Source organism: Pseudoduganella sp. jia 9, assembly GCF_055502615.1.
Window position 1 is genome coordinate 1 of sequence record NZ_JBUPWE010000020.1, and the last position, 56,685, is coordinate 56,685.

A 56,685-nucleotide genomic window follows, 5' to 3' on the forward strand; every position below is an offset into this window, starting at 1 on the left:
GGTTCATCGCACTTTGCCGGGGAACGCATTCTTGATTTTCAAGAAGAAGTAGGATGCGTCCCGGAATCCGTAAGCCATGCGTTTGATCACTTTGATGCGATTGTTGACGCCTTCCAGGATGGATGAGTTCATCGGATAGATGGCCGAAGCCAAGATACCGCGCCGGTATTTGGCCAAGCGTTTAGCGAACTGGATCAGCGGTGCGATCTGGCTTTCCAGGGCGAGCTTGAGCCAGGTTTTCCATCGACGAGCACCTTCCCAGGCCGATGGCGCATACCAGATCTCTTTCAGTTCGGTCTTGAGCAGGTAGACCGTTGCCAAGGGCTGGTTGGCGGCGAGCAGTTCGTCAAGTTTGATCGCCTGGTCGGTTTTGAGATTGTCGCGATTACGCAGCAAAAGCCATCGGCTGCGCTTGATGACCTGACGGGCTTTTGGCTCTGCACGTAGTGCATTGGCTTGATCGACCCGTACCCGGTCAACGACTTCGCGGCCAAAACGGGCCACGACATGAAATAGGTCGTAGACCACCTCGGCATTGGGGCATTGCTGGCGCACTTCGAGATCCATAGCCGTGTTCATGTCCATCGCCACGGCTTCAATCCGCTGGCAGCCTTCCGGTCCCAGCATCTCGAAAAATGGCCGGATCGCTTCCCGGCTATTGCCTTCTCCAACCCACAATACGCGCATCCGTTCAGCATCGAGCGCGACAGTGGCATAGCGGTGTCCCTTGTGCAGGGCGAATTCGTCCATCACCAGGCGCCGTACACCCTCTGCTGAGAAGTCAGCATGCAAGTGCTTCAAGCGCCGATGATCGATCTCTTTGACGGTATGCCAGTGTAGGCCGGTCAGCCGGGCCACATGTGCTATCGGAAGCAGTTGCGCCAGCGCCTCGACCCACAGGCGCACACGATGCGTAATGCGTGAACGCCGGTCAAGCCAGACAATGTGCTCGGCAACCCGTGCATTACAGTGATGGCAGTCCAGTCGCCGCACTGGCACATCAAGCCAGACGCGTTTGTCCAGAATATCGCGGTCGCGCACCTTGCGTCTTCGGCGCTCATGCACCAAGGCGCAAGGCTGGCGGCACGACCCACACAAAGCATCACTTGTCGGACAGGGTTCGAGAACGATCAGCAGGGAACCGTCTTTCTGTTCTTGGACGGAGTCGAGAATATGGCCTTCCCAAAACGGGAGAGACGACATAGCATTGAGCATGGCGGTGGTTTGAAAGATTGACTTGTTTGGCGACTATCAATCTACCAACTTCAGACCCCCGCCACCACTTCCTGCTCAGATCGTCAATCCCGTCTTCCCCCATTCCCCGCGAAGAACCTTTTTTTATGCCTCGGATATCGCACGCGGACAGATGATTTTCTTGCACGCTTCCGCCAAAAAAACGCTTGCATTTCCTGCAGGGGTGCCCAATAATGCAAATGCGAATCATTCTTATTTAAGGCGAAATGACCATGCAGACCCAAGCCAACCAATCGAAGCCGGCGCCTGCTGCCCGGCAACCCGTTCCCGTACGCCGCCTGACCACCGCGGGCTTGATGCAGGACCAGCGCGAAGTCGAAATCGAGCACGCGGGCCGCATTTATCGCCTGCGCATCACCCAGCTGAACAAATTGATTCTCACTGCCTGAACCAGTTATTTCAGCCAGCCGCCGCCAGCTGATCGTTTCCGAGGAGAGTACGATGGCCGTCGACCATACCGACCCGATCTACCTGGCACCCGCCAATGGCGGGCAGCAGCCGGAACTGATGTTGTCCGCCGTGCTGCATCTGATGTCCCATTACACGGCTGACGACAAGGGCTGCGTCAAACTCGCGTCCGTCATCGAACGGCATCTGAAGGCGCTGGCCGGGTTGCCGGGCCTGTCGCCCGTGCTTGCGGCGACCTGCCAGCAATTGTCCGAACAATGGGCCGTCGTCGTCGAGCGCTCGCTGCCGCAACCGAAAAAGGATGATGGCTTCCTTGCGCGGCTGATGACCAAGGGCCGTGCGGCGCCGCAGGCGGTTTGACCATGTGCGACAAACATGCCCCCAGCCAGCCGCAGGAAGCGCAAACGTCGCGCCGGCGCCGCATCTGGGAACTGGGCCACACCTGCCATTGCCCCCTGGTCGGCGTGTCCATGCCGATCGGCATCTTGCGCAAGCTGGTCGGCAAGGTCACGGGCGGCACGGTACTTGCCGACGACTACGAGATCCACGTGGGCGCCGTCAGCGAATGCGGCACGCGCAACCGCCTGTCCGAGGTCCTGCAGAAGGAACTGGAACGCCGTTATGCGCCCATCGTCCAGCGCTTCCGCGCTGCGCGCACGACGGAGGCAGTAGCCGAACTGTGGCAGGCCGCAGTGGCCGGCGGCGATGTGGCAGGCGCTTTCTGGGCCGGCCTGACCCATCCCCGCTGCGCACCCGAGCTGGAAGAGCGGATGTGCCGCGACCTGCACATGATCCAGCACCAGGCCGGTGCGTGCGCCCGTGCCGATATCAACCGCTTCAACGCCGTGGTGGAGGAAAACGGACAATTGGCGCGCGAGCTGGCGAAGCTGCAGCAACGCAGCGCCGCCATGCAGCTCGAACGCACGGCCGAACAGGAACGCGACGCCAGCGCGCTGATGCAACTGCGCACCCAGCTGGTCAACCGCGACAGCATGATCGATGCGCTGCGCCACGAACTCGAACAGTTACGTGAAGCGATTCCGGACCTGGCGTCGCGCGAGCGGCTGGCGCAACGACTGGAACAAAGCGACGAGCGCGAACGGCTGCTGCGCGAACAGGTTGCCGAGCTGCGCCGCGAACTCGTGCAAGTCCAGGCCCAGGCACAGCCGGCGGCGCGCGACGAGGTACCCGCTCCGCCCGGCCCCGTCGAGCACGTGATCCGCATGCCGATCCGGCTGGCCGAACGCAGCATCCTGTGCGTGGGCGGACGCAGCGGCAATGTCGCTTCCTACCGGACGCTGATCGAACGCGCCGGCGCCCAGTTCGCCCACCACGACGGCGGCCTCGAAGACAATGCCGGCAAGCTCGAAGCCAGCCTCGCCGCCGCCGACCTGGTGATCTGCCAGACCGGCTGCATCAGCCACAGCGCCTACTGGCGCGTGAAGGACTTCTGCAAGCGCACCGGCAAGCGCTGCGTATTCATCGACAATCCCAGCATCTCCAGCCTGCAACGCGGGCTCGAGGAACTGGCCCCCTGAGTACCTCTCATCCGCACCCGTGCGGACCTCCCTCGGCCCCGCTTCGTGCGGGGCTTTTTTTAGTTTCATCGCGTCGACGGGCGTGATGCCGGGGAATATTTCCTGAATCCGGGGTCTGACCCCGGTGTGGAGAAATATTCCGATCAGTACACATCGCGCCGGTAGCGCCCCGCCGCGGCCAGCGCATCGACGTCACTGTCGCCGAGGATGCCGCGCAGCGCGCGGTCGACGCCGCCGGCCATGCCCTCCAGGCTGCCGCAGACATAGATGGCGGCGCCCTCGGCGATCCACGCGCGCAGCGCATCGGCGGCGGGCGGCAGCAAGTCCTGAACATAGATGCGCCCAGGCTCGTCGCGCGAGAACGCGAGGTCGAGACGCGCGAGCAGGCCCTGCTCCTGCCAGCCCGCGAGCTCGTCGCCGTAGTGCAGGTCGTGGGCGCGCTGGCGTTCGCCGAACAGCAGCCAGTTGCGGCCCTGGCCCGCGGCAACGCGCGCACGCAGGTGGCCGCGCAGGCCGGCAATGCCGCTGCCGTTGCCGATCAGGATCAGCGGGCGGGCGGCATTGTCTTCCAGCCGGAAACGGCGGTGCGGCCGCAACCGCAACGGCACCTGGGCGCCTTCCAGCGCCTCCTGGCATAGCCAGCCGGAGGCGATACCGCTGCTGCCGTCGTCATGCCGGTGCAGGCGCACCAGCAGGTGGACGCGGCCGTCGCCCGGCACCGATGCAATCGAATACTCGCGTGGCCGGTCCGGCTGTGCAGGTGGCGCCACCTGCACCAGGTCGCCGGACTGCCAGGCCGGCAGCGCGCCCGCCGCCGGTACCAGTTCGATGTGATAAATCGGCGCCCCTGCGCTGCCGGGGTTCATCAACCGCCGCCGCGCCAGTCGCCATGGCATGAAGGCCGGCGCATCCCAGTCCGGCGCATCGCTGGTGCCGGCCAGGTGGGAAAGGTGCCGGCGCCAAGGCGCGAGGTCGGCTGTCGCGCCCCGGTCCACGTCCACGCGCGGGAACAGTGGCTGCGCGCCCTGCGCCGCCAGCCAGCCGTCGAGCGCCCGGCCGAAGCCGCAGAAATGCGCATAACTGCTGTCGCCCAGCGCCAGCACGCCGTAGTGCAGGCGAGGCAGCGGCAGCGAACGCGTCATCAGCTTGCCGGCAAACGCGGCACCGCCATCCGGTGCATCGCCTTCGCCGTAGGTACTGGCGATGAACAGCGCCCGCTCGGCGCCCTGCAGTGCCGCAGCGGTCACATCGCCCAGTTCCATGACGCGCACGCCGATGCCCGCCAGCCGCAGCATGGCCGCGGTCTGCTGCGCCAGTTCCTCGCCATTGCCGGTCTGGCTCGCATACGCGACGATCCATGCGGACGCATCCGCAGCCCCGGAGTTACCGGCGGCAGCGCGCTTGCGGCGCATGCGCAGCCACGGCAGGAAGCAGGTGACGCCATACGCGGCGAAACAGGCGGCTGTCAGGGCCAGCCGGGTCGTGTCATTCGTCAGTATCATGCTAAATGGATCATGCTCGATTCGTCATGCTTGATTGGTCATGCGTAATTCGGCATGCGTGATTCGGCATGCCCGAGCCGCCACGCATCGTCGTTCGACATGATCGTTCATGCCAGATCGAGCATTGCCCGCATGTGCGAGCTCAGGTGTTCAACAGGGCCGCTGCCGGTGCGCACCACGAAGCGCGCTGCAATGCCGCGGCGTTCCGCCAGCGCCAGCCCGTCCACCGGGCCCAGCACCGTCAGGGCGGTCGACCAGGCGTCGCACGCCATGCAGCTGGCATCGATCACGGTCACCGCCGCCAGGCCATTGTCGATCGGTGCGCCGGTGCGCGGATCGATCGTGTGCGCATGGCGCCGGCCGTCGTGCAGGAAGAAACGGCGGTAGTCGCCGGAGGTGGCCACTGCCAGCCCGTGCAGCGCGGCGACGATGCCGTCGTCGCCGGCGGACGTATCGTCCCCCCCTTCCAGCGCCACCCACCATGGCTGGCCATCCGGCTTCAGGCCGGCGCCGCGCAGCTCGCCCCCCACTTCCACCAGGTAGTCGCGGATGCCCTGGCTTTCCAGCCAGCCGGCCAGGCAATCGACACCGTAGCCCTTGGCGATGGCGGACAGATCGAGCTGCACGCCGCCCGGCTGCAGTGCACTGCGGCTGACAGGATCGAGGCGTACGCGCGCGGCCGGCAGCGCAGCCTGCGCCAGCTCGGGCGACGGTGCCGTGAAGCCGGGCGCATCGTAACGGTTGACGGGGCCGAAGCCCCACAGGTTGACCAGCGCCCCGGCGCAGGGATCGCAGGCGCCGCCACTGTCGCGGCACACGTTGAGCGCATACGCCAGCACATGGAAAAACGCCGGCGGCAACACTTGCCAGGTACCGGCCGGGGCCCTGTTGAAGCGGCCCAGGTCGGAGCCGGGTTCCCAGTGGCTCATCTGCGCCACCACGTCGTCCAGTTGCGCCTGCAGGCCGCCCGCCAGGTCCGGCGCCGCGGCCGGCTGGGCCACGCGCACCGACCAGCTGGTGCCCATGCTCAGGCCGCGATACTCGCGCACCTGCGCCCCGGCGGGCGGCGGCCGGGACGAGATCGCGTGCGGCAGCAATGTTCGGCGCAACCCCGTGCGCATTACTCGGGCAGCACTTCCACCGTGCCCGAGTACGTCACGCGGCGGGCCGGCGGCTGCTGTTGCCCACCTTGCCCACCTTGCGCCTGCGGTGCCGGCCAGCTGGCGGTCGCCACATACATGCCCGCAGCCGGGATCGTGAACGTGATCTCGCCCTTGGCATCGGTATTGAAGCGCACTTCGTTCAGCGTGCCACGGTAGCGCACGCCGCCCGGGATCAGGCTGAATGGCAGGTTCGCGGCAGGCTTGCCGTCGAGCAGGAAGCGCCAGGTGGCCTTCTCGCCGGCACGCAGCTCGGTCGGGTTCGTCACCGGCACCAGCTCCAGGCCGGTGCCGGTCGGTTTCAGCACAGCGTCGCTGGGCTCGTTCGCCGTCACGAACGTCTCGATGCGCGAATTGGTGCGCGTGACCTTCAGGTCCTGCGCATCCGCCGGCACTTCCTTGGCCATATTCGCTTCGGTACCGCGCCAGCGCTTCATCTCGCCATTGACCTTGTAGCTGGCGAACACGTTCTGGTTCACCAGGGCGATCTTGTAGGTGCCGTTCTTGGCCATCTTCACGTCGAACGAATTGCGCAGCTTGCCGTTGGAGACGTTCTGCGGCTCCAGCGTGGCGCCATCCGGGCCGATGATGGTCAGGCCATCCAGTTTCAACGGCACGTGGTCGATATCGAACAGGCCTTCCGAGATGGCGGCATCGACGGTTACCCAGGCTTCCCGGTCGTTTTCGACAAAGGTCGACGACGGCAGCATCCACGGCTTGTGCGCCTGGGCGCCGAACGCGGCGCCGGCCAGTGCCAGCGCGATCACGGTTTTTTGAATTCGCATCATGTTCTCCTTATGGCTTGACCTGAACCACGACATTGCCCAGCTCTTCCTTGCCCTTTGCCGTGAACTCCTTGGCGCCCTTCGGCGGCCATGCCACCGGCACCTTCACCAGTTCGCGGCCGCCGGCCTCGCGGGAAGCTTCCACCACCACCGTGTACTGGCCGGCCGGCAGCTTGCCCAGCGCATCCTTCGCGCCCGGGAACGTCAGCGTATGTTCGCCAGGTGCACGGGTCGCGCCGGACACGCCGTCGACCGGCATCGCCAGGTCGCGGCCGGTCTTGCGCCACCACTGGCGCATGTCCTTCAGCCACTTCTCGCCGGCCTTGTCCTTCTTCTTCACGTCGTACAGCACCGCCAGGTTCGTCACCACTTTCTGGTCCGCGTTTTCCAGCCACGCGGCGATGTACGGCTTGTGGTATTCGGCAACGTTCAGCTGCGGAATGTCGAGTTTCAGGGCCAGGTCGGCGGCCATCGCCTGCGCACTGGCCAGCGGAATGGCCAGCGCGATGGAATAGCGTAATTTCATGGTGTGCCTTTTTTATTAATGGATGAACAACAGAGCAATGACGATCGGAATCAGCATCCCCAGCCCGATCACGGGCCAGGTGGATGGCCGGTTGGCCGCATGGAATTTCAGGATCAGGAAACCGGTAATGCAGAACACCAGGCAGATCACGGCAAAGATATCGATGAACCAGTTCCACGCCGTGCCGGTATTGCGGCCCTTGTGGACGTCGTTCAGCCAGGAAATCCAGCCGCGGTCGGTATTTTCGAATTCGGCCGCGCCATCCTCGAAGCCGATGCGCACCCAGGCATCGCCACCGGCTTTCGGCATCGGCAGGTAGACTTCATCGACGGACCATTCGGCCTCGCGTCCCCCCGCCTTGACCGACCACGTGTCGAGCAGCCAGCGTTCGGCCGCCGCAGGCAGGGGCGCCTTCTCGCCGTCACGCTCCTCGCCCAGCGCCTTCAGCTGCGCCACCAGCGCCGCCGGGGCCTCGGCCTGCTGGCGCACGACCGTCGGCTTGGCCTCGATCTGCGCCGCGTGGTTCAAGGTAATACCGGTAATGCTGAACAGGAACATGCCGAGCAGGCACAATGCGGAAGAGATCCAGTGCCACTGGTGCAATTGCTTCAGCCAGACAGCCCGGCTGGCGTTCTTGGCGGTGGCCTGCAGCGCGTCGGCCCGCACGTCCTGCTGCGTCGCACGCGGCGTTTCCTGCTGCGCTTCTGCCCGCGCCTCTTCCCGAGTGTTCACTTTTCCCTGATGGTATGCTTGTAGTAATCAATAGATGATAATGATTATCATTTAAGACGTCAACGGGCGGCTGCTCGGCTGTTACAAACGAAACAAATCTCCGGATCGGAATTTCCTGTACGGCAGCGTACAGATGCATGCGTGGTACGCGACTTATCGTTACCGCTTGTACAGGACAATCTTGAAAGGAGCATCATGGCCACGTTCACTACCGAAGAACTGCACGATTTGCGCGATCGTATCAAGGATGTAAAGTTCGGCATGTTTACCACGCAGGACGGCAACGGCGCGCTGACGAGCCGTCCGCTGACGCTCCAGCAACTGGATGACGGCGGCAGCCTGTGGTTCTTTGTCTCGGACCAGGAAGCATTTACCCGCGAACTGCTGGACAACCCGTCGATCAACGTGTCGTTCGCGGACGTCGACGATCACCTGTATGTATCCGTGTCTGGCCGGGCCGAGCTGCTGCGCGACCGCGTCAAGGCCGAAGAATTGTGGAACCCGATGGTCAAGGCCTGGTTCCCGCAAGGCCTGGACGACCCGCACCTGGCGCTGCTGCGCGTGAACGTGCAGGGTGCCGAATACTGGGATACCGCGAACAGCAAGATGGTCACGCTGTTCGCCATGGCCAAGGCCGCCATCACCGGCAAACCGCCGACCAATGTGGGCGAGCATCGCCACCTGGGGAATTAAAGCGAGCGCCAACAAAAACCCCGGCACGCGGCCGGGGTGTCGTCATACGCCGGAACTGGCATCCGGCCCAGGGGCACCGCCTTCGGTGCCCGGGGGTTCCCGGCCCTGGCGGGACGAATGGTCGCCGCTTTGGCGTGAACCCTGGTCCGCCGATTGGCGGTTGCCGGGGATAGGCTTGTCCAGGCGGCGTACTTCCGTCTCGGGCACATCGACATTGCCGATGCCCGGATGGTCCGTATCTACCAGAACGAAGGTATCTTCACTGTTGTTGTTCTTGCGGGAGTTGTCAGGTGGAGTCATGCAGTATCTCCTGAACCCTGTGGTTACCCTGCCGTTGCGGTGGAGTCAACCCTGGCGGTTTTCGCCGCGGTTGTCTGACTGGCCGGCCAGGTTGCCCTGGTCGCTGTCGGTGCTGCTGGCGGCGCGCGAGGCGCTCTGGCGGTTGCCGTTCTTATGGCTCATGGCGCCTGCGCGGCGAGCCTCTTCCGAGGTGAACTCGTGCGCCGTGCCCTTGGCGTGCGCGGCGCGGCCACCTTCGGACGCGATTTCACGCTGCCGCTGCGGGTCCATCGATGCGAAGCCGCGGTTGCGGGTGGTGCTTTGCTTGTTTCCTTGTGCTTCGCCTTGTCGATTGCCTCGATTGTTACCCTGATTTGAAGCCATGATGGTCTCTCCTGAAGTGACGCATTGGGGGAACGCTGACGTGGGTGCAGTGAGGAGGGATCCCGGTGCCCGAGCGGGATACCGACCAGCGACGATCTTTGTAATAACGTTCGGGCAACAGGAGACTTCATGTTAGTGGAAGCACTGAACAGCAAATATAGGACTGCTACATGTCTACCTGTAGGAGAATGCCTACTATTTACTTATCTTCCCCTTATGCCGGGCTTATCGGGAAAATACGGTCGTCGGCCACCAGGTAACAGCGTTCGCCCGGGGCCGGTTCGACGACATGCCCGCCTGTAAAGGCGCCGAACGATGGCAGGATGGCGCGCCCGCCGCCGGCCACGAAACAGGGCAGGCGCAACGCATCGCGGCGCCCCGCCAGCCGGTACACCGGATGCACATGGCCTGCCAGCACATAGCCACCTGCCCCGTTTTCCGGCAGGTCCGGGTGGTGACAGAACGCGAACGGCCCGATGCGGTGCGGTTCGTCGACCAGGTCGATCCGCAACAGGCGCGACGGATCGCCGGCATGCCGGTCGTGGTTGCCCCGCACCAGCGTCAGCGCCAGTGCCGGATGGCGTTCTCGCCAGGCCAGCATGGCCTGCAGCGTCGCGCTGGCGTGCGCGGCCTTCGCATGCAGGAAATCCCCAAGGAACAGGATATGCCCGATATCGTGCGCCGCCAGCAGCGCGTCGAGACCGGCCAGGTTTTCGCTCGTGGTACCGCGCGGAACGGGCACGCCCAGCGCCCGGAACGACGCCGCCTTGCCGAAATGGATGTCGGCCACCACCAGCATGCGCGCCCGCGGCCAGTACAGGGCCTTTTCCGGCAGCAGCAGCACGCGTTCGCCGGCCAGGTCGATGGCCAGCGCCCCGCCCGCGGTGCCGTTCACGGCCCTGCCGCCTTTTCCAGCTCGCGCAGCACGCGCGCCACCCGGTCCGACAGCTTCTCGGTGCTGAGTTTTTCGCGGAACCGTTCCACCATCAGCGCAAAGCCGAACGGCGTGGCCCGCTTCGTTTCATGGTAGCTGACCGCGCGCGCCTGCAACGCTTCGAGCGTGGCGCGCAGGCGCTTCAGTTCCAGCTCCTGTTCCAGCACCTCGCGCTGCGCCTGCGTCAGCAGCAGGTTGCCGGCGTCATGCTTGCGGAAGACCTCGAAGAACAGCGACGACGACGCCTGCAGCTGGCGGTTGCTTTTCGGCTGCCCCGGATAGCCCTGGAAGATCAGCCCGGCGATCCGGGCGATTTCGCGGAAGCGCCGCTGCGACAGCTCCGTGGCGTTCAGGCTGGCCAGCACATCTTCCAGCAGCCCCTCCGTCGTGAACAACGCCACGTCGCGGCCGGTGGCGGCCGCAAACAGGTCCGGCCACGGCACCTCCTCCGGTGCCAGCAGTTCAAAGCCGTAGTCGTTGACGGCAATCGAGAACGTGGCCGGCCGCATCCGCCCCACGCGCCAGGACAGCAGCGAGGCCAGCCCGATATGCACCGAGCGCCCGGCGAAGGGGTACATGAACAGGTGGTGCCCCTCACGGCTGTGCACGCTTTCGATCACGGTGCGCTGCGGCGTCGGCAATGCCGACCAGCGTGCCTGGATATCCAGCAGCGGCCGCACGGCTTCCATCTCCGGGCCCCGGAAGATGCCTTCGGTGGCCAGCCGCATCTGCTCCAGCGCCGCGTGTGCCAGCTCGGACGACATCGGCATCTTGCCGCCCTGCCAGCGCGGCACCGCGCCGCGCGCGCCGGTCGCGCGCTTCACATAGGCCGTCATCTCGTGCACGCGCAGGAATTCCAGCACGCGTCCGCCGAACAGGAAATGGTCGCCCTTGTTCAAGCGCGCGATGAAGCCCTCCTCCACCGTGCCGATCCGCCCGCCGCTCTGGAACTTCACCTGGATCATCGCTTCCGACACGATGGTGCCGATGCCCATCCGGTGGCGCCGCCCGATCGCCGCATCCGGCACGCGGTACACGCCGGCCTCGTCCGGCAGCACGCGCCGGTATTCCGGATACACGGTCAGGCTCTGGCCGCCGCGCGCCACGAAATCGAGCGCCCACTGCCACTCCTCCGGGCTCAGCTCGCGATACGACCACGCCGTGCGCACTTCGTCGTACAGCGCCGCGGACGTGAAGCCGCCGCCCAGCGCCACCGTCACCAGGTGCTGCACCAGCACGTCGAGCGGCTTGTCCGGCACGGGGCGCGATTCGATGTCGCGGTCCTTCACCGCCTGGATCGCCGCGGCCGCTTCGAGCAGTTCCAGGCTTTGCGTGGGCACCAGCGTCACGCGCGACACGCGGCCTGGCGCGTGGCCCGAGCGCCCGGCCCGCTGCAGCAGCCGGGCGATACCCTTTGCGCTGCCGATCTGCAGCACCCGCTCGACCGGCAGGAAATCGACACCCAGGTCGAGGCTGGACGTGCATACCACCGCCTTCAGCGTGCCCTGCTTCAGCCCCAGCTCCACCCAGTCGCGCACTTCCTTGTCCAGCGAGCCATGGTGCAGCGCGATCAGGCCGGCCCAGTCGGGGCGCGCTTCCAGCATGTTCTGGTACCACAGCTCCGCCTGCGAGCGGGTGTTGCAGAACACCAGCGTGGTGGCATGCCGCTCGATCTCGGCAACGACCGGCCCCAGCATCTGGATACCCAGGTGGCCGGCCCACGGAAAGCGCGACGGATTGGCCGGGATCAGCGTGTCGACGACGATCTCCTTGCGCAGGCTGCCTTCGACGATCGTGCCCGGCGTATCGGGGCCGAGCAGCACTTCCCGGGCGCGCTGCAGATTGCCCAGCGTGGCGGACAGGCCCCACACCACCAGGCCGGGATTCCAGTTTCTCAGCCGGGCCAGCGCCAGCTGCGCCTGCACGCCGCGCTTGTTTCCCATCAGTTCGTGCCACTCGTCGACGATGACCATGTCCAGCATCGAGAACTGCTCCTGCGCATCGGCCTTCGACAGCATCAGCGACAGGCTTTCCGGCGTCGTCACCAGCGCTTCCGGCAGGCGTTTCGCCTGCCGCGCCCGGGCCGCCGACGAGGTGTCGCCGGTGCGCGCATCGATGGTCCAGCCGGGCAGCAGGCCGGCCGCCGAGTCGGACAAGGCGCGCAGCGTGTCGGCCGCCAGCGCGCGCATCGGCGTCAGCCACAGTACCCGCAAGCCCGCCGTCTTTCTCTTGTCCTTGTGCGGCGGCGCCGCCATCGCCCGCAGCAGCGCGGCGAACCATACGGCATACGTCTTGCCCGACCCGGTGGTGGCGTGCAGCATGCCCGACTCGCCCGCCAATGCCGCCTCCCACACGGCGCGCTGGAACGGGAACACCGTCCAGCCGCGCGCGGCGAACCAGTCGTCGACCGCCGTCATGCGCCCGATGCCTGCGCCAGCAAGCCTTTCAGCATGTCCAGCGTGTCGGCTTCCTCGACGGCCTTGTCGTCGCGGCGCCGCAGGATGCGGGGGAAGCGCACCGCGATACCGGATTTATGCCGCGGCGAAGCCTGGATGCCCTCGAAGCCGATCTCGAACACCATCGTCGGCCGCACGCTGCGCACCGGGCCGAAGCGCTCGACCGTGGTACGGCGCACCGCGTTGTCCACCTGCGTGATCTCGGCATCGGTCAGTCCCGAATAGGCTTTCGCGAACGGCACCAGCTGGCGGCCGCCATTGCCGTCGCTATCCCACACGGCGAATGTGTAGTCGGTGTACAGCGAGGCGCGGCGGCCGTGGCCGGCCTGGGCGTAGATCAGCACCGCGTCCACGCTGTAGGGGTCGATCTTCCATTTCCACCAAGTGCCCACGTCCTTGGTGCGGCCCACGCCGTATTGCGCATCCTTCGCCTTCAGCATCATGCCTTCCACGCCGCGCATGCGCGATTCTTCGCGGATCGCCGCCAGCGCTTCCCAGCTGTCGGCCTTCACCAGCGGCGAAAGGCGCAGCTGCGGCGTAGCCATCTCCACCACCAGCTGTTCGAGCAGGGTGCGGCGTTCGCATTGCGGCAGCTTGCGCAGGTCGACGCCGTCGCGTTCCAGCAGGTCGTACGCCACCAGCACGGCCGGGTAGTCGGCCAGGAATTTCGGCGACAGCGCCTTGCGGCCGATGCGCTTTTGCAGGTCGGCGAACGGCGCCGGTGAGTCGGCCGTCCCGGTGCCGTCGCGCCAGATGAGGATTTCGCCATCGACGACGGTGCCGTCCGGCAGCCGCAGCGCCGCGAGCTCCGGAAACCGCTCGGTGATCAGGTCCTCGCCGCGCGACCAGACCCAGCTGCCGTCGCGGCGCACCACCTGCGCGCGCATGCCGTCGTATTTCCACTCGACCTGCCAGCGATCGATGTCACCCAGCGTGGCCGGGTCGCTGCCCAGCTGGTGGGCCAGGAAAAATGGATAGGGCTGGCCGCCGCGCTGCGCGTGCTCATCCGGCGATTCCTGGGCGATCAGTTGCAGGAACCCCTTGGCCGTGGGGCGCACGCTGCCATCGGTCCAGCCCATCAGCCGCTGCGCGATCAGCTTGGCGTCCACGGCGGCAATGCCGGACAGCGCCCGCGTCACCAGCAGCTTCGACACGCCGACCCGGAAGCCGCCGCCGATCAGTTTCACGAGCAGGAAGCGCTCGCGCGTTTCCAGTTCGTCCCAGTACTGGAACAGGGCGGCGCGGATGGTTTCCGGCGCCGCGCCGCGCAGCGGGGCGATGCGCTGTTCGATCCATTCGGCCAGGCCCACGTCGCTGCGGTGCTTTGGTGCCGGCAGGATGTGGGCAATGGTTTCGGCCAGGTCGCCGACGGCGTGGTAGCACTCGTCGAACAGCCATTCGTCGAGCATCGCGTATTCGGTCGCGTATTGCCGCAGCAGTTTTACGGGGATTGCCTGGCGCGGCTTGCCGCCGGCCAGGAAGTACACGGCCCACGCGGCGTTTTCCGGCGCCGCGCTGCTGAAATACGCCTTCAGTGCATCGAGCTTGCGGCTGGTGGCGGTGGTTTCGTCCAGCTCCGCGTACAGGCGCGCGAATTCACGCATCGCCGCCCTCCTCGCCGGACTGCGCGGCGGCGGTGCCGACGGACCGGGCCGCTTCGGCCTTCTCGGGAACGACCCAGCGTTTCGCATCCGGATGCGGCTGCGCAGGCGCCTGGTCCGCCACTGCGGCAACCTCGGCCGCCGCGCCAGCCGCGGCCGCATCCTCGGCCTCGTCGTCGCCATATTCCGTATCGAAACCCTTGGCGTCGTAGCCGTTCTGGCACAGCCAGCGCACCATGGTCGGGATCGAACCATGCGTGACGACGACGCGCTCGGCGCCGGTACCCTTGATCGCCGCCATCAATCCCGGCCAGTCGGCGTGATCGGACAGCACGAAGCCGCGGTCGACGCCGCGCCGGCGCCGCGCGCCCCGCAACAGCATCCAGCCGCTGGCGAACGCATCGGAAAAATCGCCGAAGCGGCGCACCCACGGCGAGCCCCCGGCCGAGGGTGGCGCAATGATGATCGCCGTTTTCAGGTCGGCCTTGTCCACCTCGCTCACCATGCGCGTGGCGGGGAGCGGCACGCCGGCTTCGCGGTAGACACGGTTCAGCGGCTCGACGGCGCCATGGCAGACGATCGGCCCGATCGTGGGGTCGAGGCCGGACAGGATGCGCTGCGCCTTGCCGAACGCATAGCTCAGCATCAGGCTGGCGCGGCCCTGTTCGGCATTGCGGCGCCACCAGGCATTGATGTCGTCGAAGGTCTGCCGTTGCGGTTCCCAGCGATAGATCGGCAGGCCGAAGGTGGATTCGGTGATGAAGGTGTGGCAGCGCACCGGCTCGAACGGCGCGCAGGTGGTGTCCGCTTCCACCTTGTAGTCGCCCGAGGCAACCCAGACTTCGCCGCCGCACTCCATGCGCACCTGCGCGGAGCCCAGCACGTGCCCGGCCGGATGCAGCGAGATGCGCACGCCATTGTGTTCGACGGTGTCGCCGTACTCCAGGCCCTGCACGGTGATGTCGCCGAGGCGCGACCTGAGGATGCCGACACCGGGCGCCGCCGCCAGGTAATGCCCGTGACCGACGCGGGCATGGTCGCCATGGCCATGCGTGATTACGGCGCGGTCGACGGGCCGCCACGGATCGATATAGAAATCTCCCGGCACGCAGTACAGGCCTTCCCTGCGCACCACGACCATGTCCCCGGCCATATGCATTCCTCCTTCAGGCCATTCTAGACAGCCGGAACGTGACGCTCTGTCCGCCAGCGCACAAAGTCCGGCGGGACGGGGATGTGACCAGGACAATAGCGGGTCGAGGTGGCAAGAGCGGGGCAAGGGCGTGCCAGGGCGTGGCAAGGGCGGGGCCGGCCAGGGGCAGGCCAGCAGGTTCACGCCACCAGGTTCAAGCAAATACCTCAGACGGGTTGCACGAACTCCGCCATGAAGGTTTTCGTCGTGTTCTCAGGGAACTCGATCGTGATCTGGTCGCCGGCCACCGAGAGCACGGTACCGATATCGAACTTCGGCACCTTGACCTGGCTGCCGACGGCAAAGGCCGGGAGCTGCGCCATCATCGGCTCGGCGGCTTCCTCGAACAGCGGTTCTTCGTCTTCGATCGGCTGCACCGCGGGCGGCGACAGGCAGTTGTCGCAGCAGCCGCATGCCCAGGAGCCGGGCGACTGTCCGCTGGCCGATGCATTGGCCGATGCATTGGCCACCTCGCCGGCCGATTCGTCGCCGAAATAATCGAGCAGCAGCTTCCAGCGGCAATAGCCGCTTTGCGCGTAGGCCACCATCTGCTCGAGCGCCTGATGATCGCGCTCCTGCTTGCTTTCATAGATGGCGGCCAGCTGGGCGAAGTCGGCGGCCTTTGCTTCACGGTTCGTCAGCAGCCAGTCGAGCTTGCGGTTCTGCCGCAGCAGCTTGCCATCCTTCAGCAATTTCAGGCATACCTTCAGCTGGCCGTCGGGAATGTGCGCCACGGCGTCGCAGATGGCGCCGGCCTGGCATGGCACGCGGGCCGCGGCCGCCTCGTACACGTCGCGCAGTTCCTGCGCGGTCGGGTAATGCTTGACGAGGAAGAACTGCTGCAACCGCTTGTCGTCCTGGAAGTACAGCAGCGTGCATTCGGCCTGTTCGCCATCGCGGCCGGCACGGCCCGACTCCTGGTAATACGCTTCCAGATTGGCCGGCACCTGCAGGTGGATCACGAAGCGCGTGTCGCTCTTGTCGATGCCCATGCCGAAGGCATTGGTGGCGACCATCACGCGCCGCTCGCCGTCCATGAACAGATCCTGGTTTTCCTTGCGCTCGCGCGCCGGCAGGCGCCCGTGGTACAGCGCCACGCTTTCGCCAGCCTCTTCCAGCGCCGCATGCATTTCCTCGGCGGCTTTCACGGTGGCCGCGTAGATGATGCCGACGCCCGCCGTCTCGCGCACCAGCCGCAGGGCCTGCGCGGTTTTCTCGGCGGGGTTGGTGACCTGGATCACCCGGTAGTGCAGGTTGGGCCGGTACACGCCCGTGTTAATCACATTCATCCGGCGCGCGCCGAGCTGCCGCGAGATGTCCTTGATGACATCCTCGGTCGCCGTGGCCGTCAGCGCCAGCACGGGCGGCTGGCCCAGCGCGCTCAGGGCGGCGCCGATCTCCAGGTAGGCCGGACGGAAATCGTGGCCCCACTGGGAAATGCAGTGCGCCTCGTCGACCACCAGCAGCGAGATATGGGTTTCCTGCAGCACGGCCAGGAACTCGGGCGTGGCCAGCCGCTCGGGCGTGCAGAAGATGATGCGGCTCAGGTTATTGCGGATGCTGTCCAGCGCCTCGACTTCTTCCTGGCGCGACAGGCTGCTGTTCAGCTGCGCGGCGCCGATGCCGATCTCTTCCAGCTTTTCCAGCTGGTCCTTCATCAACGAGATCAGCGGCGAAACCACCACCGTGGTGCCCTTGAAGATCGAGGCGGGGATCTGGTAGCACAGCGACTTGCCACCGCCGGTCGGCATGATGGCCAGCGTGTCGCGCCCTTCGAGGACGCTGTCGATCACGCGCTGCTGCCCGGCACGCAGGGCATCGACGCCGAAGACATCGTGCAGCAGGGTGCGAATGCGCCGGGTAAGCGCCGCGCCCGCCTTTTGCGCGCCACGCTGTTCGCCGGCGCTCAGGTTTCTGGTAACCATGTAAATGTGCGCGCACGAGGCGCCCGTGGACTATCGTAATCAGTACGATAGGTGGCTTACGGCTCAGCCGCCATAGGACGCCGCCTACTCTGCATGTAGGAGGCCTGTCCCGGGGGTTTTAGGGTTTCAAGTCAAGGGGTTAAAGTCAAGCACTGCCGAGCAGCGCGTACAGCACCATCAGCAGCCCGGCCAGCGAAACCAGCCACACCAGTGAACGCACCATGGGCACGCCGAAAGCATACAGCGGCACGTACAGCACGCGGGCGCCGAAGTACAGCCAGCAGCCCCACCAGGTGAGCGGGCCTTCCACGCCGGCCATGTGGGCGGCCAGCACCGCGCCGATGAACAGCGGCAGCGTTTCAAACAGGTTCAGCTTGGCGCGCTCGAGCCGCGCGGTGATCTTGCCCGGCGGCGGCGGCGTGCCGTCGCGCGCGCTGGCATTGAACGCCACGCCGGTTTCGCGCGTGCGCAGCGTCGAGTGCAGCAGGATCTGCACGATCGCCAGTACCAGGGTCCAGCCCAGCAAAGCCAGTTCGGTGCTCATGGTGCTCCTTTCGGGTTGAACGTCGGGTCAGGCGCGCCGGTGCACGTCGTCCAGTGCCGCCTGCAGGTCCATCAGGTCGTAGGGCTTGCGCAGGCATGCCGCCGCGAACTCCAGGTGCTCCAGCGCTTCCTTGCCATAGCCGGTCGAGAAGATGATGCGCATGCTTTTCTCCCGGGCGACCTTGCGCGCCAGCTCGATGCCCGACATGCCGGGCAAGCTGACGTCGGTAAACAGCACATCGAACTCCTGATTGTGCATCAGCTGCCAGGCCGATTCGCCATCGCCGACGCCGGACACGGTATGCCCCAGCATCCCCACCAGCTCGCACACCATCTGCAGCGAATCCTGGTTGTCTTCCACCACCAGCACGCGCAGCGAGGCATGCTGCGGATGCTGCGGCTGCGGTTCCAGCAGGTTGTGCTGCGCCGCATGCTGCCGCTCGCGCGCCTGGATCTGCTGGCGGCGGTTGTTCAGCACGTGGCGCAGCTTGCGCGCCAGGTCTTCGCGGCGGTAAGGCTTGCTCAGCAGCTCCAGGCCCGCGTCCAGCCGGCCGCCGTGCACGATGGCGTCCTGCGGATAGCCGGAGGTGAACAGCACCGCCAGGTCCGGCAGCACCTGCTGGGCGATGCGGGCCAGTTCCGGGCTGCGCAGCGGGCCGGGCATCACCACGTCGGTAAACAGCAGGTCGACGTGCTCGCCCGATTCGATGATGCGCAGCGCCTGTTCGCCATTCTCGGCCGCCAGCACGCGGTAGCCGAGCGCGGCCAGCATGTCGAGCACGACGGTGCGCACGCCCGCGTCGTCTTCCACCGCCAGGATGGTTTCGGTGCCACCCATGATCGGTCCGGACTGCGGGCCAGTCTGCGGCACGGCGTCCACGGTCTCGGCCAGCATCGTGCGCGGCAGGTAGATCTTCACGCTGGTGCCCTGCCCCGGCTCGCTGGCGATACGGATGTGGCCCCGGCTCTGCTTGACGAAGCCATAGGCCATCGACAGCCCCAGGCCGGTGCCCTCGCCTTCCGGCTTGGTGGTGAAGAACGGTTCGAAGGCGCGCTGCATCACTTCGGGCGTCATGCCGCAGCCGGTATCGGTCACCGACAGCATCACATACTGGCCGGCCGGCACATCGACCAGCTTGCTCACGTAATGGTCGTCGAGCACTGCGTTGCCCAGTTCGATCGTCAGGCGCCCCGCGCCCTGCATCGCGTCGCGCGCATTGATCGCCAGGTTGAGGATCACGTTCTCGATCTGGCCCGGGTCGACCAGCGTATTCCACAGGCCGCTGCCGACCACCGCCACCAGGTCGACCGCCTCGCCCAGCGCGCGGCGCAGCAGCTCGTCCATGTTCGACACCAGGCGGCCGAGATCGGTGACGACCGGCTGCAGCGGCTGGCGGCGGGCAAACGCCAGCAGTTGCGACGACAGCTTGGCGCCCCGCTCGACGGCGGCGATCGCCATTTCCAGCCGCCGGCGTACCGCATCGTCGCCGCCCACCTGCTGCGCCAGCAGGTGCAGGTTGCCGGAAATGATCTGCAGCACGTTGTTGAAGTCGTGCGCCACCCCGCCCGTCAGTTGGCCCACCGCTTCCATCTTCTGCGCCTGGCGCAGCGCTTCCTCGGCCTTGTCGCGCTCGGCGACCTCGCGGCTCACGCGCTGCTCCAGCGTATCGTTCAGGTCGCGCAGCGCGACTTCGATGCGGCGGCGCTCGGTGATATCGGTCTTCACGGCGATCAGCGCCACCGGCTGGCCGGCCTCGTCGTCCAGCCGGCTCATGCTGCTGGCGATCCACACCCATTCGCCGTCCGGCCGGGCGTAGCGTTTCTCCAGCGTGAACGGGATGCCGGTCTCCTTCAACAGGGTCACCTGGGCGCGGTTTTCGGCCAGGTCGTCCGGGTGGATCAGGTCTTCCATGTGCAGGCCCAGCAGCACTTCCTCCGGGCGGCCCAGCATCTGGCACAGCGCGCCGTTGACGCGCGTATAGCGCCCGTCCAGCGACAGCTCGGACAGCCCTACCGATGCCTGGCCGAAGATCGCGGCCAGCCGGTCCTGGCTGGTGCGCAGTTGCTGCTCGATCCGCTTGCGCCCGGTGATGTCGAAGGCCACGCCCACGTAGCGGCGCTGTGCCGGGGTGGCGCCTTCGACGGCCTCGCCCTGCCGCGCCAGCCAGCGCACTTCGCCGGTATCCTGGCGGCGTATGCGGTATTCGGTATAGGCCAGCGGATTCGCGGCCACGGCCAGCCGCTCCGGCCCGACGCGGTGGCGGTCACGCGGGTCCACCAGCGAAACCAGCAGCTCCTCGGTCACTTCCACGTCCGGCGCCAGGCCCCACACGTGCCGGTACTCGGGCGAGACGACCAGCTTGCCACTGGCCGGGAACCACTCGAAACTGCCGATGCCGCCAGCCTGCTGCGCCATCCGCAGCCGCTCCTCGGTGAGAATGTGTTCGGTAATGTCGACGCCTTCGACGAACACCCCGGTCACGCTGCCGTCCGCCGCCCGCAGCGGCTGGTAGACGAAATCGAGGTAGCGCGGTTCCAGCAGGCCGTCGTCGCCCAGCAGGTCGACCTTCAGCTGCCGGCCCACGTACGGCTCGCCGCTGGCATATACGCGGTCGAGCAGGTCGACGATGCCCTGGCCGCGCACTTCCGGCAGCGCCTCGCCCACCGGCTTGCCGACGACTTCGCGCCCGCCCACCAGCCGCTGGTAAGGGCGGTTGGCCAGCTCGAACACGTGATCGGGCCCGCGCAGCACGGCCATGAAGCCGGGCGCCTGCTCGAACAGTTCGCGCAGCAGCGCGGTTTCTTCGCGCAGGCTGCGGTTCTGCCGGTCCAGCTGCGTGCGGTCGTGCTCGCGCGCCTGCTCCAGCTGCACCCGCCGCGTCACATCGACGACCGTGCAGAGCACGCCGCCCACCGCGCCGCCGGTATCGTAGACCGGCGTGTAGAACAGGTCGAACCACACGTCTTCCGGCGCGCCGTTGCGCATCAGCGTCAGCAGCTTGCCAGGGTGTTGCTGGGTTTCGCCGCGCATGCCCGCCGCCAGGATCGCCCGGTTCCACTCCCAGATCTCCGGCCATGTCTCGGGCACCGTGCCGCCCAGCGCGGCGGGATGCCGCGCGCCGGCGATTTCCGCGTAGCCTTCGTTGTAGATCATCACGTGCCGCGGGCCCCACATGAGCACCATCGCGATCGGCGAGTTCAGCACGATGTCGACGGTGGTGCGCAAGGCCGGCGTCCAGGTGGCCGGCGCGCCCAGCGCGGTAGCGGCCCAGTCGAACGCGCGCACCAGGTCGCCCACCGCGCCGCCGCCGCGCGGCTGGTGGCCCTGCGCGTGCGTCATGGCCACGCTGCCCGTCGTCATGCGGCGACCCGTTCGGCCGTACGCGGCAGCGTTACCGTGACCACCGTCGTGCCCAGCGCGTCGTCGGAAGCGATGTCGATCTCGCCGCCATGCGCGTGCACGAACGTGCTGGCGGTGTAAAGCCCCAGGCCCAGGCCCTGGCCGGCCTTGCGCGCGCCGTCGCGGTGCTGGTAGGGCTCGAAGATACCGGCCAGCCGGGCGGCCGGTATCACGCCGCGGTTGCCGATCGCCAGGCGCACCCGCTCCGGCGCCGTGCCGTCCACGTTGACCAGCACGGCGTGATCCGGCTCGCCGTGCTGCAGCGCGTTGCCGACCAGGTTTGCGATCACCTGGGAGAAAATGCCGGCATCGACCAGTGCCGCCGGATCGCCGCGTGCCTCGACCAGCACGCGCGATGGCTTGTCCGGCACCGCGAACTCGTCGGCGATCGTACGGCACAGTTCGGCCACGTCGCGGCGCGCCTTCTTCAGCTGCATGTCGCCGGAACGGATGCGCGCGAGGTCGAGCAGCTGGTCCACCATCTGCGCCATCCGCTTCGCGCTGCCGCCGATGCGCTGCGCCGTGACCGCCACTTTCGGATGGTCGGTCATCATCGGCAGCAGCATGGCACCGTTCATCACCACCGACAGCGGCGTGCGCAGGTCGTGCCCCAGCACGGCCATGAACATCTCGTTCATGTGCAGCGCGCGCTTCAGCTCGTCGAGCTGCTGGGACAGCTGCTTGCGCTGCTGGTACAGCTCGACGAACACGTTGACCTTGCTGAGCAGCGCCTGGGCATCGATCGGCTTGAACATGAAGTCGACGGCGCCCGCCTCGTAGCCGCGAAAGCGGTAGTTGTTCTCGCGCGATGCCGCCGTCAGGAAAATCAGCGGAATGCCGCGGGTACGCTCGCTGCCGCGCATCAGTTCGGCCAGTTCGAAGCCATCCATGCCCGGCATCTGCACGTCGACCAGCGCCAGCGCCACTTCGTGCACCAGCAGCAGCTCGAGCGCCTCGGCCCCGGATGCGGCCTTCAGCAGGGAAAGGCCGGGCCGGGCCAGCAGCGCCTCGAGGGCGATCAGGTTTTGCGGGATGTCGTCGACGACGAGGATGTTGATCGGTGGGGTCACTGTGTCATTCTGTTCGGGCCGGACGCGCCCGGGACGGGCACGACCAGCAATTGCATAGCCATGATGCTACAACGTTTGCCAAAATGACAGCGCATGGTTGCGATGACAATACCGCCCGGAGGCCGGCGCCATGCCCGCCGCGGCGGTGGCCGCGAACGGGTAGAATGCGCTCTTTGCCCGACAGGATCGCACCATGACTTTCTCCCTCTCCGACACCGCTTACCGCACCGACAGCCGCGAAGCCAAGGAAACGATGTATGCCGACCTGCGCTCGCAGCTGACCGGCCTGCTGCACGGCGAAACGGACTGGATCGCCAATACCGCCAATTTCAGCTCGCTCGTGTTCAACACGATGCCGGACCTGAACTGGGCCGGCTTCTACTTCCTGCCGACGCCGGACGAGCTGGTACTGGGTCCGTTCCAGGGCAAACCGGCCTGCATCCGCATCAAGCGCGGCCGCGGCGTGTGCGGCAGCACCGTCGAGAAAGGCGAGTCGATCGTCGTCGCGGACGTGCATGCGTTCCCGGGCCATATCGCCTGCGATGCGGCTTCCCGCTCGGAACTGGTGGTGCCGGTATTCGTGAATGGCCAGGTGGCCGGGGTGTTCGACCTGGACAGCCCGCTGCCGAACCGATTCGACGACGCCGATGCCCGCGGCATCGAATCGCTGGTGAAGATCCTGGAACAGACGCGCGCCTGACGCCGCGCGCCAGCGTTCGTCCGTCGTTCTTCTATACCAGCAAGGCCGCGCTCATCGACTTGGCCTGCCCGGCCGCCTCGTCGAGCAGCACGGCGACTTGCGGGTGCTGTTCGATATAGCCCGCCAGCGCCGCGGTACGTGCCAGCACGTGGTCCTGCGGCTGCGGCAGCGGCGACGGCACCGGACACAGGTAGCGCGCCACCAGCAGCGTATCGCGCAGGCCTTCGGGCGGAATACCCACGGCGCCGCCCCGCAGCGCCACGATCGCCAGCGCCACGGGCTCGGGCACCTGCAGCTTCCTCATGATTTCGCGGGCGATGATCTCCTGCGCGGCGCCCATCCAGTCCTCCGGATCGTCCAGCAGGCCGGGCATCACGTCGGCACGGCCCAGCAGATAGAAACCGCTCACCTCGTGCATGATGCCCGCGAACAGTGCGGTATCGGGTTCCACACGGGTGATCCGCCCGGCGATCACATAGGCCAGCGCCGCCACGTGCGCGGTGTACTTCCACAACTGCTCGGCCCGAATGCGCAGCTGAGGATCGCGGATCCGGGCACCGAACTGGCGCACCACCATCGCCGCGGTCAGCGAGTACAGGTTGCGATAGCCAAGCCGCATCACGGCCGTGCGTACGCCGGTGGCCAGCGCCGCGCCGTTCGAGCGGAACACGGCCGAGTTGGCGAGCGCCACCGCACGCGCAGCCAGGATCGGCTCGGCCAGCAGCTTGCGGATCACGTCTTCGTCGTGACAGTCGGGGTCGGCCAGCGTCATCTGCAGCGACAGGGCGGCATTGACGCTGGTCGGGAATACCAGCTCGCCGCGCTGGGCGTCGGAAACGATTTGCGCGAAGTCTTTGAGCTTTTCCATGACTGAACTATACCCGTTCCCGTCCGTGCACGGTGGGCCGTTGCGACCGTGCGGCAATATTATTTGCTGTATGGATCAGGCCAGCCTGGTCAGCTTTTCGATCCGGACCTCGGCCAGGCCAGTGATTGCCGCCGCCAGCGCGTGAAAGTGCGGCGTCGCTTCGTGCTCCTTCAGCGCCGCTTCGCCGGTCCACTCTTCCAGCATCACGAACTTGCCCGGCGCGCTATTGTCGACGTGCAGTTCATAACGGCTGCAGGCCGCTTCCGCACGGCTGGGCGGCACCACCTGCTCGAGGGCGCGGCGCACGGCGTCTTCCTTGCCCGGCTGGGCGATGATGGTGGCGATGACGATCAGGGGCTGGGTCACGTTCAATTCTTTCCGGCGTGGTGAAAAACAGTAGTGTAAGCGGTAACGGACGTTGGCGCCAAAGCCCGTCGGCGGAGCTCCGGGCACGCCCCGCGACAAGCGCCCGCGGGCAAGCTCCGACTGCCACCGCCGCCGGCGCGGCGGATGTGATTGGCGTGGCCGGAATGCTATCATTTCGCATGGACATCAAAAAGCGAAACAATGTGAGCCTGGCGGGCTCCGGCGACAAGACCATCGTCTTCGCCCACGGCTTCGGATGCGACAAGACCGTGTGGCGCCAGCTCGCCGAAACCTTCGTTCAGTCCCACCGGCTGGTCCTGTTCGACCTGGTCGGCAGCGGCGGATCGGACCTGTCCGCCTACGACCGTCAAAAATATTCGTCGCTGCAGGGCTACGCCAACGACCTGCTGGAGATCGTCGACAACGTCGGCGGCGCCCCCGTGTATTTCGTCGGGCACTCGGTCAGCGCGATGATCGGCCTGCTGGCCGCCAACACGGCGCCAGACAGATTCGCCGCCCAGGTCATGCTTGGCCCGTCCGCCTGCTATGTCGACGACGACGGATACCGGGGAGGCTTCTCCCGTGCCGACATCGACGACCTTCTCGACACCATGGACGCGAACTACCTCGGCTGGTCGAGCGCCATGGCGCCGGCGATCATGGGTGCTCCCGACCGCCCGGAGCTCGGCAAGAACCTGGCGAACAGCTTTTGCCGAACCGATCCTGAAATCGCCAAGCACTTTGCCCGCACCACCTTCCTCTCCGACCACCGGGCCGATCTTGCCCTGTCCTCGGTTCCCACCCTGGTCGTGCAATGCAGCGACGACCTGATCGCTCCCGTCGAGGTCGGCGAGTTCATCCACAAATCCAAGCCCGGCAGCCGGCTCGTGGTGATCGACAACATCGGCCATTGCCCGCACCTGAGCGCGCCAGCCGCCAGCGGCGAGGCGATCGCCCGGTTCCTGGCGGAGCTGCGCTGACTCATGGCAGGCACCGGCGCACCTGCCACCAACGAGCTGTGGGACCGCGCGCCTTGCGGCCTGCTGGTGGTGGCGGCGAACGGCGCCATCCTGCGGGCGAACGGGACCTTTTGCCGCCAGCTTGGATACCAGCCCGCGGAGCTCGTCGGCGCGAAGCGGTTCCAGGACCTGTTGCCGATGGGCGCCCGCATCTATCTCCAGACGCACTGGACACCTCTGCTCGACATGCAGGGCACGATCGCCGAGGTCCAGTTCGACATGCTGCGCCAGGATGGGACGCGCATTCCAATGCTGCTCAGCGCGACACGCCTGCGGGGCGAGGAAACTTTCCACGACGAGATCGCCGCGATGGGCGCCACCGACCGCAAGCTGTACGAGCGCGAGCTTCTCGAATCACGCGAGGCGGCGCGGGCGGCGCGGGATGAATTGGCTGCGGCCAAGGGCGAGCTGCGCAGCGCCTACGATGAGCTGTCGGCAAACCACCGCCGCAAGGACGAATTCCTGGCCACGCTGGCGCACGAGCTGCGCAACCCGCTCGCGCCGATTGCCAATGTCGCGGAGGCCCTGACACTCGGCGGGTGGAGCGCGGCGCGCGGCGATTGGGCCGCCGCCATCCTCTCGCGCCAGGTCGCCCAGATGGCCCACCTGGTCGACGACCTGCTGGACGCCGCCCGCATCAACATGGGCAAGATCGAGCTGCGGCCCGCCCGTGTCGAACTGGCCGAGCTGCTGCTGCGCGCGGCCGAAGAGGCACTTCCCGGTATCGAGGCGGCCGGCCAGTCGCTGCGCACCGAAATCGCCGGCGCGCCCATGCCGCTCGATGCCGACGCGACCCGCCTGACCCAGATCGTCGCGAATCTCCTGAACAACGCGAGCAAATACAGCCCCGCCGGCGCGCTGGTCGAGCTGCGGGCCTGGCCCAGCGGCGACGAGGCGTTCATCGAGGTGCGGGACAACGGCATCGGCATCGCGCCGGAGCAGCTGTCGCGCATCTTCGAGATGTTTTCGCAGGTCGCGCCAGCCCTCGACCGGATGCAGGGAGGGCTGGGTATCGGCCTGGCGCTGGTGCAAAAGCTCGTCGGGCTCCATGGCGGAACGGTGGAGGCGCACAGCGACGGCGTCGGCAAAGGCAGCTGTTTCGTCGTCCGGCTGCCGATCGCCGAAGGTGCCGCTGCCGTGCCCGACACGCGCGCGCCCGTCCTTTCCATGGAAACGGGATCGGGTGCGAAGATCGTGATCGTGGACGACAATGTCGACTCCGCCGAGACGCTGGCCATGGCCCTGGAACTGTTCGGCCATCGGCCGCGAACGGCGCGCACCGCGACCGAGGGCTTGCGCGAGATCGAAGCGTTCGGACCCAGCCTTGCCGTCCTGGACATTGGCCTGCCGGACATGAGCGGGCACGATCTCGCGCGCCGGATCCGGGCTGAACGCTGGGGAGCCGGCATGGCGTTGATCGCCTTGACCGGATGGGGCCAGGAATCCGACAAGCGGGCAGCGGCCGAAGCCGGCTTCGACGCGCATTTCACCAAACCGGTCGACTTTCAACAGCTGAACGAGGAAGTCGCCCGGCTCGTGCGCCTGAAAACAACGGGCCCGACCGGCCCGCGCGCCGCGCCTGGCTGAACACGCGCCATCTTTTACGATCACATGCGTGGCGGCTCTGCCAACCAGCGCACCTAAACCGGGTAAAATGCACGCCCGACCGCACCGCTTCTCAGCCGTACCGAACAGATGAACGTCCCCGCAGAGATCAACGCCGCCGCCGTCAAGAACGGCCCCGCCGAAAAAGTCACGCCGATGATGCAGCAGTACCTGCGCATCAAGGGCGAACACCCGACGATGCTGGTGTTCTACCGCATGGGCGATTTCTATGAACTGTTCTACGACGATGCCGAGAAGGCCTCGCGCATCCTCGGCATCACGCTGACAGCGCGCGGCCATGCCAATGGCGTGCCGATCAAGATGGCCGGCGTGCCCTTCCATTCGCTGGACGGCTACCTGGCCAAGCTGGTCAAGCTGGGCGAATCGTGCGCCATCTGCGAGCAGATCGGCGATCCGGCCACCAGCAAGGGGCCGGTCGAGCGCAAGGTGGTGCGCATCGTCACGCCCGGCACGCTGACCGATTCCGACCTGCTGCCGGAAAAATCGGAGCGGCCGCTGCTGGCGCTGTCGATGCTGAACCAGCGCAAGAGCGTCACCTGCGGCCTGGCCTGGCTGTCGCTTGCCTCCGGCAACCTGAAGCTGATGGAATTCTCCGGCGATGCGCGCGCCGTCAATGCGCGCCTGCTGCAGGAACTGGAACGCATCGTGCCCGCCGAGATCCTTCGCGCCGATGGCGGCGACCTGTTCGAAGAAATCACGATGTGTCACGTCAACGGGGTGCCCGAGTGGCATTTCGACGTGGTGCACGGCCACAAGGCGCTGCTCGACCAGCTGGGCGTGGCCACGCTGACCGGCTTCGGCGCGGACGGCATGGGCCCCGCGTTCGGCGCGGCCGGCGCGCTGCTGCGCTATGCCCAGTCGACGCAGGGCCGCGGGCTGCAGCACGTGAAGAACCTGTCGTGCGAAACGGAGAACGAATTCATCGGGCTCGATGCGGCCACGCGCCGCAACCTGGAGCTGACGGAAACCATTCGCGGCCAGGAATCGCCGACCCTGTTCTCGCTGCTGGACGGCTGCCGCACCGCGATGGGTTCGCGCCTGCTGCGCCACTGGCTGCACCATCCAAGGCGCGACCAGGCCGTGGCGCGCGGCCGGCACGATGCGATCGCCGCGCTGATGCAGGACGACGCCACCGGTTCCCTGGGCTTCCATCTGCAGCACGTGCCGGACATCGAGCGCATCACCACGCGCGTGGCGCTGCTGACGGCGCGGCCGCGCGACCTGGCGGCGCTGCGCGACGGCCTGCAGCAGTTGCCCAAGCTGCAGAAGTCGCTGGAGCGGGTGCTGGGCCTGGATAACGGCGACACCCTGCTGCGCCGCATCCGCGCCCAGCTGGACACGCCGGAAAGCTGCGTGGACCTGCTGGTGCGCGCCGTGATGGCCGAGCCGGCCACGATGGTGCGCGACGGCGGCGTGATCGCGCGCGGCTTCGATGCCGAACTCGACGAGCTGCGCGGCCTGTCCGAGAACGCCGGCCAGTTCCTGGTGGACCTGGAAACCCGCGAACGTGCCCGCACCGGCATCGCCAACCTGCGCGTCGAATACAACAGGGTGCATGGCTTCTATATCGAGGTCACCAACGGCCAGGCCGACAAGGTGCCGGACGACTACCGCCGCCGCCAGACCCTGAAGAACTGCGAACGCTACATCACGCCGGAGCTGAAGGCGTTCGAGGACAAGGCATTGTCCGCGCAGGATCGCGCGCTGGCGCGCGAGAAGGTGCTGTACGACGCCCTGCTGGCCGACCTGGCGCCGCACATCGGCTGCCTGCAGAAGATCGCGCAGGGCATTGCCCAGCTGGACACGCTGACCGCGCTGGCGGAGCACGCGCTGCGCAACAACTGGTGCGCGCCGACCCTGGTGGCCGAATCGTGCATCGACATCCGCGAGGGCCGCCACCCGGTCGTGGAAAACCAGATCGAACGCTTCATCGCCAACGACTGCCGCCTGCTGGCGGAACGCCGGCTGCTGCTGATCACCGGCCCGAACATGGGCGGTAAATCCACCTTCATGCGCCAGGTCGCGCTGATCACGCTGCTGGCCTACGTGGGCAGCTACGTGCCGGCGGCCAGCGCCATGATCGGCCCGATCGACCGCATCTTCACGCGTATCGGCGCCACCGACGACCTGGCTGGCGGCCGTTCCACGTTCATGGTGGAGATGACGGAAGCGGCCACGATCCTGAACGGCGCCAGCGACCATTCGCTGGTGCTGATGGACGAGATCGGCCGTGGCACATCGACCTTCGACGGCCTGGCGCTGGCCTGGGCGATCGCCCGCCACCTGATCGACACCAGCCGCAGCTTCACGCTGTTCGCCACCCATTACTTCGAACTGACCCAGCTGCCGGAAAGCCATCCGACGGCGGCCAACGTGCACCTGTCGGCCGTCGAGCACAAGGACAGCATCGTGTTCCTGCACGCGGTGCAGGACGGCCCGGCATCGCAAAGCTACGGCTTGCAGGTGGCACAGCTGGCCGGCGTGCCGCAAAGCGTGATCAAGGCGGCGCGCAAGCACCTGGCGCGCCTGGAAGCGCAGGCACTCGATGCAACACCGCAGCTGGACCTGTTCGCCGCGCCGGCCGTCGATGCGGACGACCAGCCGGCTGCCGCCTTTGCCGCCGGGCCGGCGGACGACCCGCGGCTGGGCGAGTTGCTGGCGGCGCTGGACGAGCTCGACCCGGATGCGCTGTCGCCGCGCGAAGCGCTGGAGCGGCTGTACCAGTTGAAACGTCTCGTGCCGGCATGACGCGGCGCGCCGGCCTGGCCTTCCTGCTGCTGGCCGGCGCCTTGCTGGCGGCCGCGGCACGGGCCGCGCCGGCCGGCGGCGAAGCGTTCGACATCGCCGTCGTCGGCCACACGTTTCCCGACGAGCTGGGCGATGCCGACCTGAAACGCACGATTGCCCGTGCCGACCGCGAAAAGCCTGCCTTCGTCATTGCCGTCGGCATCAAGTCGGCGGACGAACCGTGCAGCGACAGGCTGTACCTGCAGCGCAAGGGCCTGCTGAACAAGTCCGACCAGCCACTGGTGCTGGTGCTGACCGGCGACGACTGGACCGGCTGCCGCAATTCGGCGGGCCGTTCCAATGCGATCGAGCGGCTGAACCGCATCCGCGAAATCTACTACGATGGCCAGGAGGCGCTGGGCCGCCGCAAGCTGGACCTGAACCGCCAGTCGACGATCACCAAGTTCCGCAGCTATGCGGAGAATGCCTACTGGGAAATGCATGGCGTGCTGTTCGCCACCATCAACCTTCCCGCCCGCAATAACCACTACCTGATCGAAGCGGGCCGCAACAGTGAATACGAGGACCGCCTGGTTGCCAACCGCGCCTGGCTGCAGCGGCTGTTCAGCATGGCCAAGCGGCGCCAGCTTGCCGGTCTCGTGCTGTTTTCGGACGGCGACGTGGGCATCCACGCCGAGCCCGGCTTTTCGCTGCTGGCCGGGTTCTCCACCAAGCATGACGGCTTTGCCGAAACGCGCCGGCTGGCGCGCGCGCTGGCCGAGAACTACACGGGCAAGGTGCTGCTGGTGGATGCGAACCGGGAACCGCCGGTCAAGGACGCGCCGCCACCGGGCACCATGACATGGCGCGGCAACCTGGGGCACGTGACATTACGGGGCGAGTGGAATGTGCTGCGCGTGGCGCCAGGCAGCGAACAGCTGTTCACGCTGCGCCACGAAGAGGGCAACAAGGCACACGGGCAGCCGAAGCCGCCCGTGGACGGCGCGCCGGCGAAACCGCCCGCGCGCCAGGTACGCTGATATTCCCGCCGAGCCGCCCGCATCGCGCTGGTTGATGCCCCGTTCCAGGCACCGGTCAATGCGTTGATCCGGGGGCGGTCCGATGAACCGGTCAGTGGATCGGCTGCGTCCGGAACTGGTCGCCCGCCTCGCCTTCGTCGTCCTCGTCACCATGGTGGTGGCCGTGGGCGCCGTGTACGTGCTCGTGCGCGATCTCTTCATCGGTGGCTTCGCGCACTTCGAGCACTTTCAGTTCGAAGCGCAGCGCCATGCCGGCCAGCGGATGATTACCGTCCAGCACGACCTTGTCCTCGGCGATATCGGTCACGGTGAAAATCATCGCTTCGTCGTCGCTGTCGCCGTCCGGCATGCCTTCGAACTGCATGCCCACCTCGAGCGGTTCCGGCAGGCGCGAACGCGGCTCCACCTTCACCAGGTTCGGGTCGTAGTCGCCGAATGCGTCATCCGGTTCGATCTGGATCGTGTTCGCATAACCCACTTCCTTGCCATCGAGCTCTTCCTCGATCTTGGGCAAGGTGTTTTCATACCCGCCATGCAGGTACACCATCGGCTGGCGGCCGTCCTCGATCAGATTGTTCTGAGCGTCGGACAATTTGTATTGCACGGTGACGACGGTGTTCTTGGCGATCTTCATGTGACTTCCTTTCTGGTCTGATGGCGCCGATTATACCTCCAGCCCGCGACCGCGATCGCCATGCTCGCGCCAGCACGCGGAATCCATGGACAAGGCTGCCAGGATGACTGACAATTGGTTGTCAAATAGGCTTTTCATAATGTCATCCACCCTCTCGATGAAGGACATATCATGAAGAAAGCGGCATTGGCCATTGCAGCATCCCTGTTATTTGCCGGCACCGCCCAGGCGGCGCTGGTAACCGTCGACTATGCGGTGCCCATTGCCGCGATCGCGGAAGAATATCTCGACCCGTACTCGTACCAGGAAGTCGGCGGCACTTTCCTGGGCGGGATCGAGGCATACGTCGGCGACATCCTCACGGGCCGCTTCACCTACGACGACGCGGCACCGCTGGCGCCAGGCTTCGGCGGTTACTACACGCAGGCGCTGTCGCATTCGCTCACCTTCAGCCTGATCGATACCACGATCACGCTCGGCAACTCGCTGATCATAACCTCGCGCAGCGACACGGCGGATCGGCTTGGCGTGGGCGGCAGCGGCAACATCGGCGGAGAAACCGACCCGCTGGCGGTGGTCGAATTTTCGTTCGTGGCACCGGCCGGCACGCATGCCCCGGAGACGCTGCCAGGCGCGGCCGACTGGGCACATTACGCGGCCAGCGCCGCGACCCCGTTCCGGCTGACGATCCACGGCAATGGCTACAATGCCTATCTGAGCGGCGGCGCGATGTCGTTTACCGTGTCCGCGGTGCCCGAACCGGCCACCGGCGCAATGGCGCTCGCCGGCCTGGCGATCGTGGCCGGCGCGGTACGGCGCCGCAAGGCGGTGGCCACATGACAGGCTGCAAGACAAGCTGCATGCGAGGCTGCATGACAGGCTGCGAGACAGGCTGCAAGACAGACCGCATGCGTGGCTGCATGCGGGGCCAGCTTGGCGGCAGTGCCTGACGCGGCCGGCGGCCCGGATCAACTATAATCCGGGCATGAAAAAATCCGCACCGCTCCGCCTTCTCGGCGACATCACACCCGCGCAATTCCTGAGCGAATACTGGCACAAGAAGCCGCTGCTGATCCGCCAGGCCATCCCCGGCTTCCAGCCGCTGCTGCCCTTCGACCAGCTGGCCGCCCTGGCCACCCGCGATTTCGTGGAATCGCGCCTCGTCACCCTGACCGACGGCGAATGGAATATGCAGCACGGCCCGCTGCACGAGCTGCCGCCGCGCACGCAACGCGAGTGGACCATGCTGGTGCAGGGCCTGAACTTGCAGGACGATGCGGCCGACGCACTGCTGCGCCAGTTCCGCTTCGTGCCCGATGCCAGGCTGGACGACCTGATGGTCAGCTTCGCTACCGATGGCGGCGGTGTCGGCCCCCACTTCGATTCGTATGACGTGTTCCTGCTGCAGGCCGAAGGGCAGCGCCGCTGGCGCATCGGCCCGCAGAAAGACCTGTCGCTGATTGAAGGCCTGCCGCTGAAAATCCTCAGCAAGTTCAAGCCCACCGAGGAATTCGTGCTGGAACCGGGCGACATGCTGTACCTGCCGCCGCACTACGCGCACGACGGCGTGGCAATCGGCGATTGCCAGACCTATTCGATCGGCTTCCGCTCGCCCTCCTACCAGGAACTCGGCGAAGCGTTCCTGCAGTTCATGGCCGATTCGATCGACCTGCCCGGCCGCTATGCCGATCCGGACCTGGAGCCGTCGGCCAAGCCGGCCGAAATCCCGAAGAACATGCTGGGCCAGCTGGCAGACGAGCTGAACAAGATGCAGTTCACCGAAGACGATTTCACGATCTTCCTCGGCGAATACCTGTCGGAACCCAAGCATAACGTGTTCTTTACCGGCCCCGAGAAGCCGCTGCCGGCCGGGCGCTTCGCGCAGGCTGCCGCGAAGCGGGGCGTGAAACTGTCGCGCAAGACGCAGATGCTGTACCGCGGCAAGCACGTGTTCATCAACGGCGAATCGTTCGCGATCGGCCGTGCCGACAAGGCGGCGCTGGAAGCGCTGGCGAACAACCGCGTACTCGATGGCGCCCAGGCGGCGGCGGCGTCGGAAGACGTGATGGAGGCGCTGTTCGCCTGGTATACCGACGGCTGGCTCGAACTCGACAACTAGGAGCGGCGATGGACAGGGAGACTTTCGATACCCGTGCCGGGTTCCAGGCCCAGCTGGAAGCCTGCCTGTCCCGCTCCCGCATGTCGCTGGCCATGTTCGACCCCGACTTCGGCTGGTGGGAACTGGGCAGCAGCGGCAACGACGCACTCCTGCGCGCATTCCTGCGCCATGGCGGGCGCGTGCAACTGGTTGCGCACAGCAATGTGCGCCTGGAACGGGATGCGCCGCGCTTCCTGCGCCTCCTGCACGATTATGGCCACCTGATCGAATGCCGGCTCACCAGCGCGTCGATCGGGCATCTCACCGATTCGTTCTGCATTGGCGACGCGCATCACCTGGTGCGCCGCTTTCACAGCGACCATTTTCGCGGCGAAGCAATTTTTCATGCGCCTTCGTCAACCCAATCGCTACTCGAGCGTTATCAGTCTATCTGGGCCGAAACGCGGCCCGGCCTGCAAGCCGGCGTGACGGGTTTGTAATCGCGAAGTTTGCAGGTCGCGGCTGCCTGACGGTCCAATTTTCGCCTGCGAGGGTGCATGTTCGACATGCATTTTCAGGCTGTTTGGTTCGTTGCACCGGTAAGTATGGTTGGGATAGCAAGTACTAGACTTAGTAGCAATATTGTACGTACGAAAAAGTTGCGAAAGTGTCCTGTGTTGCTATTGCGACTCATTTAAATTCGCTATAATATTCTGTTAGGAAGTTTCCGTTGTCTGGGGCACCATATGGTCCGAATGACCACGAAACGCCCTAGTGAGCGATAATTACCGGTAATTATTCATCGCAACTGTCATCAATTAGTGTATTAATTAAGGAAAACAAATGAAAAAGTCCCTGCTGATCGCCTCCCTGCTGGCTGTTGCCCTGGCTGCTTGCTCGAAAAAAGAAGAAGCTCCTGCCGCTCCTGCTGCTGAAGTCACCGCTCCTGCTGCTGACGCAACCGCACCAGTCGCTCCTGCTGCTGACGCAACCGCACCGGCTGCTGACGCTGCTGCTGCTCCGGCTGCTGACGCTGCTGCTGCCGCTTCGGACGCTGCTGCTGCTGCTTCCTCCGCTGCTTCCGCTGCTTCGGAAGCCGCTTCGGCCGCTGCTGCTGCCAAGTAATAGCTTCCGGCTGCCGTCTCCGGACGGCACCCTGCTCAACCGCCCTTTCGGGCGGTTTTGTTTTTGGCGCTGTTCGTGTTAAATCGAACAGCGCCTTGTTTTATGGAGCGCCGCTTCCGGCCACCTCCATCAATAGGCGACAGTGAAGCGTGCGCGCGCATGCGCCGGCCGCTCCAGTTCATCGATCATCGCCACGGCGTAATCCTGCAGCGAGATACGGCTGTTCCCTTCCCCATCCGTCAGCAGGCTATCGGTGCCCAGACGGAAAATTCCCGTGCGCTGACCTGGCTCGATAAGCGCCGCCGGACTCAGCATTGTCCAGTCCAGTTCGCTCTCGGTGCGCAGCAGGCGCAAGGCATCGCGCGCCCCCTCGGCCGTGGCTTTCCATTGCGCGGGGAAAGCCGGCGTGTCGACCAGTTGCACACCCGGCGCCACTTCCAGGCTGCCGGCACCACCCACCACCAGCAGGCGCGGCACCCGCGCCGTTTTCGCCGCAGCGACGATCGATTCGATACCGCGCAGGTAATACCCGTGCACATCCTGCTGGGCGTGGCCGCTGAATGCGCTGACCACGGCATCCGCGCCGGCCAGCTGCAGCGCCAGCGCATCGCTGTCCTGCACGTCCGCCCGCACCGCCTGCACGCCCGCCTGGGCGGGCACGTTCCCGGGCCGCGATACCAGGGCCTTCACATCGTGGCCGCGGTTGACGGCCTCCTCCAGCAGCGCCGAACCGATATAGCCGGTGGCGCCGATCAGGGCGATTTTCATGTCTTTCCTTTGAATATTGGGTAAGAAGGCCATCATGCACCGCGCCGTTGCCCTTATAAACGGACGGGTACATAATTCATTCATCAGGAATTCTAAATAATACGATGGCACTGCCCGGACATATCGATCTCAACGACCTGGTCGTATTCGCCGCCGTGGCCGATACGGGCGGCTTCTCCAAAGCGGCACTGCGGCTCGGCGTCGCGCCAGCCAAGGTCAGCCTGGAAGTCGCGCGGCTGGAGACACGGCTGGGTACCGCGCTGTTTACGCGCACGACCCGGCGCGTGGTGCCCACCGAGGCGGGCCGGGCATTGCACGAGGAGTGCGCCCCCCTGCTGCTGCAATTGCGCGCCGCGATCGACGATTTGCACGCCTCCGCCGCCGCGCTGACAGGCAGCCTGCGCGTGACGGCGCCGACCGACTTCGGCGCCCATTTCGTTGCGCCGGCACTGGCGCGCTTCGCCGCACTGCATCCGGCGCTGGCCATCGAGCTGCAGACGGGCGACCGCATTGCCGACCTGGTGGGTGAAGGGATCGATATCGCGATCCGGATGGGCTGGCTGCGCGATTCGTCGCTGCGAGCAGTCAAGCTGGGCGGCTTCGGCCAGTATGCCGTGGCATCGCCCCGCTACCTGGCGCAGGCGGGCACGCCCGGCACCCCGGAAGAGCTGGCGGCGCTGGACTGGATCGCCCTGACGCGCCTGCCTGCCCCGCTGAAATGGACATTCGCGGGCCCCGCCGGCGCAAGCCGGACGGTACAGATGCGTGCGCGCATCCGCACCGATTCCGCCGGCGCCTTGCGCGCCCTGGTCCTGGAGGGAGCCGGCGTGTCGATCCTGGACGAGTACAGCGTGCGGCACGATCTCGCCAGCGGCGCGTTGATCCGGCTGCTGCCCGAGTGGACATTGCCGGCTGGCGGCACCTACGCCGTATTCCCGCCGGGGCGGCACGTGTCCCGCAAGGTGCGTGCCTTCGTCGAGTTCTACCAGGCATGGCTGGCCGAGGCGGGAGCCGGGTGAAAAAAAACCGGCCTGGGCCGGTTTTTTTTCACAGAAGACTGCGCTTACTTCAACTCTTCCTGCAGCAGCGTCAGGATCTTCTCGGCGGTCGGCGACACATCCGCCTCGCCCTTGTTGTTCTGCACGGTGACCTGGCTGGTATTGCCGGTCTCGGCAGCCTTGACGACGATGCGGTAGCGTTGCGCTTCCTTGTCGGCGTCCGACGACCCCCAGCTGAACAGGCGGCCGAAGAAGCCTTTCTTCTCGGCCTGGTCGGCCACGTAGCGCACGTAGTAGATACCCTGCACACGGTCGCGGTCTTCCACGGTGAAGCCGGCGCGGTCCAGCGCCAGGCCCACGCGGCGCCACGAGCGGTCGAAGCCTTCGTCGGTTTCCACATGGCGGCTGGCGCCCTCGCCCTTCAGGAATGCATGCAGCGGTTGCACGATCGCATTGTCGACGGCCGTGCGGGCTGCCGTGGCTTCGGTACCGCCCAGCTTCGTCAGCAGGCGGGCCAGGAAGACCGCTTCCAGGTTCGGGTCGGACGGGCGCGGCGTCCAGGTCACGATTTCCTTTTCCGGCCCCTGGGCGATTTCTTCCGCGCCGCGGTGGCTGATGTAGATCTCGGTGGTGCCGTCCGCATTGCGTTCGATACGGGTGCGGTATTTGTCACGTTCGCCGGTCGAATAGGCCGAATCGAACACCTTGCCGATCGTGCGGCGGATGATGTCCTGCGGGATCTTCGCGCGGTTCTCGTTCCACTCCGTTTCCATCACGCCGGCAGTGGCGTTGTCGAGCGACAGCGTGAAGCCGGCGTCTTCCCAGAACGATTTCAGCTGTGGCCACAGCACGTCGGGAGAGGCTTTGACGACCAGCCAGCGCTGGTTGCCGGCCCGCTCCACGCGCACCTTGTCGTTGCCGGTAGTGGCCACTTCATTGCTGCCGACGCCAGCTGCCGGCGCGGCCAGCGTGCCGCCACCGGCCATGCTGGCGCGCTGCGCCGCATAGCCCGATGCGGTGGCGACACCGCTGCCGCTGTCCGGCAAGGCGTAGCGATTATCCTTCTGCAACTGGGTGAGATCCGGCGGTACGTCCAGCGTGCTGGCTTTCTTGGCCGATTTGTAGTCCACCGTGGTCTTGCCGACCACGGATTCAACCATGCCGCAACCGGTCAGGCTGAGCATCAGGACGCCAAGCGCGAGGCTGCTTTGCGGAGTAAGGGAAGCTTTCTTGATCATGTGGTGACAGAGATAAAAGCTGAAGAAACCAGCTGGATGATCGTCGCGGCGGCGCCGGGAACCGGCGCTGCCGCACTCCGGATTTAGGCCAGCACGCCGGCTTCGACCAGTGCGGCACGTACCGTCTGGTGGAATTCGGAAGCGAGTGGAACCAGCGGCAAGCGGATGCCGGCTGGCATCCTGCCCATTTCCGCCAATGCCCACTTGGCGGGCACCGGATTCGGCTCGACGAACAGTTTCTGGTGCAGAGGGAAAACCTTGTTGTTGATCTCGATGGCGCGCGCGATATCGCCCGTCATCGCCGCGGCGCACATGTCGGCCATGGCACGGGGTGCCACGTTGGCGGTCACGGAAATGTTGCCCTTGCCGCCGGCCAGCATCAGCGCCATCGCGGTGGGATCGTCGCCGGAGTACACGGCGAATGGCTTCGGTACCGAGCGCAGCAGGCGCAGCAGATCGAGGCCGCGGCCGATATTGCCGGTAGCATCCTTGATGCCGATGATGTTGTCGATGGCGGCCAGGCGCACCACCGTTTCGTTCGCCATGTCCGCCACCGTGCGGCCGGGCACGTTGTACAGGATCACCGGCAGGTCCACCGCTTCGGCGATGGCCTTGAAGTGCTGGTACATGCCTTCCTGCGTCGGCCGGTTATAGTAAGGCACCACTTGCAATGTCGCGTCGGCGCCGGCTTCCTTGGCGTAGCGGGTCAGTACGATGGCTTCGGCGGTCGAATTGCCACCGCTGCCGGCGATCACGGGAATGCGGCCGGCCACGCGGTCCACGCAGGCCTTGATCAGTGCACAGTGCTCGGCCACCGTCACGGTAGCCGATTCGCCGGTCGTGCCGACGATGACGATGCCGTCGGTGCCCTCGGCAATATGCCAATCGATCAGGCGGTCCAGGCTGTCGTAGTCCAGACTGCCATCCGCGTGCATCGGCGTCACGATTGCAACAATGCTGCCCTTAATCATATATTGAACCAATTGCAAATAGATTGAAAACGTCGATTGTAGACGATACCCTGCGCCCGTGGGGTATTTCGCGGCGGTATCAACTACCGGTACGGCCCAGCAGCGCGGCTTCCCGCGGGAACTCGGCCTTGACGGCACAAATCCGCTGGACCATGGCCCGCGTGCCGCCCGGCTGCCCATCTTCCATAACGATGCCGTCCTCGAAAGCGATGACACGCAGCCCCTGCTGCCGGGCCAGTTCCAGCAGCTCGCCGGGCTTCAGCAGGAAGTCGGGATTGCTCGGCTTGCCGAATGCCGCGTTTCCGTCGGCGAATGTTTCATAGATCAGCACGCCGTTCGGCGCCAGGCTGCCGGTCATGTCGGCCAGCAGCGGCCGGTGCAGGTAATTGGTGACCACGATGCCGGCAAACCGGTTCGGGCCGAAGGGCCATGCCGCCCCGTCCACTTCCAGGTCGATATCGCTGGTGACGATGCCGGGGCCGGCCGTGGCGGCCAGTGCGTCGGGCCGCCGGTCGACGGCGATCACCGCATGCCCCAGCGTGACAAGGTGGCGAGAATGGCGGCCGTTGCCGCACGCGAGATCCAGCACCTCGCCGCCGGGAATCAATGGTGCAAAGCGCTGCACCCAGGGAGAAACCACGTCGTTCATCTGATCCTTCATTCACAGTCAGGTAAAACCCGGTCCGGCGGCAACGCGCACGTCACCTGCCGGCGGGCCGGTCCATTACATGTTGAGCAACAGCTGCAGCGGCAGCACCAGGAATCCCAGCAGTTCGATGAACACGCCCACCATGGCCGTCAGCAGCGGCGTCAGCAGGTTGAAGTACATCGCCACCAGCAAGCCGACGAAGATCCACGGGGTATAGGACTCGATCCGGGCGTAGCGCCGCGCCAGTTCGTTCGGCAGCAGCGCCGTCAGGATGCGGCCGCCATCGAGCGGCGGTACCGGCAGCAGGTTGAACACGCACATGATCGCATTCACGTTGACGCCGGCAATGGCCATCTTGACCAGGAACGGCTCGGACACCTCCATGCCGCGCATCAGCACCAGCCAGATCATCCAGGCCAGGCCCATCGCGAAATTCGCCATCGGGCCGGCAGCCGCCACGAAACCCATCTGCTTCTTGGGATTGCGCAGCCGGCTGTAGTCGACCGGTACCGGCTTGGCATAGCCGAACGGCATGTGGATCGTCAGGTACAGGATCAGCGGCAGGATGATCGTGCCGAAAGGATCGATGTGACGGGTGGGATTGACCGACAGGCGCCCCATCTGGTGCGCGGTCGGGTCGCCGAAATACCGGGCCACGTAACCATGGGCCGCCTCGTGCAGCGAAATCGCGAACAGGACGGGAATTGCGTACACCGCAACGGTCTGGATGGCTTGACTGAATTCACTCATGGGCAAAATTTTACCAGACTGCAATCACAGGCCCGGCGGGTCGAAAGGAGGAGGAAGGTAAAGAAAGGCAAAGACGCCGGCCCGGGGGCCGGCTGGCGCCGGATTCACCGGCCGGCTTTCACAGGCCGACCACGGCCGGGTCGCCGCGGCCCAGGCGGATCATTTCCGGCTCGCTGCCGGTCAGGTCGATGACGGTCGTCATTTCCATGCTGCAGGCGCCGCCGTCGATGACCAGGTCCAGCTGCTTGCCGATGCGGGCATTGATTTCCTCGGGGTCGTTGAGCGGCTCGGTCTCGTCCGGCAGGATCAGTGTCGACGAGATCAGCGGCTGGCCCAGTTCGGCCATCAGCGCCTCGACGATCGGCGTTTCCGGCACGCGCAGCCCGATGGTCTTGCGCGACGGGTGCGACAGCCGGCGCGGCACTTCGCGGGTGGCTTCAAGGATGAACGTGAACGGACCCGGCGTGGCCGCCTTCAGCAGGCGGAACTGCCGGTTGTCGACCCTGGCGTAGACACCGATCTCGGACAGGTCGCGGCACAGCAGCGCCAGGTGGTGCTTTTCATCGATGCCGCGGATGCGACGCAGCCGTTCGACCGCCGCCTTGTCGTCCAGGTGGCAAACCAGCGCATAGCACGAGTCGGTGGGCACCGCCACGACGCCGCCGCCGTGGATGATCTGGGCCGCCTGCTTGATCAGGCGGCCCTGCGGATTGACCGGATGGATTTCAAAGAACTGGCTCATGCTCTATGTCACCTCAGCGCCTGCAATGCCGCGATACGTTGCTCGAACGGCGGGTGGGTGGAGAACAGCGCCGACCAGCCGCCGCCGCCCGAGATGCCGGAAGCGGCCATGTTCTGCGGCAGCGCGCCCGGCTCCATGCCGCCCAGGCGCGCCAGCGCGTTCTGCATCGGCGCGGAGCTGCCCAGCAGGCGCGCCGAGCCGGCATCGGCGCGGAATTCGCGCTGGCGCGAGAACCAGGCCACGATGATCGACGCCAGCAGGCCGAACACGATCTCGCAGACGAACACGGTGGCCATGTAGCCGACACCCCGGCCGCCTTCGTTGCGCAGCAGGACCTTGTCGACGAAGAAGCCGACGATGCGGGCAAAGAACACCACGAAGGTATTGACCACGCCCTGGATCAGCGTCAGCGTCACCATGTCGCCATTGGCGATGTGCGCCACCTCATGGCCCAGCACCGCTTCCACCTCCTCGCGGTTCATCGATTGCAGCAGGCCGGTGGACACCGCCACCAGCGCCGAATTCTTGAAAGCGCCCGTGGCGAAGGCATTCGGCTCGCCGTCATACACCGCCACTTCGGGCATGCCGATGCCGGCGCGCTGCGCCAGGCCCTGCACGGTGGACAGCAACCACTGCTCGGTGGAATTCTGCGGCGCGTCGATCACGCGCGCGCCGGTCGTCCACTTCGCCATCGGCTTGGAAATCAGCAGCGAGATGATCGACCCGGTAAAACCGACCACCAGCGAAAACGCCAGCAGCCCGCCGATTTCCAGTTGCCCGCCCGCTCCGGGACGGCCGATGCCGAGCAGCGAGAGCACGATGGACAACACCAGCATCACGGCGAGGTTGGTGGCGATAAACAGGACGATGCGTTTCATGTAGGAGTTCTCCGGATGTGATCCGTGGGGTCATATAAGGCTATAACCATAAGATTACAAGGGTATTGCCGACCGGTGCATTGCCGGCCCGGCCGGCTTCAGAACCAGTCGTGCCAGACCGGCGTCACGCTGGCAGGCAGCGGCGGCAGCGCGGCGAAGTCCACCCGAGCCTCGCCGGGCGCGTGGAAATCGGTGCCGCGCGAGGCCAGGAAGCCGTAGGCATTGGCCAGTTGCGCATAGACCGGGTACTGGTCCGGCGTATGGCTGCCGGTCACCACCTCGATGGCGCTGCCGCCCAGTTCCTTGAATTCGTCGAACAGTACGCCCTGCTGCAACTGGGTGAAGCGATAGCGGCCCGGGTGGGCGATGACGGCCGTACCGCCGGCGCCATGGATCCAGCCGACGGCGTCCTCCAGGCTGGCCCAGCGGTGCGGCACATAGCCGGGCTTGCCTTCGGACAGGTATTTGCGAAACACTTCCGGGGTATTGGCGCAATAACCCTGCTGCACCAGGAAGCGGGCAAAGTGGGTACGCGACATCAGCGCCGGGTTGTCGACGAATTCCAGCGCGCCCTCGTAGGCGCCGTGAATGCCGGCCTTGGCCAGCTGCTCGCCGATCTCGCGGCCGCGCGCGTCGCGTCCCTCGCGGGTGGCGGCAAGACCGCGCAGCAGGGCGGCGTTGTTCTCGTCGATGTTCAGGCCCACGATGTGCACCGTTTCGCCGCTCCACGTGATCGAGATTTCCACCCCGGCCACGAAGCGCATGCCGAGATCGCGGGCCGCGATGCGCGCGGCGGCGATGCCGCCCACTTCATCGTGGTCGGTCAGGGCCCAGGCATCCACGCCGGCCTTGCGGGCATACTGCGCCACGGCGGCAGGCGCGAGGACGCCGTCGGAAACGTTGGAATGGCAGTGCAGGTCGACTTTCAGCATGGGCTAAGGGAAGCGGTAACGAACTGTCATTGTACCGCCGCCCGCCACGCGGCGCCGCAAGCGGCCATTTATGCGCGGAATGTTCGGGATGCGGGCATGGTTCAGGCTCCCGGCCCGGCCCCCGTTCCGGGCCCGGGTTCAGGCGCGCCGGGGCCAGGCGCGCGGGATTCAAGCGTGCAGAGTTCGAACGTGTCTCTATGCCAGGAACTGCGCGATCATCTCCGCCAGCAGCGCCGGCTGGTCGTGGTGCAGCATGTGGCCGGCGTCCGGCACCATCTTCGGCGTGATGTCGGCGATATGCGCCATCCTGCGGTCGACTTCGCGCCGGCCCTCTTCCGGCCCGCCCAGCCACAGCCACATATTGGTATCGGCCGCCTCGACCCACAGCACCGGCGCGGCGATGCGGCGCCAGCAGGCCATGATGTCCTCGGCGTGATACGGCAGCGGGCTGGCCTGCTTGTGCACCGGGTCGCCCAGGATTTCCCACTCGCCGGCCGCGTTTTGCGCCGACCAGTGCCGCGCCAGGAAGGCCGCGCGCTCGTCGGTCAGGCGCGGATTGGTCTTTTGCAGGCGCGCCGCCACGGCCTCCTGCGTGGGATAGGCCTTCATTACCGGTGGATCGAGCAGTTCGTCGAGCCACTTCGCGTAGCGCTTCGGCGCATCCTCCGGCCTGGCGCCCGTCAGGCCGAAGCCTTCCAGGTTGACGAAGCGGCGGATCCGCTCCGGCCGCACGCCCGCGTAGATGCCGGCGATATTGCCGCCCATGCTGTGGCCGACCAGGTTCACCTGTCCTTCCGGCTGATAATGGCGCAACAGCGCATCCAGGTCGGCCAGGTAGTCGGGGAACCAGTAGGTATCGGTGCCGGCGCGCTCGGTGAGGCCGAAGCCGCGCCAGTCGGGCGCGATGACGTGCCAGTCGCCGCCCAGGTGATCGACGACGAACTGGAACGACGCCCCCACGTCCATCCAGCCATGCAGCATGAAGATCTTGGGCGCGCCTTCGCGGCCCCAGTGGCGCACGTGGGTGCGCAGGCCGCGCACGGTGAGGAAGTCGGAACGGGATGGTGTCATGGGTCTGGCCTTGAAATGGACGGCACCGGCGCAATATGCGGGCCTTCCGTTTGGGAATCACTTATATTAGCACGATCGTTCTTATTGGCCTCGCGCGGGCGAACGGCACGGTTCCCGGGGCGCAAGGGCGTAAAATGTCGCCAATATTTTCCCCCGACAAGGCCATCCATGACGATTTACCAGTTGGGCACCGATGCGCCCGAAATCGACGCCACCGCCTTCGTGGCGGACAGCGCCACGCTGATCGGCAAGGTCACCCTGCATGCCAACAGCTCGGTATGGTTCGGTGCCACGCTGCGCGGCGACAATGAACGGATCACGATCGGCGCGAACAGCAATGTTCAGGAAGGCACCGTGATGCATACCGACATGGGCTATCCGCTGACGATCGGCCGCGATGTGACGATCGGCCACCAGGCGATGCTGCATGGCTGCACGATCGGCGACGGCGCGCTGGTCGGCATCCAGGCCGTGATCCTGAACGGCGCAAAGATCGGCAAGGGTTGCCTGGTGGGCGCCGGCGCGCTCGTCACCGAGGGCAAGGAATTCCCGGACAACGTGCTGATCATCGGTTCCCCGGCCAAGGCCGTGCGCGAGCTGACGGCGGACGACGTGGCGCGGCTGCAGGGCAACGCCGACGGCTATGCGGAACGCGCGCAGCTGTACAAGACAAATTTGAAAAAGATTGGATAACGCATGACCCAGGATACGCTGCAAAAATTCATTTTCGAGAACGCCGCCGTGCGCGGCGAGCTGGTCGACATCTCGGCTACCTGGCGCGAGATCCAGGCGCGCCACCAGTACCCGGTGGCCGTCAAGCGGCTGCTGGGACAGATGGTGTCCGCCGCCGCGCTGCTGTCGGCCAACCTGAAGTTCAACGGCTCCATCGTGATGCAGATCCATGGCGACGGCCCGGTACGCCTGCTGGTGGTCGAATGCGATTCGCAGCTGCGCATGCGCGCCACCGCGAAGCTGAATGAAGGCGCGCCGATCGCCGACGACGCCAACCTGACGGACCTGCTGAACCAGACCGGCCGCGGCCGTTTCGTGATCACGCTCGACCCCGCCGAGAAAGTGCCGGGCCAGCAGCCCTACCAGGGCGTCGTGCCGCTCGACGGCGAGGACGTCGCCACCGTCATCGAACACTACATGCTGCGCTCCGAGCAGCTGGACACGCAACTGTGGCTGGCCGCCGACGACAACGTCGCCCGCGGCCTGCTGCTGCAGAAGCTGCCGCTGCACGGCGGCAAGGCCGAAGCCAATCCCGTCAGTCCGGAAGAAGCGCTGGAAACCTGGAACCGCGCCGTGATGCTGGGCCGCACGCTGAAGGAAGAGGAGCTGCTCTCCACTGAAATCGACGTGCTGCAAAAACGCCTGTTCTGGGAAGAAACGATCCGCGTGTTCGACCCGGTGCATCCGTCGTTCCACTGCAGCTGCACGCGCGACAAGGTCGGCAACATGCTCAAGATGCTGGGCCAGGCCGAAGTCGAGGACGCTCTTGCCGAGCAGGGCAAGCTGGGCATCAACTGCGACTTCTGCGGCAAGCACTATGAATACGACGCCGTCGACTGTGCCCAGCTGTTCGCCAGCGACGCCCCCGCCGAAACGCTGATCCACCCGCCCGAAGTCAAGCAATAAGCCACTTCGCGTCACCAGGCCCGCCCTCCCCGGCGGGCTTTTTTGTTGCGTCATTGTTTCTTGAAACCGGGGTCAGACCCCGAGTTTTGGAAACATTGTTTCGTTAGCGTCATCACGCCGTCACATCGTCCCGCTACGCTCCGCGTCGTTGCATTTTCAACCAACTTAACGACGAGCTAACGATGAAGAAACAGATCAAGGCCGCCATGGTGGCGAGCCTGGCGCTGGCGCCGCTGGCGATGGCACAGCAGGTGGCAACGGCGGTGGCGGCGATGGAAAGTGGCGCCGTGGAGGCGAACAGCGAGGCAGCCGCGGCGGCGGCCGGGCCGATGGCGACGGTGGAAGTGGCCACGCGCCGCACCCGCTCCTCGGTGGCGCTGCGGGGCGATGAAATCCAGAAGATCCTGCCCGGCACCAACCCGCTGAAGGCGCTGCAGACGCTGCCCGGCGTCAGCTTCCAGACCGCCGACCCGTGGGGCAACAACGAGCAGAACCTGTCGCTGTTCGTGCACGGTTTCTCGGGCCAGCAACTGGGCTACACGATGGATGGCGTGCCGCTGGGCGACCAGCAGTACGGCAACTACAACGGCTTATCGCCACAGCGCGCGGTGATCTCGGAGAACGTGCGCGGCGTGGTGCTCTCCTCCGGCGCGGGCGACCTGGCCACTGCGTCCACCAGCAACCTGGGCGGCACCATCGAAACGTTCTCGTCGGATCCGCTGGCCGAGCGCAACCTCGCCGTGCAGCAGACCCTGGGCAGCCACGACACGTCGCGCACTTTCCTGCGATATGACAGCGGCAAGTTCGGCGACAGCAGCGTCTACGTCTCCGCCATGCACCACGAAGCGCGCGCATGGGACTTCCATGGCCGCCAGGGCGGCGACCAGGTCAATGCCAAGTTCGTCAACGACAACGCCGCCGGTCGCCTCACCGTCTTCTTCAACTACAGCGACAAGATCGAGCCGAACGAAGACAGCACCGTCCACTCGGCCACCGAGAAATACCAGCCGTATACCCGCCCGTTCCTTTATCCCGATTTCCAGACCGCGCTGAACTACCTGTCGCCGACCGGCGCCACGCCGGCGGCCGAAGGCAACAACTACCGCAACTACTACAGCGATGCGCAGCGCGAGGATTACCTGGGGTACGTGAAGTACGACTGGCACCTGTCGGACAGCACCACCTGGTCGAACCAGCTCTACTACCACTACGACGATGGCGTCGGCGTCGTCGCCGGGCCGATCGGCGTGGCCGGCCTGCCCGCGCTGTTCGCCGTCTACTACCCGAACCAGAACCTGAAGCAGGTATTCGGCAACTCGGGCTACGCCACCCGCACCACGGAGTACCAGATCAATCGTACCGGCTGGCTGTCGACCCTGCGCACCGAGATCGGCGACCACACGATCCAGGGCGGCCTGTGGTTCGAGAAGAACGAATCGCAAGCCTACCGCCGCTGGTATGCGCTGGACGTGAACAATCCCAGCTCCCCCTACGACCGCCCGGAAAACCCGCTGATCACGCAGTACGGCAGCGAGATCGACAACAAGGTCGTGCAGTTGCACCTGCAGGATGAATGGCGCGTGCGTCCGGACCTGGTGCTGCAGGGCGGTTTCAAGTCCAGCCTGCAGTTCGCGCGCGGCATGATGCCGGTGCAGCCGAAGGCGGGTGCCATCGCCGGCGGCTCCACCGCGCTGCCGGAAGGCGATATCGACACGAAGAAATGGTTCCTGCCGCAGCTGGGCGCGCGCTGGGACATCACCGCCAATGACCAGGCCTTCGTCAACGTGCAGAAGAACATGCGCCAGTTCGTCACGTACGGCGGCGGCGGCGCGTCGCCATGGAGCCTGGCGAGCCAGTCCGCCTTCGACCTGTTCAAGTCCACCGCCAAGCCGGAAACCTCGGTCACCTTCGAGGCCGGCCTGCGCACCAGCCGCTCGCTCGATGCCGGCCCGCTGACCGGCTTCGACGGCCAGGTCAACATCTATCATGTGAACTTCAAGGACCGCCTGCTGACGATCAGCCCGACCCCGGTGATCTCGGCGATCATCGGCGGCAATCCGGTGCTGGCCAACGTGGGCAACGTGAAGATCGACGGCATCGACATGTCCGGCACGTTCCACTTCGGCCGCGCGTTCTCGTTCTACGACGCGATCTCGTACAACCGCTCGGAGTACCAGGACAACTACCTGAACGGCGCCACCACCGTGCCGACCGCCGGCAAGAAGATCCCCGGCAGCCCGGAATGGATGAACAAGTTCGTCGCCTCGCTGGACCTGGGCGGCACCGAGTTCCAGCTGAGCGGCGACTACGTCGGCAAGCGCCATGCGACCTACACCAACGACCTGTCGGTCGGCAGCTACTTCCTGCTCGGCCTCGGCGTGACCGGCAGGCTGCCGTTCCTCGACGGCGCCTGGGTGAAGAACGCGCGCTACCGCGTCAACGTGACGAACCTGGCCGACCGCCGGGGCGACCTGAACGTCGTCGTCGGCGCCGCCGATAAAACGTACAATACGTTCCCGATCGCCCCGCGGCAGGGCTTCCTCACGTTGATGGCGGATTTCAAATGACCGGACGATACCTTTCCCGCCGCGGCTTCATCGCGGCGGCCACGACAACCGCCGCCGCCAGCGCCGTGGGCCTGGCCGGCTCGCTGCTGCCCGCCGCGCAAGCCGCGCCGGCACGGCCGCTGGTCTTCGCCCACCGCGGCGCCTCGGCGCTGCGGCCCGAACACACGCTGGCCGCGTATGCGAAAGCGATCGCCGACGGCGCCGACTTCGTCGAACCCGACCTGGTGTCGACGAAAGACGGCGTGCTGGTGGCGCGCCACGAAGCATTCCTGGCCGAGACGACCGACGTGTCCGACCGTCCCGAATTTTCCAGCCGCCGCGCGCGCAAGACAATCGATGGCGAAACCCACGAAGGCTGGTTCGTCGACGACTTCACGCTGGCCGAACTGAAGACGCTGCGCGCCATCGAGCGCATCCCGGCATCGCGCCCCGGCAGTGCCGAATACGATGGCATGTTCCAGGTGGTGACATTCGAGGAAGTGATCGACTTCGTGGCTGCGCAGTCGGCCACCATCGGCCGCGTGATCGGCCTGGTGCCGGAGCTGAAGCACTCCACGTATTTCGCGCGCGCCGGCCTGCCGCTGGAAGAGCGTTTCATGGCCACGCTGGCGGCGCACGAGTACACGCGCCGCGCGCCGGTCGAGATCCAGTCGTTCGAAGTGGCGAACCTGCGCATGCTGCGCGAGAAGCTGGGCAAGCGCGCCAACCTGCGCCTGATGCAGCTGGTCGGCGTCGGCGCCGTAAAGCCGAGCGACGTGGCCGCCGCCGGCGGTTCACTCACCTACGCGGAGATGGCGACGCCGGCCGGCCTGCGCGACATCGCGCAGTACGCCGACGTGTTCTCGCCGCCGACCCGCGCGCTGATCCCGTTGAGGAAGGATGGCAGGCTCGATGCGCCGACGTCGCTGGCGGCCGATGCCCGCGCGGCCGGGCTGCGGCTGGAAACATGGACGTTCCGGCCCGAGAACCGCTTCATCGCGGCCGATTTCCGCAACGGCGCCGGCGAGCATGCGCGCAACGAAGCGGGCTCGATTGCCGAGATGCGGCGCTATCTGCAGCTCGGGCTGGACGGGTTCTTTACCGACGATCCCGCGCTGGGCGTGAAGGCTGTCGCCGGCTGAGCAGGCCGTTGCCGGCGGCGCGCGCTTCGGTGCACGCGCCACCGGATTTTCCGTTTCCATGTACAGTCCTGCTTTGTTCAAAAGCGGAGTAAAAACATGAGCAACAAGGCACTCATCATCGGCAGCAGCGGCGTGGTCGGCAGCGCGCTGGCCGAACGGCTGCTGGCCGAAGGCTGGGAAGTGCATGGCGTATCGCGCGGCCGCACCGCGGGTGTGCCGGGCGTACGGCAGATCAGCGCCGACCTGACATCGCCCGACGTGGCGCAGGCGCTGGCCGGCGTCGACCCCAGCCATGTATTCGTCACCGCATGGTCGCGCCAGGCCAACGAGGAAGAAAACATCCGCGTCAACGGCGCCATGGTCAGGAACGTGCTCGACGCGGTCGGCCCGGCCGGCAGCGTGCGCCACGTGGCGCTCGTGACGGGCCTCAAGCACTACCTCGGCCCGTTCGATGCCTATGGCAAGGGCGCGGTACCGATCACGCCGTTCCGCGAGGAACAGGGCCGCCAGGACGTGCCGAACTTTTACTATGAACAGGAAGACCGCCTGTTCGACGCGGCGCGGCAGTACGGTTTTACGTGGAGCGTGCACCGGCCCCACACCATCATCGGTTTCGCGGTCGGCAATGCGATGAACATGGGGCAGACGCTGGCCGTCTATGCGGCGCTGTGCAAGCACACCGGCCAGCCGTTCGTGTTCCCGGGCAGCCGCCAGCAATGGGAAGGCCTGGTGGACATGACGGATGCGCGCCTGCTGGCGCGCCACCTGCAATGGGCCGCGACCAGTGCCGCGGGAGCGAACGAGGACTTCAATGTCGTCAACGGCGACGTGTTCCGCTGGCAGTGGCTGTGGCCGCGGCTGGCGGAATACTTCGGCGTCGAGGCGGCGCCCTTGCCGGTGGAGATCAGCCCGCTGGAGTCGCGCATGCACGACGCCCCCGCGCTGTGGCGCGACATCGCCGCACGGCACGGGCTGGCCGAAGCGGACGTGACGCGCCTCGCTTCGTGGTGGCACACCGACGCCGACCTGGGCCGCCCGATGGAAGTCATCACCGACATGACGAAGAGCCGCAAGGCCGGCTTCCTCGATTACCAGGGCACGCCGGAGGCGTTCTTCGAGCTGTTCGAGCGGTTGAAGCGGGAGCGGTTGATTCCTGGTTGATGCCCGTTGGCTTGCGGTGCTGGAAACCGGTGTCCGACACCAGCGCTCACACGCCGCGGGTCGATCGTCAGGCCTTCGGCAGCCCGGCCGCCAGGTCCAGCCACGGCTGCGGCTGCGGCTTGCCCCGCTCGCGCACGCCGAAGAAGGTGACCACCAGCTCGCCCTTGTCGTCGTAGAACTCCACCGACGTCACGCCGGCGCGCTGCAGCACGTAGCCGGTCTTGAGCGCCTTGTCGCGCAGGTGCAGGTTGAAGTCCGGGTCCAGCACATTGAAGTAGCCGCCCGCCTTCTCCACCTTGTTCACCTTGCCGCTGTAGATCTGCGTGACGGCGCCGTTGCCGACGAAAGCCATGATCGGCACCCCCTTCGCGGCGGCCTGCTCCAGCAGTTGCCGCACCGCCTGCGGCGCCACCCTGGTCGCCACGCCGGCCGGCGCCAGGCGCAATGCCTGCTCGCGCGACAGCTTGAATTCCGAGACGATGCGGTTGAACTGGTGCACGTCCGACATTTCTTTCCACGCCTGCTGGAATTCCTTCACGTCCACCGATGCGTCCGGCGTTTCGGCTGCCTTCGGCGCCGCGGCCACGATGGCCAGCCTGCCGTCCTGCTGCGGGTGGCGGAAGTCGGCCACCAGCTTGTCGAATACGGCAACCTTGGCTTCGTCCTTCAGGTACACCTTGTGCACGGCGGTACCGTTCTCGTCGAAGAACTGCAGGCTGCGCGACATGGCGCCATCCCTGCCTGGCTGGACCACGGCGAACGCATGCTTCCACTTCGTGAAGTGGAAGCGCAGGTCGATCGGTCCGCCCAGGTAGCCGCCGGCGATGTTCAGTTCGCGCGCTTCGCGTTCCGCATCCTTGGCACCGTCGTCTCCTTGCTTGGCGATGCGCGTGGCCTCGCCCGTGACTTCGATGACACCGTTCTCGTTGCGCGTCAGCGCCATCACCTTGCCCAGGTCCAGCGCACGGCGCATGATCTCGCGCGGCGCGTGGCTGCTGTCGGCCAGGCGCGTGACGGTCCTGCCGATGCCGGTGGCCAGCAGTTCGGCCTCGGAGACGCTGAGCTGCTTCGCGGCATCGCGGATGCCCAGTTTCGGCTGCTCGGCGCGCAGCGTGTTCCAGCGCTCGGCGAGCGTGGCGGCGCTGGCATGGCTCGAGGCCATGCCAAGGATCAAGGCGCCGGACAGCGCCAGCAGGCTGGTATAACGACGGTGGGTTTTCATGCTTTCTCTCCTCAGTAAATCACGTTGAGCGTGACGGCGGCGTAGCGCCCCGGTCGTGCCTGGCGCTCGATGTCGGCCAGCGTGGCGGCGGTGGTGCCGGCGACCAGGCTGCGCGACGATGCGTAGTCCCAGTATTTCTTGTCGGTCAGGTTGTAGATGCCGGCCGTGACGGCCGCATGCTTGCCGATGTTCCAGTACGCCGTCAGGTCCGCCACTGTGGCGCCGGGCACGTCGAAGCGCGCGCCGCTGACATTGGAAATCACGTCGGCGCCGGCCTGCTTGCCGCGCACGTTGAAGACCGACAGCGCCGCCCCTCCCCGCTTGGCGGGATCGTCCCAGGCCAGCGTGGCGCTGACCTTGCGCGGCAAGGTCGACGCCAGTTCGCCTTCGGCGCCCGTGTCGTGGTTGCGCGCCTTGCTGTGCTGCACGCCGGCACCCAGGTTGATGCTCGCGCCGCTCAGTGCGCGATACCATTCGCCCAGCGCGAAACTGGTGGAGATCTCGGCGCCCCAGGTCTTCGCCTCACCCACGTTCTCGGGACGGAACAGGCCCTGCGTGATGGTCGGGAAGTTGACCGGATCCGGCGGCTGCGTCGCGTACTCGATGAAGTTCTCGTACTTCGTGTGGAATACCGATGCGTCGAATGTCACGCCGCGCGCCGGGTGGCCGGAGAGTCCCAGTTCGAAGGCATTGCTGGTTTCTTTTTTCAGGCCGGCATTGCCGAGCACCGCGTAACCGTTGCCACTGGTGTAGCTGAACGAGTCGTAGGTGCCGGTCAGTTCGGCCGCGGTGGGCAGCCGCGTGCCGCGCGTGTAGGTTGCGTAAGCCATCAGCTCGGGGATGAATTTCCAGCTCAGCTTCAGGCTCGGCGTGAAGTAATCGTCCTTGCGTTCGCGCAGCTCCTTTTGCGCGGCCGGTACGGCCACCACGTAATCCTCGATATTCTTCGGATTCATTTCGCGCCAGTCATAGCGCAGGCCCGGTGCCAGCGTCAGGCCTTCGGCCAGCACGATGTCGGCGCTGGCGAAGGCCGCCAGCTTCGTCGTATCCGTATCGACCATGCGGTTCTTGCTGGTGATCTGGTGCACACCGGTGGCCAGCACCGTGCGGTCTTCGCGCCACGGCCGGCGCGTGTCGACGGTTTCCGCGCTGAGGCCATACGCCAGCTGGTGCGCGCCGAGCGCCTTCACGGCATGGCTGGCCAGGCCGCGGCTCTTGTTGAAGTAGCCCGTCTCGATCGAGCGGTCATAGCGCTGGCCCTGGGATACGTAGGGGCCGGTGGTGTGGTCGTCGACCTCCGCGTTCTGGGCATAGATGCGCGATTCCAGTTTGTCGAACAAGGCGGCCTTGCCGATGAATTCATGGTCGAGCGAGAAGCGGTTGCGCCGCGTTTCCGATTGCTGGCCGACGCCGGCGGGATACAGCGCGCTGGTCTTGTTGAGGTAGGCGCGCGTGTGGCTGGCCTGGTAGGCATCCACGGTGGCGGTCAGCTTGTGGCCGGCCAGCGGCGACCAGGCCAGCTTGGCCAGCAGAGCGTCGGAACTCCAGTCGTCCGGGTTGGCGACGGCGCTGCCTTCGGATTCGTATTCCTTGCCGTCGCGGTGCACGAACAGCGTGAGGATCTGCAGGCTGCCGGCCTGCGCGGCGCCAGTCAGCGCTTGCATGCGCATATTGTTCGAGCCGTCGTAGCCGAACTTGTAGTCGGCGTGGACGGGGCGGCCGGCGTCCAGGTAATCCTCGGGCGCCTTGGTGGTGAACTGCACCGCGCCGCCCAGGCCCGGCGTGCCGGGGCCGGTGCCGATATTGCTGGTCGTGCCGGAGATGATGTTCACTTCGCGGAACGTCTCCGGATCGAAGTAATCGCGGCCGATGCCGAAGCTGTTCAAGGTGGAGCCGTCGGGCTTCGGTGCCGCGTCGGGCAGCGAGATGCCGTCCAGGTCCATGCTGACGCGGTTGCCGTCGATGCCGCGGATGTTGAAGCCGGTGTTGCCGCTGCTGTCCCACACGCTGCCGGAGCCGCTCGCCGCGTTCGGCACGCTGACCAGCGGCGCGTAGCGGGCGATGTTCTGCATGTTCTGCGCCGCCTGGCGTGTCAGGTCGTCCGCCGTGACGGTCGTGGTGGTGCCGGCCTTCGCCGCGGTGGCGTCGCGCGCCGCGGTCACGGTGATTTCGCCAAGGGCCGAGGTGGCCGATGAGGGAGCAAACGAGGTGGCTTGTGCGTGGGCCAGCGGCGCCAGCGCGGACATCATCAGCGCCGGCAGCAGGCGCCGGCGCGCGGTAAGTGCATCCATGGTGTTCCAGTCAGGGAGTCAGTTGGAAGCTGGCGCCTGAAATGGAACAGGTGGCTGGCAAAGATCGCCATCTTAATGCGAATGATTCTTATTTGCAAGCAGAGAATGTTGCGAAATTGAATCGTTCACTTACTGCGCCGTACGTTCAGAACATACCGCGACGGCGTGGCCGATCCGCGACGGCGTGGCCGTCAACCGGCGATGGTTTCCCGCTCCGGCGTGGCGCTGATCTTGTGGATCGACAGGTCGGCGCCGTCGAATTCTTGTTCGGGATCGAGCCGCAGGCCGACGGCCACTTTCAGCACGCCGTACACGAGCGCGCCGCCCACGGTGGCGACGCAGATGCCCAGCAGGGTACCGGCGACCTGCGATATCAGCGACACGCCGCCCAGCCCGCCCAGTGCATGGCTGCCGAAGATGCCTGCCGCGATACCGCCCCAGGCGCCGCACAGCCCGTGCAGCGGCCAAACGCCCAGCACGTCGTCGATCTTCCAGCGGTTCTGCGCCAGCGTGAACATGATGACGAAGATCGCCCCCGCCACCGCGCCGGTCGCCAGCGCGCCGAGCGGGTGCATCAGGTCGGAGCCGGCGCACACCGCCACCAGGCCGGCGAGCGGGCCGTTGTGCACGAAGCCGGGGTCGTTCTTGCCGAGCACCAGCGCGGCCAGCGTGCCGCCGACGAGGGCCATCAGCGAATTGACGGCGACCAGGCCGTTGATCTTGTCCAGCGTCTGCGCGCTCATCACGTTGAAGCCGAACCAGCCAACCGCAAGGATCCATGCGCCCAGCGCCAGGAACGGAATATTCGACGGCGGGTGCGCCGAGATGCGGCCATCCCTGCCATAGCGCCCGCGGCGCGCTCCCAGCAGCAGCACGGCCGGCAGCGCGGCCCAGCCGCCCACGGCATGGACGACGACCGAGCCGGCAAAGTCATGGAACGGCGCGCCGAAGGTGTGCTCCAGCGTAGCCTGGATGCCGAGGTTGCCGTTCCAGGCAATGCCTTCGAAGAACGGGTAGATGAAGCCGACCAGCAGCGCCGTGGCTACCATCTGCGGATAGAATTTCGCGCGCTCGGCGATGCCGCCCGAGATAATCGCCGGAATGGCGGCGGCGAATGTCAGCAGGAAGAAGAACTTGACCAGGGCATAGCCATTGTTCGCCACCAGCGTATCGGTCGGCCCGAAGAAGTGCACGCCATACGCGATGCCATAGCCAACGGCGAAGTACGCAATGGCCGACACGCAGAAATCGACCAGGATCTTGACCAGCGCATTGACCTGGTTTTTCTTGCGCACCGTGCCCAGTTCGAGGAACGCGAATCCCGCATGCATCGCCAGCACCATGATGCCCCCCAGCAGGACAAACAAGGCATCGCCACCGCTCTTGAACGACTCCATCGACCGCCACTCCCCAATTAAGTGCAAAAGCACAAAGAGAGTGCAAGAACCGTGCCTTTCAGAACAATGAGGCTCGTCACTGGTGCGAAATATCAAACAAAGATACTTCGCACCCTTTCGATAACTCGACAGCACCGCCATGGTGCGTCCTGCGCCATTTTGGCGCCGAACAAAACTGGGGACGTACCCCTGTTTTACGGAAACTCTATCGCAGGGCTATCGACAGCCGAAACGGGGGACGTACCCCTGTTTACTGGCACTAATACGCATGGGCTATTGCTGGAAGTTTCCTGAAAACAGGGGTACGTCCCCAGTTTTCTCCCAGTTTTCAGCGAGCGGGTTTGGCGGGTTCGGCGGGGGGCGGTGGAGCGGGCGTGGCGCCGTCGCCCGGGATCTGGCCCTTGCGCAGGATTTGCACGTAGATTTCGTTCTGCTTGATCATCGACAGCTCGTAGCGCGCGCGTTCCTCGACGGCGCCGGTACCGTCTTTCAGGTCGCGCACTTCGGAGTCGAGCTTGGCATTGCGGCGCCGCAGTTCGTCGTTCTTTTCATGGGCGGCATCGACCTGCTGCTCCAGGTCGCCCACCCGGAGCCATCCGCCCTTCCCCAGCCATAAGGGATACTGAATCAGCAGCAGCAGTGCCGCCAGGGCGAGGGTAATCAGACGCATGGATATAAAAGAACCGGCCGGGAAGCCCGGCCGGTGTCATAGTGGTAAAGGATGCTGTGTTACTTCAGGGGCATTTTACTTGAGTCGCGTTGACTTCAAACGCATTTACTTCAAATTGTAGAATGCATCGCGGCCCGGATAGGAAGCGATGTCGCCCAGGTCTTCCTCGATGCGCAGCAGCTGGTTGTACTTGGCCATGCGGTCCGAGCGGGACATGGAACCGGTCTTGATCTGCAGCGCGTTCAGGCCCACGGCGATGTCGGCGATCGTCGAATCTTCCGTTTCGCCCGAGCGGTGCGAGATCACGGCGGTGTAGCCGGCGCGCTTGGCCATCTCGATGGCGGCGAACGTTTCGGTCAGCGTGCCGATCTGGTTGATCTTGATGAGGATCGAGTTGGCGATGCCCTTCTGGATGCCTTCCTTCAGGATCTTGGTGTTGGTGACGAACAGGTCGTCGCCCACCAGCTGCACTTTCTTGCCCAGTGCTTCGGTGAGGATCGCCCAGCCTTCCCAGTCGCCTTCGTGCATCGCGTCCTCGATCGAGATGATCGGGTACTTGTCGCACCAGGTCGACAGCAGGTTGGTGAACTCGGTGGCCGTCAGGGACAGGCCCTCGCCTTCCAGCGCGTACTTGCCGTCCTTGTAGAATTCGGAAGCGGCGCAGTCCAGGCCCAGCGCGATCTGCGTGCCCGGCTCGTAGCCGGCTTCCTCGATGGCCTGGATGATCAGCTTGATGGCATCTTCATGGTTCGCCAGCGACGGTGCGAAGCCGCCTTCGTCGCCCACCGCGGTGCTCAGGCCCTTCTTGTGCAGGATCTTCTTCAGCGTGTGGAACACTTCGGCGCCGTAGCGGATTGCTTCCTTGAAGGTCGGTGCGCCGACCGGGATGATCATGAATTCCTGGATGTCCAGGTTGTTGTCGGCGTGCGCGCCGCCGTTGATCACGTTCATCATCGGCACCGGCATCTGCATCGAGCCCGAACCGCCGAAGTAGCGGTACAGCGGCAGGCCGGCTTCTTCGGCGGCGGCCTTGGCG

The 56,685-nt window shown here is 65.9% G+C and carries 52 protein-coding genes (1 of these 52 only partly in view); 19 read left to right on the forward strand and 33 right to left on the reverse strand.

The genetic code is table 11. The features are described 5' to 3' along the window. Positions 1-3: 3 nt before the first annotated feature. On the reverse strand, positions 4-1,215 hold the full coding sequence (locus ACY34H_RS24270) for an ISL3 family transposase (protein WP_464975433.1): 1,212 nt from the start codon (positions 1,213-1,215) through the stop codon (positions 4-6). Positions 1,216-1,466: 251 nt separating this feature from the next. Between ACY34H_RS24270 and hemP the strand changes: the two genes are divergently transcribed. The 3 genes from hemP to ACY34H_RS24285 are packed head-to-tail and all read left to right on the forward strand — an operon-like array spanning position 1,467 to position 3,200. Continuing rightward, the gene (hemP, locus tag ACY34H_RS24275; protein ID WP_464980153.1) at positions 1,467-1,643 is read left to right on the forward strand and encodes a hemin uptake protein HemP; all 177 of its coding nucleotides are present in this window, start codon (positions 1,467-1,469) and stop codon (positions 1,641-1,643) included. A gap of 52 nt (positions 1,644-1,695) precedes the next feature. Further along, on the forward strand, positions 1,696-2,022 hold the full coding sequence (locus ACY34H_RS24280) for a hypothetical protein (RefSeq protein ID WP_464980036.1): 327 nt from the start codon (positions 1,696-1,698) through the stop codon (positions 2,020-2,022). A 2-nt stretch (positions 2,023-2,024) separates the two neighbouring features. Next, positions 2,025-3,200, forward strand: coding sequence for a DUF2325 domain-containing protein (locus ACY34H_RS24285; RefSeq protein WP_464980037.1), 1,176 nt, complete (start codon positions 2,025-2,027; stop codon positions 3,198-3,200). 143 nt (positions 3,201-3,343) lie between these two features. Here ACY34H_RS24285 and ACY34H_RS24290 read toward each other — a convergent pair whose 3' ends face one another. The 5 genes from ACY34H_RS24290 to ACY34H_RS24310 all read right to left on the reverse strand — a co-directional run bounded on the left by ACY34H_RS24290 (position 3,344) and on the right by ACY34H_RS24310 (position 7,824). Continuing rightward, positions 3,344-4,702 carry a sulfite reductase subunit alpha gene (locus ACY34H_RS24290; RefSeq protein ID WP_464980038.1) on the reverse strand — a complete coding sequence of 453 codons (1,359 nt, stop codon included), beginning with the start codon at positions 4,700-4,702 and terminating at the stop codon, positions 3,344-3,346. A gap of 107 nt (positions 4,703-4,809) precedes the next feature. After that, complete coding sequence (locus ACY34H_RS24295; RefSeq protein ID WP_464980039.1) at positions 4,810-5,811, reverse strand: FAD:protein FMN transferase; 1,002 nt, start codon at positions 5,809-5,811, stop codon at positions 4,810-4,812. Positions 5,812-5,822: 11 nt separating this feature from the next. Next, the gene (locus tag ACY34H_RS24300; RefSeq protein WP_464980154.1) at positions 5,823-6,647 is read right to left on the reverse strand and encodes a DUF4198 domain-containing protein; all 825 of its coding nucleotides are present in this window, start codon (positions 6,645-6,647) and stop codon (positions 5,823-5,825) included. 10 nt (positions 6,648-6,657) lie between these two features. Beyond that, complete coding sequence (locus ACY34H_RS24305) at positions 6,658-7,173, reverse strand: DUF2271 domain-containing protein (RefSeq protein ID WP_464980040.1); 516 nt, start codon at positions 7,171-7,173, stop codon at positions 6,658-6,660. A gap of 15 nt (positions 7,174-7,188) precedes the next feature. Beyond that, positions 7,189-7,824: a PepSY-associated TM helix domain-containing protein gene (locus ACY34H_RS24310; RefSeq protein WP_464980155.1), complete on the reverse strand. Its 636-nt coding sequence runs from the start codon at positions 7,822-7,824 to the stop codon at positions 7,189-7,191. Between the two features lie 276 nt (positions 7,825-8,100). Between ACY34H_RS24310 and ACY34H_RS24315 the strand changes: the two genes are divergently transcribed. Next, positions 8,101-8,598 carry a pyridoxamine 5'-phosphate oxidase family protein gene (locus tag ACY34H_RS24315; RefSeq protein ID WP_464980041.1) on the forward strand — a complete coding sequence of 166 codons (498 nt, stop codon included), beginning with the start codon at positions 8,101-8,103 and terminating at the stop codon, positions 8,596-8,598. Positions 8,599-8,640: 42 nt separating this feature from the next. Here ACY34H_RS24315 and ACY34H_RS24320 read toward each other — a convergent pair whose 3' ends face one another. The 10 genes from ACY34H_RS24320 to ACY34H_RS24365 all read right to left on the reverse strand — a co-directional run bounded on the left by ACY34H_RS24320 (position 8,641) and on the right by ACY34H_RS24365 (position 22,382). Further along, complete coding sequence (locus tag ACY34H_RS24320; RefSeq protein WP_464980042.1) at positions 8,641-8,898, reverse strand: hypothetical protein; 258 nt, start codon at positions 8,896-8,898, stop codon at positions 8,641-8,643. A 45-nt stretch (positions 8,899-8,943) separates the two neighbouring features. After that, positions 8,944-9,261: a KGG domain-containing protein gene (locus ACY34H_RS24325; protein ID WP_464980043.1), complete on the reverse strand. Its 318-nt coding sequence runs from the start codon at positions 9,259-9,261 to the stop codon at positions 8,944-8,946. A 214-nt stretch (positions 9,262-9,475) separates the two neighbouring features. Further along, positions 9,476-10,156: a ligase-associated DNA damage response endonuclease PdeM gene (pdeM, locus tag ACY34H_RS24330; RefSeq protein WP_464980044.1), complete on the reverse strand. Its 681-nt coding sequence runs from the start codon at positions 10,154-10,156 to the stop codon at positions 9,476-9,478. Further along, positions 10,153-12,612, reverse strand: a complete 2,460-nt coding sequence (locus tag ACY34H_RS24335; protein WP_464980045.1) for a ligase-associated DNA damage response DEXH box helicase — start codon at positions 12,610-12,612, stop codon at positions 10,153-10,155. The genes pdeM and ACY34H_RS24335 overlap by 4 nt, the downstream gene beginning before the upstream one ends. After that, positions 12,609-14,255 (reverse strand): ATP-dependent DNA ligase, encoded by a 1,647-nt coding sequence (locus tag ACY34H_RS24340; RefSeq protein ID WP_464980046.1) that lies wholly within the window; start codon positions 14,253-14,255, stop codon positions 12,609-12,611. The genes ACY34H_RS24335 and ACY34H_RS24340 overlap by 4 nt, the downstream gene beginning before the upstream one ends. After that, a complete protein-coding gene (locus ACY34H_RS24345; RefSeq protein WP_464980047.1) occupies positions 14,248-15,411 on the reverse strand; it encodes a ligase-associated DNA damage response exonuclease in 1,164 nt (387 codons plus the stop codon). The genes ACY34H_RS24340 and ACY34H_RS24345 overlap by 8 nt, the downstream gene beginning before the upstream one ends. Positions 15,412-15,611: 200 nt before the next feature. Further along, the gene (locus ACY34H_RS24350) at positions 15,612-17,369 is read right to left on the reverse strand and encodes a RecQ family ATP-dependent DNA helicase (RefSeq protein ID WP_464980048.1); all 1,758 of its coding nucleotides are present in this window, start codon (positions 17,367-17,369) and stop codon (positions 15,612-15,614) included. A gap of 145 nt (positions 17,370-17,514) precedes the next feature. Further along, positions 17,515-17,913 (reverse strand): MAPEG family protein, encoded by a 399-nt coding sequence (locus ACY34H_RS24355; RefSeq protein WP_464980049.1) that lies wholly within the window; start codon positions 17,911-17,913, stop codon positions 17,515-17,517. Positions 17,914-17,940: 27 nt separating this feature from the next. Beyond that, a complete protein-coding gene (locus ACY34H_RS24360; protein ID WP_464980050.1) occupies positions 17,941-21,273 on the reverse strand; it encodes a hybrid sensor histidine kinase/response regulator in 3,333 nt (1,110 codons plus the stop codon). Beyond that, positions 21,270-22,382, reverse strand: a complete 1,113-nt coding sequence (locus ACY34H_RS24365; protein WP_464980051.1) for a hybrid sensor histidine kinase/response regulator — start codon at positions 22,380-22,382, stop codon at positions 21,270-21,272. Before ACY34H_RS24365 ends, ACY34H_RS24360 begins: the two co-directional genes overlap by 4 nt. Positions 22,383-22,575: 193 nt before the next feature. Here ACY34H_RS24365 and ACY34H_RS24370 point away from each other — a divergent pair, with 193 nt between their 5' ends. Continuing rightward, the gene (locus tag ACY34H_RS24370; protein ID WP_464980052.1) at positions 22,576-23,082 is read left to right on the forward strand and encodes a GAF domain-containing protein; all 507 of its coding nucleotides are present in this window, start codon (positions 22,576-22,578) and stop codon (positions 23,080-23,082) included. A 31-nt stretch (positions 23,083-23,113) separates the two neighbouring features. Here the strand turns inward: ACY34H_RS24370 and ACY34H_RS24375 are convergent, their stop codons facing one another. Both ACY34H_RS24375 and ACY34H_RS24380 read right to left on the reverse strand, forming a co-directional pair. Next, entirely contained in the window at positions 23,114-23,950 is an 837-nt protein-coding gene (locus ACY34H_RS24375) for an HDOD domain-containing protein (protein WP_464980053.1), read from the reverse strand. Between the two features lie 75 nt (positions 23,951-24,025). After that, a complete protein-coding gene (locus ACY34H_RS24380; protein ID WP_464980054.1) occupies positions 24,026-24,316 on the reverse strand; it encodes a putative quinol monooxygenase in 291 nt (96 codons plus the stop codon). A gap of 179 nt (positions 24,317-24,495) precedes the next feature. Between ACY34H_RS24380 and ACY34H_RS24385 the strand changes: the two genes are divergently transcribed. The 4 genes from ACY34H_RS24385 (at position 24,496) to ACY34H_RS24400 (ending at position 30,728) form a co-directional block, all read left to right on the forward strand. After that, positions 24,496-25,296, forward strand: a complete 801-nt coding sequence (locus ACY34H_RS24385; protein ID WP_464980055.1) for an alpha/beta fold hydrolase — start codon at positions 24,496-24,498, stop codon at positions 25,294-25,296. Between the two features lie 3 nt (positions 25,297-25,299). Next, positions 25,300-26,922 carry a hybrid sensor histidine kinase/response regulator gene (locus tag ACY34H_RS24390; RefSeq protein WP_464980056.1) on the forward strand — a complete coding sequence of 541 codons (1,623 nt, stop codon included), beginning with the start codon at positions 25,300-25,302 and terminating at the stop codon, positions 26,920-26,922. A 108-nt stretch (positions 26,923-27,030) separates the two neighbouring features. Then, positions 27,031-29,709, forward strand: coding sequence for a DNA mismatch repair protein MutS (mutS, locus tag ACY34H_RS24395; RefSeq protein WP_464980057.1), 2,679 nt, complete (start codon positions 27,031-27,033; stop codon positions 29,707-29,709). Next, complete coding sequence (locus ACY34H_RS24400; RefSeq protein ID WP_464980058.1) at positions 29,706-30,728, forward strand: hypothetical protein; 1,023 nt, start codon at positions 29,706-29,708, stop codon at positions 30,726-30,728. Before mutS ends, ACY34H_RS24400 begins: the two co-directional genes overlap by 4 nt. A 91-nt stretch (positions 30,729-30,819) precedes the next feature. Here ACY34H_RS24400 and ACY34H_RS24405 read toward each other — a convergent pair whose 3' ends face one another. Beyond that, complete coding sequence (locus ACY34H_RS24405) at positions 30,820-31,362, reverse strand: FKBP-type peptidyl-prolyl cis-trans isomerase (protein WP_464980059.1); 543 nt, start codon at positions 31,360-31,362, stop codon at positions 30,820-30,822. A 171-nt stretch (positions 31,363-31,533) separates the two neighbouring features. On the opposite strand from ACY34H_RS24405, the gene ACY34H_RS24410 reads away from it, so the two are divergent. From ACY34H_RS24410 to ACY34H_RS24425, 4 genes are all read left to right on the forward strand, one after another. Then, positions 31,534-32,202 carry a PEP-CTERM sorting domain-containing protein gene (locus ACY34H_RS24410; protein WP_464980060.1) on the forward strand — a complete coding sequence of 223 codons (669 nt, stop codon included), beginning with the start codon at positions 31,534-31,536 and terminating at the stop codon, positions 32,200-32,202. A 145-nt stretch (positions 32,203-32,347) separates the two neighbouring features. Beyond that, positions 32,348-33,481: a ribosomal protein uL16 3-hydroxylase gene (locus ACY34H_RS24415; protein WP_464980061.1), complete on the forward strand. Its 1,134-nt coding sequence runs from the start codon at positions 32,348-32,350 to the stop codon at positions 33,479-33,481. 8 nt (positions 33,482-33,489) lie between these two features. Next, the gene (locus tag ACY34H_RS24420; RefSeq protein ID WP_464980062.1) at positions 33,490-33,960 is read left to right on the forward strand and encodes a DUF7931 domain-containing protein; all 471 of its coding nucleotides are present in this window, start codon (positions 33,490-33,492) and stop codon (positions 33,958-33,960) included. 343 nt (positions 33,961-34,303) lie between these two features. Then, positions 34,304-34,585 carry a hypothetical protein gene (locus ACY34H_RS24425; RefSeq protein ID WP_464980063.1) on the forward strand — a complete coding sequence of 94 codons (282 nt, stop codon included), beginning with the start codon at positions 34,304-34,306 and terminating at the stop codon, positions 34,583-34,585. A gap of 129 nt (positions 34,586-34,714) precedes the next feature. Here the strand turns inward: ACY34H_RS24425 and ACY34H_RS24430 are convergent, their stop codons facing one another. Next, on the reverse strand, positions 34,715-35,353 hold the full coding sequence (locus ACY34H_RS24430) for an NAD(P)-dependent oxidoreductase (RefSeq protein WP_464980064.1): 639 nt from the start codon (positions 35,351-35,353) through the stop codon (positions 34,715-34,717). 104 nt (positions 35,354-35,457) lie between these two features. On the opposite strand from ACY34H_RS24430, the gene ACY34H_RS24435 reads away from it, so the two are divergent. Next, a complete protein-coding gene (locus ACY34H_RS24435; protein WP_464980065.1) occupies positions 35,458-36,372 on the forward strand; it encodes a LysR family transcriptional regulator in 915 nt (304 codons plus the stop codon). Between the two features lie 44 nt (positions 36,373-36,416). Here ACY34H_RS24435 and bamC read toward each other — a convergent pair whose 3' ends face one another. The 8 genes from bamC to ACY34H_RS24475 all read right to left on the reverse strand — a co-directional run bounded on the left by bamC (position 36,417) and on the right by ACY34H_RS24475 (position 43,582). Next, positions 36,417-37,535 carry an outer membrane protein assembly factor BamC gene (bamC, locus tag ACY34H_RS24440; RefSeq protein WP_464980066.1) on the reverse strand — a complete coding sequence of 373 codons (1,119 nt, stop codon included), beginning with the start codon at positions 37,533-37,535 and terminating at the stop codon, positions 36,417-36,419. A 137-nt stretch (positions 37,536-37,672) separates the two neighbouring features. Further along, positions 37,673-38,560, reverse strand: a complete 888-nt coding sequence (gene dapA, locus ACY34H_RS24445; RefSeq protein WP_464980067.1) for a 4-hydroxy-tetrahydrodipicolinate synthase — start codon at positions 38,558-38,560, stop codon at positions 37,673-37,675. A 79-nt stretch (positions 38,561-38,639) separates the two neighbouring features. Continuing rightward, complete coding sequence (locus ACY34H_RS24450; protein ID WP_464980068.1) at positions 38,640-39,221, reverse strand: class I SAM-dependent methyltransferase; 582 nt, start codon at positions 39,219-39,221, stop codon at positions 38,640-38,642. A gap of 63 nt (positions 39,222-39,284) precedes the next feature. Then, a complete protein-coding gene (locus ACY34H_RS24455; protein WP_464980069.1) occupies positions 39,285-39,959 on the reverse strand; it encodes a site-2 protease family protein in 675 nt (224 codons plus the stop codon). Positions 39,960-40,077: 118 nt separating this feature from the next. Further along, complete coding sequence (locus ACY34H_RS24460) at positions 40,078-40,701, reverse strand: L-threonylcarbamoyladenylate synthase (protein WP_464980070.1); 624 nt, start codon at positions 40,699-40,701, stop codon at positions 40,078-40,080. A gap of 8 nt (positions 40,702-40,709) precedes the next feature. Then, the gene (gene htpX, locus ACY34H_RS24465; protein ID WP_464980071.1) at positions 40,710-41,579 is read right to left on the reverse strand and encodes a protease HtpX; all 870 of its coding nucleotides are present in this window, start codon (positions 41,577-41,579) and stop codon (positions 40,710-40,712) included. Positions 41,580-41,677: 98 nt separating this feature from the next. Beyond that, complete coding sequence (locus ACY34H_RS24470) at positions 41,678-42,511, reverse strand: 3',5'-nucleoside bisphosphate phosphatase (protein WP_464980072.1); 834 nt, start codon at positions 42,509-42,511, stop codon at positions 41,678-41,680. A 195-nt stretch (positions 42,512-42,706) separates the two neighbouring features. Then, positions 42,707-43,582, reverse strand: coding sequence for an alpha/beta fold hydrolase (locus ACY34H_RS24475; protein ID WP_464980073.1), 876 nt, complete (start codon positions 43,580-43,582; stop codon positions 42,707-42,709). A gap of 168 nt (positions 43,583-43,750) precedes the next feature. Here ACY34H_RS24475 and ACY34H_RS24480 point away from each other — a divergent pair, with 168 nt between their 5' ends. The 5 genes from ACY34H_RS24480 to ACY34H_RS24500 all read left to right on the forward strand — a co-directional run bounded on the left by ACY34H_RS24480 (position 43,751) and on the right by ACY34H_RS24500 (position 50,069). Beyond that, positions 43,751-44,275: a gamma carbonic anhydrase family protein gene (locus ACY34H_RS24480; protein WP_464980074.1), complete on the forward strand. Its 525-nt coding sequence runs from the start codon at positions 43,751-43,753 to the stop codon at positions 44,273-44,275. Positions 44,276-44,278: 3 nt separating this feature from the next. Continuing rightward, complete coding sequence (hslO, locus tag ACY34H_RS24485; protein ID WP_464980075.1) at positions 44,279-45,220, forward strand: Hsp33 family molecular chaperone HslO; 942 nt, start codon at positions 44,279-44,281, stop codon at positions 45,218-45,220. A 182-nt stretch (positions 45,221-45,402) separates the two neighbouring features. Further along, on the forward strand, positions 45,403-47,787 hold the full coding sequence (locus ACY34H_RS24490; protein WP_464980076.1) for a TonB-dependent receptor: 2,385 nt from the start codon (positions 45,403-45,405) through the stop codon (positions 47,785-47,787). Continuing rightward, on the forward strand, positions 47,784-48,908 hold the full coding sequence (locus tag ACY34H_RS24495) for a glycerophosphodiester phosphodiesterase (RefSeq protein ID WP_464980077.1): 1,125 nt from the start codon (positions 47,784-47,786) through the stop codon (positions 48,906-48,908). Before ACY34H_RS24490 ends, ACY34H_RS24495 begins: the two co-directional genes overlap by 4 nt. Positions 48,909-49,004: 96 nt before the next feature. Then, entirely contained in the window at positions 49,005-50,069 is a 1,065-nt protein-coding gene (locus ACY34H_RS24500) for an SDR family oxidoreductase (protein ID WP_464980078.1), read from the forward strand. Positions 50,070-50,136: 67 nt separating this feature from the next. On the opposite strand, the gene ACY34H_RS24505 is transcribed toward ACY34H_RS24500, so the two are convergent. The 5 genes from ACY34H_RS24505 to eno form a co-directional block, all read right to left on the reverse strand. Beyond that, entirely contained in the window at positions 50,137-51,291 is a 1,155-nt protein-coding gene (locus tag ACY34H_RS24505; RefSeq protein ID WP_464980079.1) for a hemin-degrading factor, read from the reverse strand. 11 nt (positions 51,292-51,302) lie between these two features. Continuing rightward, positions 51,303-53,582: a TonB-dependent hemoglobin/transferrin/lactoferrin family receptor gene (locus tag ACY34H_RS24510; RefSeq protein ID WP_464980080.1), complete on the reverse strand. Its 2,280-nt coding sequence runs from the start codon at positions 53,580-53,582 to the stop codon at positions 51,303-51,305. A 191-nt stretch (positions 53,583-53,773) separates the two neighbouring features. After that, positions 53,774-54,979, reverse strand: coding sequence for an ammonium transporter (locus tag ACY34H_RS24515; protein ID WP_464980081.1), 1,206 nt, complete (start codon positions 54,977-54,979; stop codon positions 53,774-53,776). A 328-nt stretch (positions 54,980-55,307) separates the two neighbouring features. After that, positions 55,308-55,649 carry a cell division protein FtsB gene (gene ftsB, locus ACY34H_RS24520; RefSeq protein ID WP_464980082.1) on the reverse strand — a complete coding sequence of 114 codons (342 nt, stop codon included), beginning with the start codon at positions 55,647-55,649 and terminating at the stop codon, positions 55,308-55,310. Positions 55,650-55,754: 105 nt separating this feature from the next. Next, positions 55,755-56,685 carry the 3' portion of a phosphopyruvate hydratase gene (gene eno / locus ACY34H_RS24525; RefSeq protein WP_464980083.1) on the reverse strand. It continues 353 nt past the right edge of the window, so only the last 931 of its 1,284 coding nucleotides appear in the window; the start codon falls outside the window, past its right edge; its stop codon occupies positions 55,755-55,757.

Coding starts and splice junctions, on each gene's coding strand:
- ACY34H_RS24270 (WP_464975433.1), bottom strand. CDS start 1,215: ATGCTCAATGCTATGTCGTCTCTCCCGTTTTGGGAAGGCCATATTCTC.
- hemP (WP_464980153.1), top strand. CDS start 1,467: ATGCAGACCCAAGCCAACCAATCGAAGCCGGCGCCTGCTGCCCGGCAA.
- ACY34H_RS24280 (WP_464980036.1), top strand. CDS start 1,696: ATGGCCGTCGACCATACCGACCCGATCTACCTGGCACCCGCCAATGGC.
- ACY34H_RS24285 (WP_464980037.1), top strand. CDS start 2,025: ATGTGCGACAAACATGCCCCCAGCCAGCCGCAGGAAGCGCAAACGTCG.
- ACY34H_RS24290 (WP_464980038.1), bottom strand. CDS start 4,702: ATGATACTGACGAATGACACGACCCGGCTGGCCCTGACAGCCGCCTGT.
- ACY34H_RS24300 (WP_464980154.1), bottom strand. CDS start 6,647: ATGCGAATTCAAAAAACCGTGATCGCGCTGGCACTGGCCGGCGCCGCG.
- ACY34H_RS24305 (WP_464980040.1), bottom strand. CDS start 7,173: ATGAAATTACGCTATTCCATCGCGCTGGCCATTCCGCTGGCCAGTGCG.
- ACY34H_RS24315 (WP_464980041.1), top strand. CDS start 8,101: ATGGCCACGTTCACTACCGAAGAACTGCACGATTTGCGCGATCGTATC.
- ACY34H_RS24320 (WP_464980042.1), bottom strand. CDS start 8,898: ATGACTCCACCTGACAACTCCCGCAAGAACAACAACAGTGAAGATACC.
- ACY34H_RS24325 (WP_464980043.1), bottom strand. CDS start 9,261: ATGGCTTCAAATCAGGGTAACAATCGAGGCAATCGACAAGGCGAAGCA.
- ACY34H_RS24335 (WP_464980045.1), bottom strand. CDS start 12,612: ATGACGGCGGTCGACGACTGGTTCGCCGCGCGCGGCTGGACGGTGTTC.
- ACY34H_RS24340 (WP_464980046.1), bottom strand. CDS start 14,255: ATGCGTGAATTCGCGCGCCTGTACGCGGAGCTGGACGAAACCACCGCC.
- ACY34H_RS24345 (WP_464980047.1), bottom strand. CDS start 15,411: ATGCATATGGCCGGGGACATGGTCGTGGTGCGCAGGGAAGGCCTGTAC.
- ACY34H_RS24350 (WP_464980048.1), bottom strand. CDS start 17,369: ATGGTTACCAGAAACCTGAGCGCCGGCGAACAGCGTGGCGCGCAAAAG.
- ACY34H_RS24355 (WP_464980049.1), bottom strand. CDS start 17,913: ATGAGCACCGAACTGGCTTTGCTGGGCTGGACCCTGGTACTGGCGATC.
- ACY34H_RS24360 (WP_464980050.1), bottom strand. CDS start 21,273: ATGACGACGGGCAGCGTGGCCATGACGCACGCGCAGGGCCACCAGCCG.
- ACY34H_RS24370 (WP_464980052.1), top strand. CDS start 22,576: ATGACTTTCTCCCTCTCCGACACCGCTTACCGCACCGACAGCCGCGAA.
- ACY34H_RS24375 (WP_464980053.1), bottom strand. CDS start 23,950: ATGGAAAAGCTCAAAGACTTCGCGCAAATCGTTTCCGACGCCCAGCGC.
- ACY34H_RS24385 (WP_464980055.1), top strand. CDS start 24,496: ATGGACATCAAAAAGCGAAACAATGTGAGCCTGGCGGGCTCCGGCGAC.
- ACY34H_RS24390 (WP_464980056.1), top strand. CDS start 25,300: ATGGCAGGCACCGGCGCACCTGCCACCAACGAGCTGTGGGACCGCGCG.
- mutS (WP_464980057.1), top strand. CDS start 27,031: ATGAACGTCCCCGCAGAGATCAACGCCGCCGCCGTCAAGAACGGCCCC.
- ACY34H_RS24400 (WP_464980058.1), top strand. CDS start 29,706: ATGACGCGGCGCGCCGGCCTGGCCTTCCTGCTGCTGGCCGGCGCCTTG.
- ACY34H_RS24405 (WP_464980059.1), bottom strand. CDS start 31,362: ATGAAGATCGCCAAGAACACCGTCGTCACCGTGCAATACAAATTGTCC.
- ACY34H_RS24410 (WP_464980060.1), top strand. CDS start 31,534: ATGAAGAAAGCGGCATTGGCCATTGCAGCATCCCTGTTATTTGCCGGC.
- ACY34H_RS24415 (WP_464980061.1), top strand. CDS start 32,348: ATGAAAAAATCCGCACCGCTCCGCCTTCTCGGCGACATCACACCCGCG.
- ACY34H_RS24420 (WP_464980062.1), top strand. CDS start 33,490: ATGGACAGGGAGACTTTCGATACCCGTGCCGGGTTCCAGGCCCAGCTG.
- ACY34H_RS24425 (WP_464980063.1), top strand. CDS start 34,304: ATGAAAAAGTCCCTGCTGATCGCCTCCCTGCTGGCTGTTGCCCTGGCT.
- ACY34H_RS24430 (WP_464980064.1), bottom strand. CDS start 35,353: ATGAAAATCGCCCTGATCGGCGCCACCGGCTATATCGGTTCGGCGCTG.
- ACY34H_RS24435 (WP_464980065.1), top strand. CDS start 35,458: ATGGCACTGCCCGGACATATCGATCTCAACGACCTGGTCGTATTCGCC.
- bamC (WP_464980066.1), bottom strand. CDS start 37,535: ATGCTCAGCCTGACCGGTTGCGGCATGGTTGAATCCGTGGTCGGCAAG.
- dapA (WP_464980067.1), bottom strand. CDS start 38,560: ATGATTAAGGGCAGCATTGTTGCAATCGTGACGCCGATGCACGCGGAT.
- ACY34H_RS24450 (WP_464980068.1), bottom strand. CDS start 39,221: ATGAAGGATCAGATGAACGACGTGGTTTCTCCCTGGGTGCAGCGCTTT.
- ACY34H_RS24455 (WP_464980069.1), bottom strand. CDS start 39,959: ATGAGTGAATTCAGTCAAGCCATCCAGACCGTTGCGGTGTACGCAATT.
- ACY34H_RS24460 (WP_464980070.1), bottom strand. CDS start 40,701: ATGAGCCAGTTCTTTGAAATCCATCCGGTCAATCCGCAGGGCCGCCTG.
- htpX (WP_464980071.1), bottom strand. CDS start 41,579: ATGAAACGCATCGTCCTGTTTATCGCCACCAACCTCGCCGTGATGCTG.
- ACY34H_RS24470 (WP_464980072.1), bottom strand. CDS start 42,511: ATGCTGAAAGTCGACCTGCACTGCCATTCCAACGTTTCCGACGGCGTC.
- ACY34H_RS24475 (WP_464980073.1), bottom strand. CDS start 43,582: ATGACACCATCCCGTTCCGACTTCCTCACCGTGCGCGGCCTGCGCACC.
- ACY34H_RS24480 (WP_464980074.1), top strand. CDS start 43,751: ATGACGATTTACCAGTTGGGCACCGATGCGCCCGAAATCGACGCCACC.
- hslO (WP_464980075.1), top strand. CDS start 44,279: ATGACCCAGGATACGCTGCAAAAATTCATTTTCGAGAACGCCGCCGTG.
- ACY34H_RS24490 (WP_464980076.1), top strand. CDS start 45,403: ATGAAGAAACAGATCAAGGCCGCCATGGTGGCGAGCCTGGCGCTGGCG.
- ACY34H_RS24495 (WP_464980077.1), top strand. CDS start 47,784: ATGACCGGACGATACCTTTCCCGCCGCGGCTTCATCGCGGCGGCCACG.
- ACY34H_RS24500 (WP_464980078.1), top strand. CDS start 49,005: ATGAGCAACAAGGCACTCATCATCGGCAGCAGCGGCGTGGTCGGCAGC.
- ACY34H_RS24505 (WP_464980079.1), bottom strand. CDS start 51,291: ATGAAAACCCACCGTCGTTATACCAGCCTGCTGGCGCTGTCCGGCGCC.
- ACY34H_RS24510 (WP_464980080.1), bottom strand. CDS start 53,582: ATGGATGCACTTACCGCGCGCCGGCGCCTGCTGCCGGCGCTGATGATG.
- ACY34H_RS24515 (WP_464980081.1), bottom strand. CDS start 54,979: ATGGAGTCGTTCAAGAGCGGTGGCGATGCCTTGTTTGTCCTGCTGGGG.
- ftsB (WP_464980082.1), bottom strand. CDS start 55,649: ATGCGTCTGATTACCCTCGCCCTGGCGGCACTGCTGCTGCTGATTCAG.